The organism is Sphingobacterium sp. UBA3519 (genome assembly GCF_002377215.1).
Taxonomy (GTDB): Bacteria; Bacteroidota; Bacteroidia; order Sphingobacteriales; family Sphingobacteriaceae; genus Sphingobacterium; species Sphingobacterium multivorum.
This window is the reverse complement of sequence record NZ_DFPI01000037.1, coordinates 1-57671: the sequence shown is the minus strand read 5'-3', so window position 1 is coordinate 57671 and position 57671 is coordinate 1. Positions and strand designations below refer to the sequence as shown.

50 protein-coding genes, 1 tRNA gene and 1 pseudogene are annotated in these 57671 nt (G+C 40.1%); 29 read left to right on the top strand and 23 right to left on the bottom strand.

Annotation, left to right across the window (positions count from 1 at the left end; genetic code table 11):
- The first annotated feature begins 81 nt into the window (after positions 1-81).
- From B3297_RS24930 to B3297_RS23025, 5 genes are all read left to right on the top strand, one after another.
- A complete protein-coding gene (locus B3297_RS24930) occupies positions 82-411 on the top strand; it encodes a DUF6660 family protein (protein WP_313240106.1) in 330 nt (109 codons plus the stop codon).
- Positions 412-563: 152 nt separating this feature from the next.
- On the top strand, positions 564-4886 hold the full coding sequence (locus tag B3297_RS23040) for a CusA/CzcA family heavy metal efflux RND transporter (protein ID WP_286779551.1): 4323 nt from the start codon (positions 564-566) through the stop codon (positions 4884-4886).
- A 7-nt stretch (positions 4887-4893) separates the two neighbouring features.
- Positions 4894-6204, top strand: a complete 1311-nt coding sequence (locus tag B3297_RS23035) for an efflux RND transporter periplasmic adaptor subunit (RefSeq protein ID WP_070564339.1) — start codon at positions 4894-4896, stop codon at positions 6202-6204.
- 34 nt (positions 6205-6238) lie between these two features.
- Positions 6239-8272 (top strand): heavy metal translocating P-type ATPase, encoded by a 2034-nt coding sequence (locus B3297_RS23030; RefSeq protein WP_112374762.1) that lies wholly within the window; start codon positions 6239-6241, stop codon positions 8270-8272.
- Positions 8273-8398: 126 nt separating this feature from the next.
- Positions 8399-9196 carry a GIY-YIG nuclease family protein gene (locus B3297_RS23025; protein WP_070564333.1) on the top strand — a complete coding sequence of 266 codons (798 nt, stop codon included), beginning with the start codon at positions 8399-8401 and terminating at the stop codon, positions 9194-9196.
- Positions 9197-9238: 42 nt separating this feature from the next.
- Here B3297_RS23025 and B3297_RS23020 read toward each other — a convergent pair whose 3' ends face one another.
- Positions 9239-10837 (bottom strand): sulfatase family protein, encoded by a 1599-nt coding sequence (locus B3297_RS23020; RefSeq protein ID WP_286779550.1) that lies wholly within the window; start codon positions 10835-10837, stop codon positions 9239-9241.
- Between the two features lie 170 nt (positions 10838-11007).
- On the opposite strand from B3297_RS23020, the gene B3297_RS23015 reads away from it, so the two are divergent.
- Entirely contained in the window at positions 11008-12210 is a 1203-nt protein-coding gene (locus B3297_RS23015) for an MFS transporter (RefSeq protein WP_112374765.1), read from the top strand.
- A 60-nt stretch (positions 12211-12270) separates the two neighbouring features.
- Here the strand turns inward: B3297_RS23015 and B3297_RS23010 are convergent, their stop codons facing one another.
- On the bottom strand, positions 12271-13071 hold the full coding sequence (locus B3297_RS23010) for a GNAT family N-acetyltransferase (protein WP_286779549.1): 801 nt from the start codon (positions 13069-13071) through the stop codon (positions 12271-12273).
- Between the two features lie 7 nt (positions 13072-13078).
- Positions 13079-14068 (bottom strand): GlxA family transcriptional regulator, encoded by a 990-nt coding sequence (locus B3297_RS23005; RefSeq protein WP_112374766.1) that lies wholly within the window; start codon positions 14066-14068, stop codon positions 13079-13081.
- A gap of 167 nt (positions 14069-14235) precedes the next feature.
- On the opposite strand from B3297_RS23005, the gene B3297_RS23000 reads away from it, so the two are divergent.
- Both B3297_RS23000 and B3297_RS22995 read left to right on the top strand, forming a co-directional pair.
- On the top strand, positions 14236-14550 hold the full coding sequence (locus tag B3297_RS23000) for an EthD family reductase (RefSeq protein ID WP_112374767.1): 315 nt from the start codon (positions 14236-14238) through the stop codon (positions 14548-14550).
- A gap of 40 nt (positions 14551-14590) precedes the next feature.
- Positions 14591-15517: an SRPBCC family protein gene (locus B3297_RS22995; RefSeq protein WP_286779548.1), complete on the top strand. Its 927-nt coding sequence runs from the start codon at positions 14591-14593 to the stop codon at positions 15515-15517.
- 42 nt (positions 15518-15559) lie between these two features.
- Here B3297_RS22995 and B3297_RS22990 read toward each other — a convergent pair whose 3' ends face one another.
- Positions 15560-16429 (bottom strand): alpha/beta hydrolase, encoded by an 870-nt coding sequence (locus B3297_RS22990; RefSeq protein ID WP_159332938.1) that lies wholly within the window; start codon positions 16427-16429, stop codon positions 15560-15562.
- Positions 16430-16673: 244 nt separating this feature from the next.
- On the opposite strand from B3297_RS22990, the gene B3297_RS22985 reads away from it, so the two are divergent.
- The gene (locus B3297_RS22985; RefSeq protein WP_070564311.1) at positions 16674-17543 is read left to right on the top strand and encodes a pirin family protein; all 870 of its coding nucleotides are present in this window, start codon (positions 16674-16676) and stop codon (positions 17541-17543) included.
- A gap of 105 nt (positions 17544-17648) precedes the next feature.
- On the opposite strand, the gene B3297_RS22980 is transcribed toward B3297_RS22985, so the two are convergent.
- Entirely contained in the window at positions 17649-17810 is a 162-nt protein-coding gene (locus tag B3297_RS22980) for a hypothetical protein (RefSeq protein ID WP_236560192.1), read from the bottom strand.
- A gap of 35 nt (positions 17811-17845) precedes the next feature.
- Positions 17846-18883: an MFS transporter gene (locus B3297_RS22975; protein WP_236560193.1), complete on the bottom strand. Its 1038-nt coding sequence runs from the start codon at positions 18881-18883 to the stop codon at positions 17846-17848.
- 220 nt (positions 18884-19103) lie between these two features.
- Here B3297_RS22975 and B3297_RS22970 point away from each other — a divergent pair, with 220 nt between their 5' ends.
- From B3297_RS22970 to B3297_RS22955, 4 genes are all read left to right on the top strand, one after another.
- Positions 19104-20693, top strand: a complete 1590-nt coding sequence (locus B3297_RS22970; RefSeq protein WP_112374769.1) for a Na+/H+ antiporter — start codon at positions 19104-19106, stop codon at positions 20691-20693.
- A gap of 205 nt (positions 20694-20898) precedes the next feature.
- The gene (ribB, locus tag B3297_RS22965; protein ID WP_083295864.1) at positions 20899-21483 is read left to right on the top strand and encodes a 3,4-dihydroxy-2-butanone-4-phosphate synthase; all 585 of its coding nucleotides are present in this window, start codon (positions 20899-20901) and stop codon (positions 21481-21483) included.
- Positions 21464-22222: a siderophore-interacting protein gene (locus B3297_RS22960; protein WP_286779547.1), complete on the top strand. Its 759-nt coding sequence runs from the start codon at positions 21464-21466 to the stop codon at positions 22220-22222. The genes ribB and B3297_RS22960 overlap by 20 nt, the downstream gene beginning before the upstream one ends.
- A 70-nt stretch (positions 22223-22292) precedes the next feature.
- Positions 22293-22862, top strand: a complete 570-nt coding sequence (locus B3297_RS22955; RefSeq protein WP_070564302.1) for a Crp/Fnr family transcriptional regulator — start codon at positions 22293-22295, stop codon at positions 22860-22862.
- Positions 22863-22940: 78 nt separating this feature from the next.
- Here B3297_RS22955 and B3297_RS22950 read toward each other — a convergent pair whose 3' ends face one another.
- From B3297_RS22950 to B3297_RS22940, 3 genes are all read right to left on the bottom strand, one after another.
- A complete protein-coding gene (locus tag B3297_RS22950) occupies positions 22941-24176 on the bottom strand; it encodes a TCR/Tet family MFS transporter (protein ID WP_321167224.1) in 1236 nt (411 codons plus the stop codon).
- A 135-nt stretch (positions 24177-24311) separates the two neighbouring features.
- Positions 24312-24782, bottom strand: a complete 471-nt coding sequence (locus tag B3297_RS22945; RefSeq protein WP_070564298.1) for an OsmC family protein — start codon at positions 24780-24782, stop codon at positions 24312-24314.
- Between the two features lie 106 nt (positions 24783-24888).
- Entirely contained in the window at positions 24889-25341 is a 453-nt protein-coding gene (locus B3297_RS22940; protein ID WP_112374770.1) for a DinB family protein, read from the bottom strand.
- Between the two features lie 328 nt (positions 25342-25669).
- Between B3297_RS22940 and B3297_RS22935 the strand changes: the two genes are divergently transcribed.
- Both B3297_RS22935 and B3297_RS22930 read left to right on the top strand, forming a co-directional pair.
- Positions 25670-26779: a sensor histidine kinase gene (locus B3297_RS22935; RefSeq protein WP_172462391.1), complete on the top strand. Its 1110-nt coding sequence runs from the start codon at positions 25670-25672 to the stop codon at positions 26777-26779.
- A 28-nt stretch (positions 26780-26807) separates the two neighbouring features.
- Positions 26808-27512: a LytR/AlgR family response regulator transcription factor gene (locus B3297_RS22930; protein ID WP_115048652.1), complete on the top strand. Its 705-nt coding sequence runs from the start codon at positions 26808-26810 to the stop codon at positions 27510-27512.
- Here the strand turns inward: B3297_RS22930 and B3297_RS22925 are convergent.
- The 3 genes and pseudogenes from B3297_RS22925 to B3297_RS22915 all read right to left on the bottom strand — a co-directional run bounded on the left by B3297_RS22925 (position 27468) and on the right by B3297_RS22915 (position 31211).
- Positions 27468-30599: pseudogene (locus B3297_RS22925) on the bottom strand (lantibiotic dehydratase). The gene B3297_RS22930 and the pseudogene B3297_RS22925 overlap by 45 nt on opposite strands.
- A gap of 12 nt (positions 30600-30611) precedes the next feature.
- Positions 30612-30980 (bottom strand): hypothetical protein, encoded by a 369-nt coding sequence (locus tag B3297_RS22920; protein ID WP_070564280.1) that lies wholly within the window; start codon positions 30978-30980, stop codon positions 30612-30614.
- Positions 30981-31067: 87 nt separating this feature from the next.
- Entirely contained in the window at positions 31068-31211 is a 144-nt protein-coding gene (locus B3297_RS22915) for a hypothetical protein (protein ID WP_159332940.1), read from the bottom strand.
- A 455-nt stretch (positions 31212-31666) separates the two neighbouring features.
- Here B3297_RS22915 and B3297_RS22910 point away from each other — a divergent pair, with 455 nt between their 5' ends.
- The 3 genes from B3297_RS22910 to B3297_RS22900 all read left to right on the top strand — a co-directional run bounded on the left by B3297_RS22910 (position 31667) and on the right by B3297_RS22900 (position 34855).
- Positions 31667-31927, top strand: coding sequence for a hypothetical protein (locus tag B3297_RS22910; RefSeq protein ID WP_139144941.1), 261 nt, complete (start codon positions 31667-31669; stop codon positions 31925-31927).
- 146 nt (positions 31928-32073) lie between these two features.
- Complete coding sequence (locus B3297_RS22905; RefSeq protein WP_070564274.1) at positions 32074-34491, top strand: heavy metal translocating P-type ATPase; 2418 nt, start codon at positions 32074-32076, stop codon at positions 34489-34491.
- 142 nt (positions 34492-34633) lie between these two features.
- A complete protein-coding gene (locus tag B3297_RS22900) occupies positions 34634-34855 on the top strand; it encodes a cation transporter (protein ID WP_070564271.1) in 222 nt (73 codons plus the stop codon).
- Between the two features lie 110 nt (positions 34856-34965).
- Here the strand turns inward: B3297_RS22900 and B3297_RS22895 are convergent, their stop codons facing one another.
- On the bottom strand, positions 34966-36249 hold the full coding sequence (locus B3297_RS22895; protein ID WP_070564268.1) for a retropepsin-like aspartic protease: 1284 nt from the start codon (positions 36247-36249) through the stop codon (positions 34966-34968).
- Positions 36250-36513: 264 nt separating this feature from the next.
- Here B3297_RS22895 and B3297_RS22890 point away from each other — a divergent pair, with 264 nt between their 5' ends.
- Positions 36514-37098 (top strand): TlpA family protein disulfide reductase, encoded by a 585-nt coding sequence (locus tag B3297_RS22890; protein ID WP_070564265.1) that lies wholly within the window; start codon positions 36514-36516, stop codon positions 37096-37098.
- Between the two features lie 93 nt (positions 37099-37191).
- Positions 37192-38085: a cation diffusion facilitator family transporter gene (locus tag B3297_RS22885; RefSeq protein WP_070564262.1), complete on the top strand. Its 894-nt coding sequence runs from the start codon at positions 37192-37194 to the stop codon at positions 38083-38085.
- Between the two features lie 57 nt (positions 38086-38142).
- Here the strand turns inward: B3297_RS22885 and B3297_RS22880 are convergent, their stop codons facing one another.
- From B3297_RS22880 to B3297_RS22870, 3 genes are all read right to left on the bottom strand, one after another.
- Positions 38143-39171, bottom strand: coding sequence for a Gfo/Idh/MocA family protein (locus B3297_RS22880; protein WP_070564259.1), 1029 nt, complete (start codon positions 39169-39171; stop codon positions 38143-38145).
- A 62-nt stretch (positions 39172-39233) separates the two neighbouring features.
- Positions 39234-39965 carry a ribose 5-phosphate isomerase A gene (gene rpiA, locus B3297_RS22875; protein WP_070564256.1) on the bottom strand — a complete coding sequence of 244 codons (732 nt, stop codon included), beginning with the start codon at positions 39963-39965 and terminating at the stop codon, positions 39234-39236.
- Positions 39966-39976: 11 nt separating this feature from the next.
- Positions 39977-40729, bottom strand: coding sequence for a DeoR/GlpR family DNA-binding transcription regulator (locus B3297_RS22870; RefSeq protein WP_083295861.1), 753 nt, complete (start codon positions 40727-40729; stop codon positions 39977-39979).
- A gap of 302 nt (positions 40730-41031) precedes the next feature.
- On the opposite strand from B3297_RS22870, the gene B3297_RS22865 reads away from it, so the two are divergent.
- Positions 41032-42189 (top strand): glycoside hydrolase family 130 protein, encoded by a 1158-nt coding sequence (locus B3297_RS22865; RefSeq protein ID WP_070564250.1) that lies wholly within the window; start codon positions 41032-41034, stop codon positions 42187-42189.
- Between the two features lie 120 nt (positions 42190-42309).
- Here the strand turns inward: B3297_RS22865 and B3297_RS22860 are convergent.
- The 3 genes from B3297_RS22860 to B3297_RS22850 form a co-directional block, all read right to left on the bottom strand.
- Positions 42310-42383 (bottom strand) — tRNA-His (locus B3297_RS22860).
- A 247-nt stretch (positions 42384-42630) separates the two neighbouring features.
- The gene (gene htpG, locus B3297_RS22855; protein ID WP_286779546.1) at positions 42631-44520 is read right to left on the bottom strand and encodes a molecular chaperone HtpG; all 1890 of its coding nucleotides are present in this window, start codon (positions 44518-44520) and stop codon (positions 42631-42633) included.
- A 168-nt stretch (positions 44521-44688) separates the two neighbouring features.
- Positions 44689-45252: a YqgE/AlgH family protein gene (locus B3297_RS22850; RefSeq protein WP_070564243.1), complete on the bottom strand. Its 564-nt coding sequence runs from the start codon at positions 45250-45252 to the stop codon at positions 44689-44691.
- Positions 45253-45404: 152 nt separating this feature from the next.
- Here B3297_RS22850 and pdxH point away from each other — a divergent pair, with 152 nt between their 5' ends.
- From pdxH to ruvB, 5 genes are all read left to right on the top strand, one after another.
- On the top strand, positions 45405-46058 hold the full coding sequence (gene pdxH / locus B3297_RS22845; protein WP_070564556.1) for a pyridoxamine 5'-phosphate oxidase: 654 nt from the start codon (positions 45405-45407) through the stop codon (positions 46056-46058).
- Between the two features lie 2 nt (positions 46059-46060).
- Positions 46061-46549: an NADH-quinone oxidoreductase subunit C gene (locus tag B3297_RS22840; RefSeq protein ID WP_070564240.1), complete on the top strand. Its 489-nt coding sequence runs from the start codon at positions 46061-46063 to the stop codon at positions 46547-46549.
- Positions 46550-46554: 5 nt separating this feature from the next.
- A complete protein-coding gene (locus B3297_RS22835; protein WP_070564238.1) occupies positions 46555-47751 on the top strand; it encodes an NADH-quinone oxidoreductase subunit D in 1197 nt (398 codons plus the stop codon).
- Positions 47752-48115: 364 nt separating this feature from the next.
- A complete protein-coding gene (locus B3297_RS22830; RefSeq protein WP_070564553.1) occupies positions 48116-48853 on the top strand; it encodes a polyprenol monophosphomannose synthase in 738 nt (245 codons plus the stop codon).
- Between the two features lie 12 nt (positions 48854-48865).
- Complete coding sequence (gene ruvB, locus B3297_RS22825; protein WP_070564235.1) at positions 48866-49888, top strand: Holliday junction branch migration DNA helicase RuvB; 1023 nt, start codon at positions 48866-48868, stop codon at positions 49886-49888.
- A gap of 20 nt (positions 49889-49908) precedes the next feature.
- On the opposite strand, the gene B3297_RS22820 is transcribed toward ruvB, so the two are convergent.
- The 3 genes from B3297_RS22820 to B3297_RS22810 all read right to left on the bottom strand — a co-directional run bounded on the left by B3297_RS22820 (position 49909) and on the right by B3297_RS22810 (position 54457).
- Entirely contained in the window at positions 49909-50451 is a 543-nt protein-coding gene (locus tag B3297_RS22820; RefSeq protein ID WP_070564232.1) for a hypothetical protein, read from the bottom strand.
- A 7-nt stretch (positions 50452-50458) separates the two neighbouring features.
- Positions 50459-52945 (bottom strand): S9 family peptidase, encoded by a 2487-nt coding sequence (locus B3297_RS22815; protein ID WP_070564229.1) that lies wholly within the window; start codon positions 52943-52945, stop codon positions 50459-50461.
- An 87-nt stretch (positions 52946-53032) separates the two neighbouring features.
- On the bottom strand, positions 53033-54457 hold the full coding sequence (locus tag B3297_RS22810; RefSeq protein ID WP_070564226.1) for an ATP-dependent DNA helicase: 1425 nt from the start codon (positions 54455-54457) through the stop codon (positions 53033-53035).
- An 85-nt stretch (positions 54458-54542) separates the two neighbouring features.
- On the opposite strand from B3297_RS22810, the gene B3297_RS22805 reads away from it, so the two are divergent.
- From B3297_RS22805 to coaD, 3 genes are read left to right on the top strand one after another with little or no spacing between them, the layout of a single operon-like run.
- Positions 54543-55340, top strand: a complete 798-nt coding sequence (locus tag B3297_RS22805) for a DUF3822 family protein (protein ID WP_286779545.1) — start codon at positions 54543-54545, stop codon at positions 55338-55340.
- Positions 55331-55870 carry a 16S rRNA (guanine(966)-N(2))-methyltransferase RsmD gene (gene rsmD / locus B3297_RS22800; protein ID WP_070564219.1) on the top strand — a complete coding sequence of 180 codons (540 nt, stop codon included), beginning with the start codon at positions 55331-55333 and terminating at the stop codon, positions 55868-55870. Before B3297_RS22805 ends, rsmD begins: the two co-directional genes overlap by 10 nt.
- Position 55871: 1 nt before the next feature.
- A complete protein-coding gene (gene coaD / locus B3297_RS22795) occupies positions 55872-56348 on the top strand; it encodes a pantetheine-phosphate adenylyltransferase (RefSeq protein WP_070564216.1) in 477 nt (158 codons plus the stop codon).
- 192 nt (positions 56349-56540) lie between these two features.
- Here the strand turns inward: coaD and B3297_RS22790 are convergent, their stop codons facing one another.
- Positions 56541-57494 carry an aldo/keto reductase gene (locus B3297_RS22790; protein ID WP_286779544.1) on the bottom strand — a complete coding sequence of 318 codons (954 nt, stop codon included), beginning with the start codon at positions 57492-57494 and terminating at the stop codon, positions 56541-56543.
- Positions 57495-57671 lie beyond the last annotated feature (177 nt).

The following is a 57671-nucleotide window of genomic DNA, read 5'->3' as shown; positions in this document are numbered from 1 at the left end:
GGAAGAATAGGATGTGATGATCGCAATAGATTTCTGAGACTAAGCGGAGATTTTAATTTATTTTTTTAAATTTGTGCATTCATGAGGTTAATTGTTTTCATATTGATAGCATATATTATGGGACTTTCTTTTGTTCCCTGCAGTGATTCTACCAATCGCTGCGAGCAGACTGCTATGGAAAGACAATTAAACCAAACTCATAACCATAATGATGACGCGTCCGATGCCTGTTCGATTTTCTGCTATTGCAATTGTTGTAGTGGAAATATAACGGCTTATGCGTATCAATTTCCGCAAATAGATGGTGTCCCGGTTTCAATTTATTTTGATAATCGTAATCCTGTCCTCAATACAGCGATTGTTTCCAGTTATTTTGGGAGCATCTGGCAGCCGCCAAAGGTTAATGCTTAATTTTTCATAAAAATTCTAGAAACAAATCTGATAGAGCATGCTATGCTGTTCTTTATTCAGCTTTGTGCTCGGAATACGCTTGTTGTATGGTATTACGACAAAAGATGAGCTATTCTAACGAGCTATTATTTAAGCATTAATCACGTATAATTGTGTTAGATCATATTATAAAATTTAGCATTAAGAACAAGATCATTATCGGTTTAATGACCTTGTTGCTTATCATTTGGGGGGCATGGAGTGCAACGAAACTGCCAATCGATGCCGTTCCCGATATTACCAATAATCAAGTCCAGATCTTTACCTCTTGTCCAACGCTTGCCGGGCAGGAAGTGGAACAATTGGTTACTTTTCCAATTGAACAAAGTATTGCAACTGTACCCAAAATTGAGGAGATCAGGAGTATTTCGCGCTTTGGACTTTCTGTCATTACTGTTGTTTTTGACGATGATGTAGATATCTATTTTGCCCGTCAGCTGATTGGTGAGCGTTTAAAAGAAGCGGTGGATCAGATTCCACAAGGTATTGGTAAACCTGAGCTGGCTCCAGTGAGTACTGGACTAGGAGAAGTATATCAATATATTATACATCCCAAAAAGGGAAGCGAAAAGAAATACAACGCAAAAGATTTGCGCACCATGCAAGATTGGATTGTTGCCCGTCAGCTCTATGGCACACCTGGAATTGCCGAGGTCAATAGTTTCGGTGGTGAGCTCAAACAATATGAAGTAGCTGTTGATCCGAATAGACTTAAGGCGATGAATATCACCATTCCAGAGCTATTTACTGCCCTGGAGAAAAACAATCAAAATACAGGTGGTGCCTATATTGATAAAAAACCGAATGCCTACTTTATTCGGGGAATTGGGCTGGCGACCTCCTTGGAAGATGTCAGAAATATTGCCATCCGAAAATCTGGAGCAATACCGATTTATGTTAAAGATGTTGCGGATGTACGTTTTGGTCATGCTGTGCGCTATGGTGCCTTGACATACAATGGTGAGGTTGATGCTGTGGGAGGTGTCGTCATGATGCTAAAGGGTGAAAACAGCAATGAGGTGGTCAACCGCGTGAAAGAAAAACTACCGACTATTCAAAAGTCGCTACCTGATGATGTGGTTATAGAGCCCTATTTGGACCGGACAGACCTCGTTGGGCGTGCGATAAGTACCGTTGAAAAAAATCTGATTGAAGGTGCCCTGATCGTCATTTTTGTCCTGGTCTTATTTCTTGGGAACTTGCGTGCAGGTCTTATCGTTGCGTCGGCGATTCCACTGGCGCTGCTGTTTGCACTTGGACTGATGAACGTCTTCGGCGTAAGCGCCAATTTAATGAGTTTGGGCGCGATAGATTTCGGTTTGATTGTAGACGGAGCCGTCATTGTGGTGGAAGCTACACTACACCATTTAGGCTTACGAAAGTCTACCGAGAAATTGACCCAGGCCGAAATGGACCATGAGGTATTTGAGTCTGCTTCAAAGATTCGTACCAGTGCAGCCTTTGGTGAGATTATTATTCTTATTGTCTATATTCCAATTTTAACATTAGTGGGTGTTGAAGGGAAAATGTTTCGTCCAATGGCACAAACAGTTGGGTTTGCTATTTTCGGCGCATTGATTCTCTCGTTAACCTATATCCCCATGATGTGCGCTCTGTTCCTACCGAAAAAACACAGCGACAAGAAAACGTTGAGCGACCGGATGATTGCGGGACTGCAACGTATTTATGAGCCTTTATTACAAAAAGCCATTCGGTTTAAATACCTAATCGTGAGTTTAACCGTTGCCATTTTTGCTTTGTCGGCCTTCTTTTTTAAGATTATGGGAGGCGAATTTATTCCACAATTGCAGGAAGGTGATTATGCATTCCATTGCATACTTCCCCAGGGAAGCTCACTTTCGCAAAGTATCGAAACCTCGATGCAGGCATCCCGGATTATCAAAGAGTTCGATGAGGTGAAGATGGTTGTCGGTAAAACAGGAGCTGCTGAGGTACCAACAGACCCTATGCCACCGGAAGCGACAGATATTATGGTGGTATTGAAGCCTCAAAAAGAGTGGAAGTCGGGCCGTTCTTATGAAGAACTGGGGAGCGCTATTCTGGAGAAACTAGAAGTAATTCCGGGTGTCTTCTTCGAAAAAAACCAACCTATTCAAATGCGTTTTAATGAACTAATGACGGGTATCCGTCAGGATGTTGCTGTAAAGATCTTCGGTGAAAACATCGATTCGCTGGCCGCTTACGCCAATGTGGTTGCCGCGCAGATTCAATCCGTTCAAGGGGCGACTTCGCCACAAGTGGAGCGTGTATCCGGCCTCCCACAAATCAATATCGTTTATGACCGCACCCGTATTGCAAATTATGGCTTGACGATTCAGGACGTCAATGACGTGGTGAGTACTGCTTTTGCCGGTCGAAGCACGGGACAGATCTATGAAAATGAACGTCGCTTTGATTTGGTCGTCCGGTTAGATACAACGCATCGAAACAGCATTGATGATGTGCGTAATCTGATGATTCCTACAGATACGGGTACGCAGATTCCGCTTTCTCAGGTCGCTGCCATTGATTATAAATTGGGGCCGGCCCAGATCAGCCGCGAAGCGGGTAAACGAAGAATTGTGATTGGATTTAATGTGGCCGGGCGTGATGTTCAAACCGTCGTAAAAGATATCCAACAACAATTGGCTGCAAATGTAAAACTTCCTGCAGGGTATTATTTCACCTATGGGGGGCAGTTTGAGAATTTACAGAAGGCGAGCTCACGCTTGTTGATTGCTGTGCCAGTTTCCTTATTGCTTATTTTTATGCTGTTGTATTTCACGTTTCATTCCTTTAAGCAGGCGACGCTTATTTTTACTGCAATTCCAATGAGTGCTATCGGGGGTGTATTTGCGTTGATGTTGCGCGGCATGCCTTTCAGTATTAGTGCCGGTATCGGTTTTATTGCCTTGTTTGGCGTAGCCGTACTCAATGGTATCGTTTTAATTGGGACATTCAATCAGTTGAAAAAAGAGGGTGTCGATGATATTTTTCAACGCGTTAAAGAAGGTACGTTGACTCGTCTGCGTCCAGTACTCATGACTGCGACCGTGGCTTCACTGGGCTTTTTACCGATGGCAATAAGTACAAGTGCCGGCGCTGAAGTTCAGAAACCTTTGGCAACGGTTGTTATTGGCGGATTGGTAACGGCAACTTTCCTGACCTTGTTTGTGCTACCCTTATTGTATATAATTTTTAATTCTAAATTGAATATGAAACGAAGTAGAGGTGCTAAGACCATCGTCACAATACTTGCTTTCCTATTTATGGCTTTGGGATCTCAGGTGTTTGGACAGGAGCGCATTTCTGTCACAGAAGCTGTAGAAACTGCGCTGAAGAACAATCGTCAGTTTCAGATCAACCAGGCTGAAATCGTGGGCGCTGGTTTCAATGTTAAGACGGCGACTGAAATTCCCAAGACCGGGATTTTTGCAGAAAATGAAGATTACCGTCCTACGGATAAGGCCGGCTTATTGAAAATTGGTATAACGCAAAGTATTGCCTGGCCTGGACTCTACACTGCGCGTAAGGCGTATTTTAAAGAACAACTAAAATATGTGAACCTAAATACAGATGTATTGAAAACTGCGATTACCAAAGACGTGAGGACAGCCTATTTTCAGCTCTGGTATCTTCAGGATCGCCAAAAACTGTATATGGAGTTGGATAGTATCTATACCGCCATGTTCAAAGCAACTGAACTTCGCTTTAGAACAGGTGACGTAGCTGCGCTGGATAAGATTGCGGCTGAAGCAAAGCTGAAAGAGCTGCAGGCACAACTTGTTCAAAACAAAAAGGATATCATTATTCAGCAACAGCAATTGATGATGTTGTTAGACCGTAATGAGTGGATGCTCCCATTGGATCAATCCTTGGAGAAGATTGTCGTGGACGCAAGTCCATCAGATGAAACGGCGCATCCTTTACTGGTTTTACAGCAGCAAAATGTAAATATCGCTTCATCAAACATCAGTGTTCAGAAAAATACCAATAAGCCTGAGTTCTCGGGTCGATTTTTCTCCCAACGTGTTTGGGGAGCCAAAGATCCATTATCGGGATTCTCGGTCTCCGCATCCTTCCCGGTCTTTAGCTTGGGCGCCTATAAAAGTAAAGTGAAGGTTGCCAACGCTGAAATGGAAGTTCAACAGCGTAAGTTGGAATATGATACGCAGGTATTCCAGACAAATAAAGGGAATGCACTTGCTGAAATTGACAAGAATAGTGCATTGCTGCAATTTTATGAGTCTTCGGGGTTAAAACAAGCTGATGCAATTATTAAAGCAGCAAGTTTGGGTTATAGAACGGGGGAGATCAATTTTGCTGAATTAAGCCAATTTTTAAGTCAGGCCATTGGCATTCGCCAGAATTATTTAGAAGTCCTCAATCAGTATAATCAATCAGCAATTCAATATAATTACTTCAATAACAAATAAGGCAACAATGAAAGTTTTCATAAAGATATTTATCGTATGTGTAGCCGTTACTGTTTTTTACGGTTGCGGTTCTAATGAGTCGGAGCGTAAAGGTCAACCGGAAGAAAAGGAAGTACCCAAAGCCGAAGCGGAGCATGAGGAAGGGCCGGTTACGGTGGCGGCATTGAGTGCTGCACAAATAAAGGCTGTGGGAATCGTTTTTGGAGGGATTGAAGAGAAGGAACTAACAGCTACCATTAAGGCCAATGGACTTTTGAGTGTACCCAATAACAATAAAGCGAATGCGACGGCGCTTTATGGTGGTGTTGTAAAGACATTGAATGTGCAGCTGGGGGACAATGTGCGTAAGGGGCAGGTGATCGCTACGATTACCAACCCCCAGTTTGTACAATTGCAGGAGGAATATGTATCCCTGGCAAGTAAGATTACCTTGGCCGAACAAGAAATGGCAAGGCAACAGGAACTCAATGAAGGCAATGCAGGCGCACGGAAAAATCTGCAGGCCGCAACAGCAGACTTCAACAGTTTAAGGGCCCGAAAGGCTTCTTTGCAACAACAGATCCAATTGATGGGTATTAACCCCAATAGCGTGAATCTGTCCAATATGCGAACTTCACTGGCCGTAACAAGCCCTATCAATGGAACAGTTAGTAATGTTTTTGCGAAAATAGGGAGTTATGTGGATGTCTCTTCTCCGGTGATCGAGATTGTTGACAATAGTCTGTTGCATTTGGATCTGCAGGTATTTGAAAAGGATCTACCTTTGGTTAAAGTCGGACAGCTCATCAACTTTCAGCTGACCAACAATCCGGATAAGACCTATACCGCTAAAGTTTTTACAATTGGATCTTCATTTGAAAATGACAGCAAGACCATCGCTGTACACAGTACGGTTGTGGGCAGCAAAGTGGGGTTGATTGATGGGATGAACATTACGGGTATGATCGGTGTCAAAAATGTGCGGACTCCGGCTGTTCCGAATGACGCAATCGTGGAGGCTGACGGCAAGTATTATATTTTTGTGGAGACCAACAAGAAACCGGAAGAGCATGAGGAGGGGCATGACGATCACGGGCATGCGCACGATGAAGGTGAAGCAAAACATGCACATAAAAATGAGCAAGAAGCCGGGCAGCATGGAGAAGAACAGGCTAAAAACATCAATTTTGAAAAAATTGAGATTCAAAAAGGCGTATCTGCTTTGGGATATACTGCGATTACCCCGGTTACAGAAGTGCCTGCTGGAACAAAAATTGTTGTGAAGGGTGCTTTTTTTATCAATGCCAAAATGAGCAATACAGGTGGGCACGAACATTAATTGACCGTATTTGTTAACATAATCAAAGCAAGTGATGGAACATAAACATCGTTATGATGCACAAGGCAGGCAGCTTTGTTGTACACAGACAGAAAAAATATATAATCAGGCTGGAGCTGAGGATCTTATTGGGAAAGCTCCGGCTTCCAGCCAAGGTCATGACCATAGCCATGATGAGGACGGTCACGATCACTCGACGGCAGGGGCCAGTCAGATGCAGTTATTTCTACCTGCGCTAATTTCTTTTATCTTACTCATTGCTGCTATAGCCATGGATAATTGGATTGCACAATCCTGGTTTAAGGATTGGGTCCGTACAGGCTGGTACATATTAGCTTATCTACCGGTTGGGTTTCCTGTTATCAGGGATGCTTTAAAGAGTATAGCCAAAGGGGAAATCTTTTCGGAGTTTTTGTTAATGAGTATTGCTACCATAGGCGCTTTTGGGATCAAAGAATACCCCGAGGCTGTAGCGGTAATGTTGTTTTACGCCGTAGGAGAGGTGTTTCAGACCTTGGCGGTAAGTAGGGCTAAAAGTAATATTAAGGCTCTACTGGATCAGCGTCCGGATGAGGTGACCATTTTGGAGAATGGAAAGAGCAAAGTGATCAAAGCTGCCGATGCAGGTATTGGAGCAATAATTCAGCTGAAACCTGGTGAAAAGCTTGGGCTTGATGGTGAATTGTTGTCTGAGCAAGGTGCATTTAATACAGCTGCGCTGACTGGCGAGAGCAAGCCAGATACAAAGATGAAGGGTGATGTTGTACTGGCTGGAATGATTAATATGAACACCGTGAGCCTAATTCAAGTGACAACAGCATATCAGGACAGCAAGTTGAGCAAAATCCTCGAGCTCGTACAGAACGCAACGGCTCAAAAAGCACCCACAGAGCTGTTTATTCGCAAATTTGCTAAGATTTATACCCCAATTGTCGTGTTTTTGGCCATTGGAATTTGTCTCCTGCCTTACTTGTTTGTGGATCAATATGTATTTAGCGAATGGTTGTATAGGGCTCTCGTGTTTTTAGTGATCTCTTGCCCCTGTGCACTCGTCATTTCAATTCCTTTGGGGTATTTTGGTGGAATTGGTGCTGCAAGTAGAAATGGTATACTTTTTAAAGGCAGTAATTTTTTGGATGCGATGGCAGCTATCCGCCATGTCGTGATGGATAAAACCGGAACAATGACTGCCGGCGTTTTTAAAGTGCAGGAAATTAAGCTACAGGCCGGTTACGACGAAGCAAGGATTTTAAAGCTCGTCAATAAAATAGAGAGCCACAGTAGCCATCCAGTTGCAACAGCGATTAGAGAATATGTCGGTCCGATCGATGAGTCTGTCGATCTCAATACCATAGAAGAAATCCCTGGACATGGACTAAAAGCTATGGCTGATGGCAAAGTGTTGCTGGTGGGCAACTTTAAATTGCTGGACAAATTTAATGTAGTCTATGATATCGATCCCAATAGTATCGTATATACGACCATCGCGATCGCTTTAGATGGTAAATTTGTAGGATTCATGACCATTGCTGATAGCATCAAAGCGGATGCTGCGCTTACCATACAGCTACTGCATAAACTCGGTGTAAAAGCCACAATGCTGAGCGGGGACAAGACGACTGTTGTCGCCTATGTTGCCAAGGAACTTGGAATAGATCAGGCCTATGGCGATCTGCTGCCGGAAGATAAAGTGAATAAAGTCAGGGAAATAAAGGGACTAAACGAATCTGTTGCTTTTGTGGGGGATGGCGTTAATGATGCTCCGGTTGTCGCACTGAGCGATGTTGGAATAGCGATGGGGGGACTGGGCAGTGATGCGACGATCGAGACGGCAGATGTCGTGATACAAGATGATAAACCTTCGAAAATTCCAATGGCGATTCGCATTGGAAAAGAGACGAAAAAAGTCGTTTATCAGAATATAGGCCTTGCCTTCATAGTTAAGGGGATCGTGTTGATTCTTGGCGCTGGGGGATTGGCAACGATGTGGGAGGCAGTCTTTGCCGATGTTGGCGTATCGTTGATTGCGATATTGAATGCCATAAGAATTCAGAAAATGAAATTTTGACATTTAGCATCAAGTTGCACCCGCCCTTTTCATTGGATGAAATGAAGGGTGGGTGTATGCCTATTTTTATTAGCCATCATCTAAAACACTAAATATATTAGTATATTTGGGCGTGATTTTTATGTAATGACGAAAGAGCAAATTGCCGGATTGCTTGAAGGAGTACCTTCAGCAGTCGGCGTATATTATATTTATGATAAGCATGATGCGCTAATTTATGTGGGCAAGAGTATCGATATTAGAAATAGGTTATTGCAGCATTTTAGAAGTACAGATTTTAAGGAACGTAAAATCCAAGGAGCAGCCTGCAGAGTTGGATTTGAACTGACCGGTCATGAATTACTTGCGTTATTGTATGAATCTGACCTGATCAAAAAACACCAACCCTACTACAATCGAGCGCAGCGTCGAACTTACTATGGATTTGGCCTTTATCTGGCTGTGAATCCGTCAGGTTATCAAGTCTTGCAGGTTGAGACACTTGATCCCGAACGTGAAGAGTTAATGACTTTTTCGAGTTACCAGGAGGGGCGGGAGCAATTATTTCATATAGTGGAAGCTTATCAGCTGTGTCAAAAAATAAACAAGTTACAGACGTATACGAAACATTGTTTTCAGTATATGTTGAAGACCTGCAAGGGGGCTTGTATTGCGCAGGAGCTTCCAGAAGACTATAATCGAAGAGTGCAGGAATTTGTCGTCTCTTCGGAGCTTCCGCTGGGCGAAATATTTTTGGAATTTTTAGGGCGTAATCCCAATGAAAAGGGCCTTGTTTACTTGTTGGACGGTCGGTATAAAGGATTTGGCTACTGCAATAAGCGTGTTTCTAGCGAAAAGAAAAAGCGAGAAGCCATCGTCTTCAAGGCCGAGAACAGAGATGTTAGACGTATTTTGAGACGCTATTTCAAACTCAACCCTGTTTAAATTTTTAACAACACTGATTTACTGGCTTGATACACCAGTAAATCAGTGTTTCAACTTTGGTAAAAACTTTTTGTCGTTCTCATCGGAATCTTTATAGTAGGCTCGCGCTTCGTCCAGTTTATGATGCATTTCTTCACGTACGTTGTGGTATCCTTGTACATGGTATACATTCTGCATTTCCTGTGGATCTTTTTCTAGATCGTATAATTCCCACTCATCTTTGTCATAATAGAAATGGATCAGTTTGTACCTTTCGGTACGAATTCCATAATGTCGTTTTACCATGTGAATGGAAGGATACTCATAATAGGTGTAATATACGGCATCGCGCCATTGCTTTTCTTTTCCATTGAGTAGGCCACGAAAAGATTTTCCCTGCATATCTTTCGGGATTGCAAGTCCTGCATAATCTAGGATTGTTGGGGCAAAATCGAGATTCTGGACAAGTGCTTTTGAGGATTGGCCAGCTTTAATTTCTGCTGGATAGCGGATCAATAAGGGAGTTCGAAGCGATTCCTCATACATAAAACGTTTATCAAACCAACCATGTTCACCTAGATAGAATCCTTGGTCTGAGGTATAAATGACAATGGTATTTTCGTCAAGTCTATTATCTTTCAGAAATTCCAATAGGCGTCCAACACCATCGTCTACCGCTGCAACGGTACCCAGGTAATCTTGCATATAGCGTTGATATCGCCAGCGCATCAGGTCTTCTTTGGACATGCTGGGATATTTTATCTTAAAATCTGCCATAATTGGGTTGTATATTGAATCCCATGTTGCACGTTGTGCTGCGGTCATTCTTCCTAAGTTTCCATTAAAGGCAGCTTTATCCCAAGATAGATATTCTTTTAGTCCCAATTCATCCATTAGCGTAGGCGGTATCTTATTGTCACCAGCCCAGTTCATGTGTTTAAGGATATTCATTTCCGCGGTTTTTGCGGCGGTTCCTCTTCCTTCGTAGGTGTCGAATAGATTGTCCGGTTCTTTATAGGTTTTTGATGTATATTGTTGAATATGCCGTAAAGCAGGTAGCCATTCTCGGTGTGGCGCTTTTTGATGATAAAGCACACAGAATGGTTTACTAGTATCTCTTTTAGCGATCCAATCTAAGGTCATATCGGTGGTGAGATCCGATACATAGCCTGGCATTTGTTGTTTCACACCATTGATAATGAAGTTAGGATTATAATATTCGCCCTGGTCGATAAGTACCGCGGAGTAGTTGAATCCTTGTGGCAATCCATCCATGTGGATTTTACCAATTAATGCTGTTTGGTACCCATTTTTTTGAAGAATCTTGGCAAAGTTGTCCTGATTCCAGTCGAATTTTGCCTCATTATCAATTTTCCCATTCATATAACTGTGCTTTCCCGTTAAAAGTACAGCCCGACTGGGCGCACATAATGAATTTGTCACGGTCGCACGTGTGAAAATGGCACCTTCCTTTGCTAATCTGTCAATATTGGGTGTTTCATTTAATCCGTAACCATAAGCGCTGATCGCTTGATAACCATGGTCATCACTCATGATATATACAATATTTGGATGCTTTTTTGTCTGCTCTTTTTGTGCCAATGCCCAAAAAGGTACACATGCGTACAAGGTGAACGTAAGAATATAATGATGCAATTTCATGGTTAAGGTTTGTATGTGTTGCGACGATCGTTTTTACCACAAGCTAATATAGCTGTTTTCATTGAGACAAAGATGATGCTATTAGTTTAATGATACCTTTTACTATTTAAATGATTTGTTTATTTTATTATTCTGATAGAAATTTGCAGTATTGATAATTTTACTTATATATGAAGAAGAGTTTATCAGCACTTGCACTAGGGGGATTAGGGATAGGTATTACCGAATTTAGTATGATGGGGATGTTACCGGACGTTGCCCAAAGCCTGCAAGTTTCAATTCCGGAAGCTGGTTATCTCATTACCGCTTATGCTTTGGGTGTTGTTATTGGTGCTCCACTATTGGTAGTTGCTATGAATCGGTTGTCGCCCCTTAAAACCCTGATTACCCTCATGGGATTATTTACCCTGTTTAATGGATTATCTGTGATTGCTCCAGACTACGGTCTTTTGCTGGTGTCGCGTTTTATTTCAGGATTGCCGCATGGTGCTTTCTTCGGTGTAGGGTCTGTCATTGCTAGTCGATTGGCCGATCCTGGGAAAGAAGCGCAGGCGGTAGCGACGATGTATTCGGGATTGACCGTTGCCAATTTATTTGGGGTTCCATTGGGTACCTATATAGGGCATCATTTTTCATGGCGTTATACTTTCTTATTGATTGTTGTCGTCGGTATTTTGACCATGTTAGCCTTAAAGTTGTGGATGCCTAAAATGAAAGCAGCACCTAAAAATAATCCCTGGAAGGACTTTGGCATTTTTCGCAATGTGAATGTCTGGTTTATGGTTTTATTATTTTCAGTGGCCCCAGGGGCGTTGTTTGCCTGGATAAGTTATATTGCTCCGCTGATGACTGAAGTGTCTGGGATTGCTGATAAATACCTGCCGTATATTATGGTGTTGGCTGGATTGGGTATGTTTGTGGGGAATTTGATCGGCGGGAAGTTGACGGATACTTTTTCGCCAACAAAGGTGGTCGTAGCCGTATTGGTGGTTCAGATTTTATGTATGCTGGCTATTTATGGCCTGTCCGACAACGTTGGGATATCCTTGGTGATGACTTTTTTAACCGGAGTCACTACTTTTGCGCTTGTACCTTCGTTAACCCTATTATTGCTTAATTCGGTAAAGAGTGATGCTGAAATGTTGGTTGCTTCTCTGGGGCCTGCATGTTTTAATATTGCGAATGCGTTGGGTGCTTTTTTAGGTGGTGTGCCTATTAATCAAGGCTATGGTTACACTTCTCCAGCTTTGGTTGGTGCGGTAATGGCGGCATTAGGGATAGTCATTTCTTTATGTTACATCCAACGAAGCAAAAAGCAGCCGACTATGGATAACAAAGAAGTTCTTGAGGATGCCGTTGGTCAACTTTCATAACCCTTCATGTCGTCTTGAAATTTGTTGTCGGTCCTAAGAAAATAGCGAATAGAATTGATGTTAACCAATATTTCCACCAATTCTATTGAAGATAGACTTAAATTGAACATCGATATTTTCCCCCAGGTACATGCGCTTGGCCCGGCGTTTTATAGGATTTCGTTGGTTCAATAGGAAGGAAACTGTGGTTGTATTCTCTTGAGGTAGTACAATTTTGGAATTTTGCCTTAAATAGAGTTTTAACAAAGCCATTCCGGCGGATTGTTTATTGGCGACAATAAGACCTTCTCCCAAAGTGGGAAGATAATAGCCGCGGACAGTTTCGTTCTCCACATAGACAAAGCCAGCCGTGAAATGTGGTTCTATTTCGAACCGTCTATTTTCGGCAGCAGTTTTCTGGTCGAGTGCCAAAAGTTGCTCGCTATAACGGGATTGATAGTGCTGTATGCTGTGGTCCGGTTCTTCAAGCTGAGTGATCTGTATATCCTCAAAGAAAAGATAGGAAGAAGATTCCTTAAAGCCGAGTTTTGTGTAAACTGGTGCGCCCATATCCGTTGCAATGAGTTGGATGCTCTTGCATTTTTTGCTATTTGCTATACGAATAAGTTCTTGGGTGATGTGTTTCCCATAGCCTTTTCCTCTTTCATCGGCAGAAACGATAATATGTCCCAACCAGGCTACGTTACTATGGATAATGGTCGTACCTAGGGCGACAATTTTCTGATCGACCAGGAGTTTTATGGGAAAACAAAAAGGGCTTTCTATATAGTGTTGTATTTTGATCGTGATATTGCCCCATCCTTCCGGACTTAGCGTTGTAATTATGGGAAGATCGGAAAACTGAATAGGATCAAAATTCATGTAGCCTCTATTTTATTGCGGTTTTATTGTACTTGTTTTTATATTCAAGGGGGGATAGTCCCGTAAACCGGCGGAATATTTCACGAAAAGCCTTTACGTCAGTATACCCAATAGCGTACATTACTTCATTTACCGTTTTCCGCGAGCTTTCCAATTCCTTTTTTGCCGATTCCACTTTTATCCGTTGAAGATATTCCACAGGTGTATTACCTGTCGCTTTAATAAATCTACGGTCGAAATTCCGGCGTCCGACGGTGAATTTTTCAGATAACTTCTCCATGGAGATTTTTTCTGAGAAGTTATTCTCGAGATAGTCCTGTGCACGCATGACCATTTCATCGCCATGTGACTTTTGACCATTAAAGATCATAAAATCGGATTGCGTTTGTCTGGCAATATCAATTTGAAATATTTTGGAGCAATAAATCGCTGTCTGTCTGTCGTAAAACTTTTCAACCAGGTAAAGGAGGAGGTTGAGGAAGGAATAACCGCCACCATTGGTATAGATTCCCTGCTCATCGGTAATAATTTGTTCAGTTTTTAAGTTGACTTTGGGGAAGAGCTTATGGAAGTTTGCTGCTGATTTCCAATGGATAGAGCAGCTTTTGTTATCTAAAAGTCCCGTGGATGCGAGCAGATATGCACCGGTACACATGCTTGCTACATTTGCTCCTTTGGCATGATGGTGTAATATCCATTCTGAAAGAACGCTATTCCCAGCTTCTATTGCAGTAAAATTGGAAATGACAGCGGGTACAATAATGAGGTCTGTTTTTTGAATTGCAGTGATATCTTTCTGTGGCATGACCGTTAATAATCCATTGACAAAGTTACTCTGTTTAGAAACTCCTGCTAATTCTATAATAAATATAGGCTCCCTGTTCAGTTGATCGTAATAGCGGTTCGCTTCGGTGAATACATGGTATGTTCCAATAATGCACGATATGGTATTAGGGCCTGTCTGACTGTTTGGAACTAAGATCGTTAGGTGTTTCATGTTGAAAGTTTATAAGATTGAATAAACGATAGTACGCTTATTTGATACTATTCAAATATACCGAAACGACTTGTCTAAATCAACCGCTGAGAATGTCTATTTTACACCCCTTTTTGTGTTTTGAACTCCACTATATTTGATCTATAAATTTAAATTAATACGACAGGATGGTACGAATGATCGCAATATATAAGACCCCTACGAATAGGGAGTTTTTTGACAAACACTATTTTGAGACCCATATTCCCTTGGCAAAAACGCTTCCTGGACTTATTCGTTATGAAGTGGCCAAAGGTGGAATTATGTCCACGACTGGACACAACGATGTGTATTGTATTGGAACTTTATATTTTGAAAGTTTAGCAGCGATTAAAATAGCATTTGCGTCTGAAGAAGGAAAGGCGTGTGCAGTTGACCGAAGAATCTTGGCACCTCATGATCATGATGTTCAGATTTACATATTTGATTCGATTGAGGTATAGGAAGATAAGAAGTATGAGTTAATGGTTAAAAATACGAAGAATGATGAAAAAGGAAGATTTTAAAATGAGTATTACCGTTGATGCAGGTGCTCAACGCGTATTTGAAGCAATCAATAATGTCCGTGGATGGTGGTCTCAAAATATTGAAGGGCCAACTGCTGCTTTGCATGATGAGTTTATATATCATTATCAGGATGTACATCGTTGTCGAATACGAATAGAAACGATGGAAACAGATCGTAAAGTAGCCTGGCGGGTCCTCGAAAACTATTTTAAATTTACCCAGGATGAACGGGAATGGACTAATAGTTCCATTATCTTCGATATTGTTGAAGATGTAGGTACAACTACATTACATTTCACCCATCGTGGGCTTAATTCCCAGATGGAATGTTACAAGGAATGTCATGATGCCTGGACATATTACATAGCGGACAGCCTAAGACAATTGATTTTAACGGGGATGGGACAGCCTACTCCAAAGGAGGAAATAGCGCTGGACGCTATGGAAGAGAATCGCATACCACATGATCCTGGGACAAAAAGTATCTACCATAGATTGTTAATTGAAACTCCGGTAGAGACTGTTTACAAGGCGCTTACAACGGCGGAAGGACTAGCAGGCTGGTGGACACCAGATACGAAGGCAAAGCCAGAGATTGGTGCGATCCTGCGCTTTGGATTTGGTCCCAGCTATTTTAAAAATATGGAAGTTATTGCGCTGAAGCCTTATTCCAGGGTCGAGTGGCGCTGTGTCAAGGCATTTGAGGAATGGATTGGAACGACACTGACCTTTGAACTTGAACCTCAGCAAAAGGGATGTATGCTGCTGTTTCACCATGATGGCTGGACAAATTATAGTGCGGAATTCGCTTCCTGTAGTTTTGATTGGGCACTATTTTTCAGGAGTTTAAAATTTTTCTGTGAAAAAGGAAAGGGTTTTCCTTATCCCGAATTTAATGTATAAAATTCGGGAAGGGGCATAGTGTATTTTTGGTATAAAATGAGACTATCGCAATAGCTTGGCAATCGCATGCAGATAGTCTTTATTTTTAGAAAAATCATTATGTCCCTCCTTTGCCAACCGAATCAATTTATCCTGTTTTTTAAAGAATCTACTCAGTTTAATGGAAGAGTCAAAATAGACAGCTTTATCCTGGTCTCCGTGGAAGATGATCGTTCTACATTTTACTTTTTGTAATGCCGAAGCATTGTCGAAATGAAAGGGGAGCCCGCTTGTATCGAGCTCAGGAGCGATATGTTGCGTCCAATCTTCAAAACTATAGTAAGGTGCCTGAAGAATAAGTATTTTTGGGGCGTTATGCGAAGCAATAGTTGAAGCCAGTGCTGTACCCATCGATTGACCAATTATGATGATATGATCTTCCGGATAATGTTGTTTCAGGTTATCATAGACTATTTGCAGATCACTATAAAGTAGTTCTTCATTGGTTACTTTACCTTCACTTTTTCCGTAACCTCGGTAGTCTAACATAAAAAGATCATAGCCGTTATCAGTATAGATATTCGCAATTTTACCCCAAGTGTCTACCGCCCCATTACTGCCATGCAAATAGAAAATTAGTCCTTTGCTCTTGTCTGCCTTAAACAAGATCCCATGGAGTTTAACATGATCTGCTGTTGTGATAAATTTTTCTTCATATTTGCCCTGAAAATGGAAGGTTGAATCTTGGAGCTTTTTGCTTGGAAATAGTTGTTCCTCAAGGATCTCATTCCAGTTTGGTTTCACTTTAGCCTTACTATTGGCTTGCGCATGTACTACGAGGTATGAAAAGATGAATAGCAGGAGTAATAGCATTGGACGTGACCAAATGTGACGATAGAATTTTGTTAATGCGGTGGTATTGTTTACGTGCATAAATATACTTGGTCTATGATTTTTATTTAAGTTACACATTTCTGTGGCATCCAGAAAATGTGGGAATTCCTAGTTTTAGCGGTATCTTTCTTATAAACTTAATCTAGGTTAAGTTTACGCCTTAATCTAGGTTGTTGGAAGCAGACTTCTTCTTGTCGTACCTTTGAGATAGCAATTTAAAATGAAGTGATCATTTAGGCTTCAACTTAAATTCATCAAGAACGATAAAAAAGGAGATTATAACATGAAAAAATCAATTGAAAGAATTTTCCAACGTCCAGCTCAACCTGGCATGGTAGGAGATGGATTTCGTGTATTTAATATGATACCAGGGAATGGGATTTCCCAAAAGAGGATGAGTCCATTTCTTTTACTGGATTTCAATGCAGCATTTGATTTTGGACCTTCGGATCATATTAGAGGCGTGGATGTACATCCGCATAAAGGATTTGAAACCGTGACTATCGCCTACAAAGGTAGTGTAGCCCATCATGACAGTTCGGGGAATAGCGGTGTTATTCGTCCGGGTGATGTACAATGGATGACTGCCGGCGCTGGCATATTGCATAAAGAGTACCATGAAGAGGAATTTTCAAAGAAAGGCGGATTATTTGAAATGGTTCAGCTCTGGGTTAATTTACCAGCGAAAGATAAATCAACAGCGGCGCACTATCAGGCAATTACTGCCGATCAGATGGGGAAAGTCGTGTTGCCCGATGCGGCAGGGGTAGTCAATGTCATCGCGGGGAAATTTCAGGATATGGTTGGACCAGCGAGCACCTATACCCCTGTCAATCTGTTTGACATCAAATTGGAAGAACAGCATGAAACGAACTTTTTGGTTCCACAAAATCATAATACAGCGATGCTCGTTGTGAATGGCGAGGTTGTAGTCAACGGTGAACTTGCTAAGGAGCATAGCTTTGTCTTATTTGGTCATGATGGTGAAGAGATTTCGATAAGGGCAAATAAGAATGCAGTTTTACTTGTGTTAAGTGGTGAACCCATTGATGAACCTATCGTGAGTTATGGCCCATTTGTAATGAATACACAGGCGGAGATTTACCAAGCCTTTGAAGATTTTCAAGCTGGCAAGTTTGGCGTACTTGAATAAATGAAATAAATTTCCATACATGGCTTATATCCTTAATATGTAGGCCATGTATGGAAATCAAAATGTCCGTTAACTTGCATTTCTTGGGATTGTCGTGCTCAACGACTAAGAAAAGTTTTTTGGTCGTCTATCATAGCCGACATGCACGATGAGGACCAGTAGTGTACAACAAAAGCCGGTCAATACCACGCCATTCCATTGAAAGTATTTCCAAGCCAGGGAAGCCAAGTAACTACCCAATGATCCACCGGCAAAGTAACTAAACATATAGACTGTATTTAGTCGGTTGGTTGCCCCTAGATTTAAGGAAAAAAAGCAGATTGATTGCTGATATGCATGGATTGTAAACCCAGGTCGATTAAGATTACACCTGTTATTAATCCGATATAGCTATTCCCTCCGATGTAGAATAAAATCCAGCTCAATAGCAGGATAAATATGGAACCAAGAATAATGGTATACGTAGAAACACGCGTTGCAATCCGGCCGACCACTGATGCTGCCAGCGCGCCAACAGCCCCTATTAATCCGAAGGATCCCGCTACGGCAGAGCCTGCGTAGAAAGGAGCTTCCTGTAAATGAAATACTAATGTAATCCAAAAAGCACTGAATCCAGCAAAGCCTAAAGCCCCTCTGAGTGCAGATAGCCGTAATACCGGTTGAGTTTTTGTCAGATGGACCAAGGAGTGCATTAATTGGAGATAAGTACCTTGAAATGTCGGTTTTACATCAGGTAGTGCGAAAGCTAATAATAACATGAATAAAACCATTAATGCTATAGCTATATAATAGATTGCTTGCCATCCCCAGATATCGCCAATAAATCCAGCTGCGACACGGGAAAGCAGAATACCCAATAGTAAGCCACTCATGACCATTCCGATTGATGAATTGCGTTTTTCGGGAGCAGCTAGTTCGGCCGTGAGGGGAACGAGCATTTGAGGAACGACAGAGCTGAATCCAACCATAAAGCTTGCGATATAGAGCAACTCGAGGGTGGGAGCTAAGACCATAGCCAATAAGGAGACTACGATCAGCAGAAATATGGTTAATATTAATTTCTTTCTTTTTATCATATCTCCCAAAGGGACGATAAAGAGCAGCCCGGTTGCAAAACCGATCTGTGTGAGCATAGCAATCATGCTAATTGTAGCTTCACTAACGTGAAAGTCTTTTGCCATCAATCCCAAAAGCGGCTGATTATAATAGTTGTTGCCGACCACTATTCCCGTTGTCAAGGTAATAAGCCATAAAAGGGGCTTCGTAAGTACAGGTGTATGCCGCTTTGAGTCTACGTGAAACTCTATGTTTTGATTTGTTATGTCTGTTGTATGTATCATTTTGAATTTTATTTCCTTGGCTGCAAATTTACAGCGATCAGTAATGGAGGAATTGAAGAATTCGATCCATGAATTGAAGAATTGAAGTTTGATTAACCTAAATTGATCCAGAAGTTCGATAATTATGTACTGGATTAGCTATTGTGTTGCTGTTTTTTGACTTAAGTCATGGTTTTTCAGTTGCGAGGCGATTAGTTTTGGGACTTAAATTTTTTATCAAATGACAGAACTCGAGCATATTATTTGGATTTCTATTATTTTAATTGTGATCACATCAGTTAGGAGCCGTTTAAAACTAGCACTCCCCATTTTATTGGTTATCGTGGGACTTATATTGAGTTTGGCACAGTGCTTTCCGGTATTGGCGATTAATCCCGATATAATTTTTAATATAGTTTTGCCGCCAATTTTGTTTGATGCAGCCTGGAATACATCTATTCCGGATTTCAAACGGCAATTTTCTAAGATTTCTTTATTGGCAGTCGGACTGGTATTGATTACAACGACTGTTATTGCAGTTGTTGTTCATTCGATCATTCCAGGATTTAACTGGGCGATTTCCTTTGCGTTAGGGGCAATTATTTCGCCACCGGACGCGATAGCAGCGACGAGCATTGCGAAGGATCTTCCCCTATCGAGAAAATTAATCACGCTTCTTGAGGGGGAAAGTCTGCTTAATGATGCATCCGCATTAATTGCATTTAAGTGTGCGATTATAGCATTGGTAAGTGGTGGTTTTTCATTTTGGAATGCTGGATTACAGTTTGTGATAATGGGAATAAGTGGAGTGGCAATAGGTTTGTCGATCGGTTATGGGTTTGTAAAATTACATCGCTTTCTCCATGGCAATAGTAATGTCGAAACCTTTGCTGTGTTGTTGTTACCATTTGCGACATATAGCCTTGCTGAACATTTAGCCGCTTCAGGGGTCCTGGCTGTCGTCAGTTTAGGTATGTATATCTCCTGGAATTCCTTTTCCTTATTTAGCTCAGCAAGCCGTTTACAGATGAGCCATTTTTGGGATGTCATTATTTTTATTCTAAATGGACTCGTTTTTTTGATTTTAGGCATGCAGCTTCCCCACATTGTTGAAGCAATACCTCGTTCAGAAATAATCGTTCTGACTTTGTACGGCTTCTTGATCTTCTGTCTGTTAATTCTGATACGCTTAATTGTGACCTACTTTTTTCCGCTGTTTTCTTGTCGGGAAGATAAAGAGGATGCAGCTTTTCAATGGCGATTTCGAAAGGAGTATATTATTTTGTCTTGGTCGGGTATGCGCGGGGTTGTTTCACTTGCTACCGCATTTGCATTGCCTTTATATGCAAACAATGGTTCGCTCATTGCACAGCGAAATACCGTTCTCTTTCTTTCCTTTGTTGTCATTATTTTCACGTTAGTTATTCAAGGAATTAGTTTGCCTCAACTTATTAAGCGTATTACTCCCAAGCCGAACAAACAGGATAAGGGGAAAGAACTAAACGATTTATTGATTGAGCGTTCGTTAAGCTATTTGGAAAGTCTGGAAATCGACAGACCATTAGTGCAAGAAGTCGTACAAAAGATGCAAGTAAAGTTGCAAAATCAAAGGGAAGAACCTAACGACATGAAGAGATCTATCAAAGACATTATCTGTAGGGATGAGTGGCGAGCATGCTATTTTGACATCGAACTATCTATGATTCAAGTGCAGCGAAAAGAACTTGTGAGAAGCTATCAAAAGGGGATTTATCCCTTGGAAGATGTTAGGAAAAAGGAATTTGAACTTGATTTATGGACAGCAAATATTTATCAAGAAATGAAATTGTAGGTGTTTGCTGTTTTTGACTTAAGTCAATGTTTATTGTTTTTCATGGATAGATCTTTGTCATCAAATAAGCCAGCCTCAGTTATTCGGAAAGAGGCAGGATAATATAGAATGATATGAAAAATTTGTTAACAATGTTTGGGGATGATCCCATAGCAAGAGTAGAAAGGCATTAAAGGATTTACAGGCCGGTAAAGGGGTTCTTCTTATCGATAATGAAGATCGAGAGAATGAGGGGGATCTTATTTTCTCTGCCCAAAACATGAGCATACCGGATATGGTACAAATGATCCGGTATTGTAGTGGTGTTGTCTGTCTTTGTCTCACCCATGAGAAAGCGAATGAATTAGACTTACCTTATATGGTGTCAGCTAATTCAAGTCCTTACCAAACGCCATTTACAGTATCTATCGATGCAAAGATAGGGGCAACTACGGGGCTCTCGGCTTCCGATCGAATTGCCACAATAAGAGCGGCCTGTGCGCAGGATGCCAAACCGGGGGACCTTGTTCGCCCAGGTCATATCTTTCCCTTGCGGGCGCACGCGAACGGAGTATTGGGTCGCGATGGTCATACAGAAGGCAGTATCGATTTGATGCTTATGGCGGGTTTAGAACCGATGGCTGTCTTATGTGAATTGATGAATGAGGATGGGACAATGGCGCGTTTGAATGAGGTCTCAGCATTCGGACTGAAACATAATCTTACCGTATTATCTATTGAGGATATTGTTACCTATAGAAAGCTAAATAGTAATCATCGAAAAACAGTATATGAATCAGACAAACACTAAAAAAATAAGATCGTTATTCCGCGTTGGCCGAAAAGAGTACCTTACACCACATCTTATCAGGATAATATTTGATTTAACCGATGAGCAGCTCGGGTTATTGGCCGAAGTCAGTTCGGGTTCAAATAACAAGCTTTTCGTTCCGTTACAGCACAATGCGCAAGAAGTAGTCGTCAGAACTTACACCAATCGTAAAATAGATCTTTCTAACAGAGAATTGCATATCGATTTTGTTGTTCATGGTGATAGCGGTCCTGCATCTGCATGGGCAATCAAGGCGGAAAAGGGCGATCAATTGGAAATTGGCATGAAGGAGAGCAAAAGAAAATTGGTTCCCCAGGTAGACTGTTACCTGCTGGTTGGAGACACAACAGCTTTACCGGTTATTGCTGCAATATTAGAAGAGCTTCCAGCGACGGCTAGAGCAAAAGTAATTATTGAGATTCCGGCAAAAGAAGACGAGCTTGTATTGTCCTCAGCCTGCAGTGCACTCATACAATGGTGTTATAATCAGACACCAGAACAAGGGAGTAATGTCGCTGAATATGTTAAAAAAGCCGACTTTAGGGCGGATGATCAAACGAGTTATATCTTTATTGCTGCGGAGTATGCCATTGTGAAAGAATTACGTCATTACTTTCGGGAGGAAAAAGGGAGAACTTCACAAGACCTATATGCCTGCGCATACTGGAGAGTGGGGCATGCAGAAAGTGAACTTATGAATTTAAATGAGCCGATCTAGTTCTTGAATTAGTTACTGTTAATCCAATTTTATTAGTTTTGCTGGAAATTAATTTAGAACAGCAATTAAAATGGATGAGCTATTGATATCCTATATCACGAGTAAAATTACGGTAACAGAAGATGAATTACATCTAATACGCTCATATTTTAAGCCTTTAAAGCTAAAGAAAAATGAGTTTTTGTTGGCCAATGGTGAAATAAGCCAACGCTCATTTTTCGTGACCAAGGGGTGTTTACGTATTTTTTTTATTAATGAGTCTGGACAAGAAGCAACACGCTACTTTGCCTTTGAGAATCAGTTTGCAACCGCATTAGTCAGTTTTATTACAGGAGAAGAGTCCGAAGAATTCATTCAGGCTTTGGAACCTACTGAAATCTACTATATAAGTCATAAGGATTTTTATCATTTGTTGGACCTTATTCCACAGTGGGAGAAGTTCTACCGTCTCTATTTGGAAATTGCCTATGTAACAAATACAAAGCGTCTGATGTCATTTTTAATGCAAGATGCCCTTGAAAAATATCGTTTATTGTTGGATGAAAATCCAATGGTTGTCAGAAGGCTATCCAATAGAATAGTTGCTTCCTATCTGAATATTTCACAGGAGACATTGAGCCGTTTAAAGTCAAAGCTCTAAAACTCAACTGGCCTATNNATAGGCCAGTTGAGTTTTAGAGGAAGATAGATGAAAATAGTGCAGACTGATCAATCAGGTTTAAAGATTTATTTGCTGATTTCTCTTTTTGCGAGAAGCATTATAGACAATGATCACACTAATCGTCATCAGGATAAATGCTAAGAAAAACGGCGCGCCAGAAAATTTAAATGGTGCTTTGTCATGGGTGAAATAATAAAATAGGTTTGTCATCATTGGTGGACCAATAATCGATGTTGCACTCATTAAGCTTGTTAGTGCACCTTGAAGTTCACCCTGTTCGTTTGAAGGAACATTTTTTGTAATAACAGACTGAAGAGCTGGTCCACAAATACCACCCAAGCAATAGGGGATAAGGAAGACGAACATCATCCATCCTTCGCTTGCAAACGAGAATAACAGTAGTCCAATAGCATACAGGGTCAATCCATAGAAAATGCTTTTTTGTTCACCAAGTTTGGGCGTTGTCCATCGAATTAAAACGCCCTGAACCAATCCAATCAATAATCCAATAACACCTAATGAGATACCCACCATTCTTTCTGTCCAGTCGAATTTATACATGGTGAAGAAGTTCCAGTTACTTTGAACTGCGTGGCCTGCGATATATATTAAAATTAAGGCAACGATTAATCCGGATATTTCTGGATGTTTTCCAAGAAACTTAAAGGATCCAATTGGATTTGCGCGTTTCCATTCAAAAGCTCTACGTTTTTCTTTATCTAAGCTCTCAGGTAAGATAAAATAGCCATATAGAAAGTTTAGCATACACAGTCCTGCGGCCGCATAAAAGGGAACCCTGGCACCATAGTGACCGAGCAGACCGCCAATAACTGGGCCGATGATAAAGCCTAGACCAAATGCAGCGCCTATCAAGCCAAAGTTCTTTGCCCGATCTTCATCCGTAGATATATCGGCGATATAAGCACTTGCCGTTGTAAAACTAGCACCTGTCAATCCGGCGATAACGCGTCCTAAGAATAGCCAACCTATAGTTGGTGCGAGGGCAAGAAAGATGTAGTCTACCGCAAAGCCAAAAAGTGAGATCAATATAATTGGCCTTCTGCCATATTTATCGCTGAGGTTACCAACGACGGGAGAACAGATGAATTGCGTGAAAGCATAGGCAAAGCCGAGCCAACCGCCATATTTTGCCGCTTCACTGACATCGCTATGAATCAATTCCTCGATAAGTTTAGGGACGACAGGAATAATGATTCCCCAACCCGTAATATCGATTAGTAGTGTAATAAATATGAATCCGATTGCTGCTTTTTTCTTGGAATTTTCCATCATGATTTAAAAGTAATGAAATCCTTAAAAACTTGTTTGTTATTTAATTACTAATTTGTGGTGAGTGTCGCATTTTCGATAGCGTTAACAAATCGAAAAGAGGGAGCTTTTTTCTTTCGATAGCGTGCCCATTTCTGGTTAAATCGCTTGACATTTGGGATGGTGCAGCACCGTGAAATTACATGAATTCGCAATAAAACACAGTTTATTTGCTTGGGTATGTAAGGATAAAGCAAGTTCTATCTGGGATTCATCTGTGATGAGAACCTCGGGGTGTAATATAACTTCTGTAAAACGACCACTTCCATCTCCATCCGTTTCCAGGGTAGCGATAGCATTGTCCTTATAGGATAAAATCTCGATGCTATTTTTCGAGCAGACGTATAAATAGGACATCATGTGGCAAGAAATCAGGCTGCTCAGCAGCAAATCTTCCGGATTGTACAATGCAGGGTCACCCTTGAATGCTTTTGCTGCGGAAACTTGCAGGTCAGCTTTCCCCTCGATCGCGATGTGATGGCTTTTTGTATAAATTTTTGAACCTACAACACTAGGCTGTTCAGGATGATTCCAAGCCAAGGACGCTTTAAAGATATGTTTGTAACTCATTTTGTTTCAAATTTAAGGTCTTCTCCGATATTATAGAACGTCTAGTCCGCCAACTGCAACTACTTCGTTTGTCATCAGACCACGGCGGCGTCTGATGACAGTACTGTTATGTGCGAACAAAAGTGATATAATCTGTGTTGACAGGTTCAATGCCATTTTTTCGCATTTCGCTTGCTATTTGCGCCCTGTGATAGGTGCCATGATTAAAGACGTGTAACAGAATGTCGTTGGCCTTGTTATGAAAAGCCTGATGCTGTGTGTTTGTATAATTGACAATTTCATCCTCCGTATCATTTCTGCGCCGAATTTGCTGCCTAAATCCTTCAGAAGCTAAATCGTGATACCTTTGGCAATCGATGATACTGTGCTCATCCCAAACACCAACAGGTGGTTTTTCACCAGTTAATCGACTTAACCAAATAATCTGAGCATTGACAATATGGCTAAAGAGCCGTATGCAAGAATGAGGTACATTTTCGCCTTCACTTTTCAATTTATCCAGGAGTGCTGTATTGGCCCAGTTATTATATAACCAAAGCTGCATAAAAGTAGTTGACATCTAATTGTTGTTTATGTGGGTTCTATAAAATTAAATATACGGAAGATCGCAATAAATTTTTTGCCAACCCCATCAATCGTTCATTTTATGGACAATTTATGGTTGAAAATTTAAAGCAATATATTTGTTACAATTTTATTCTTTTCTACGTAATTCTATTTTTTGGTTTGTTCAGATCTTAATTGAGATATATTCAGATTGTTAGCGTTATAGGTTGTTGTTTTTTGTCGCAGAAATGTCTTTTTGCGTTCTCGCATAGCAAGTCAGACTACCACAGACTAAAGGATATCATTATATTAGACTGATATTATCGAAAAGTATGCTATCTATGAACAGGTTTTTCCAAAATTACAATACGGGAAAACGTATTATTCTTCATTTGTGTTTTTGGTTTTTGGTTTTGGGAATGCAATTCATTTCCTATCAGCGGATAGATATTGATAATTCCTGGATTTTGTTTGTAAAGGACGTATTTTCTTTGTTGACCATATTTTATGTAACAGCGTATGTCATCATTCCGCGCTGGTTTATTCCTGGAAAGTTTGTGTTGTGTATATTGTGGTTATTGTTTATTTATGCCTGGTGGTCGTTTCTAAGTTATTTTGCAGCCCTATTAACATTGAAATATCTAACACCAGATGTTCGCCTGTCAAGCTATCTTGAAATAATACTAAGTCAAGGAATCTTCGGTGCTTTTCGCCTTTCTTCCATTAGCGATTATTTGTTGGATTTTATTTTTCTGGTGGCCCTGCCTTTGACCGTAAAAATTGTACAGGCGTTTATGTCTGTCCGAAATTCAAAAATGAAACTCGAATTGAAAAATTCAGCACTTGAGTTGAACAATGTCCAGTTGGAACTTGCTTTTCTAAAATACCAGATTAATCCACATTTTTTACTTAACACACTTTATAGCATCTATGTGCTGGTATCCGATCATGATGAAAGAGGCGGCGAAAGTATGATGCGTTTAAGCAGTATGATGGTGTATTTACTGCATGAAAGTAATCAACCCAGGATAGAAATTAGTCGCGAATTTCAATTGCTAAAGGATTATGTTGAATTGGAAAAGTTACGCTATAGCGAGACCGTGCAGATCAATCTAAATTTGGCGGCTGAAGACGAAAGCTGCATGATGGTTCCTTTGATCTTTTTTCCGTTTGTAGAAAATGCATTCAAACACGGACCTCGGCTAAGTTCTTCGGCGGGATGGATATCCATAGACATTAAGGTGAAGGATGACAAGGTGTATATGCACGTGGCTAATGCATATAGGGAACTTTCAAAACCAGAAAATTATATCGGCGGATTAGGGATAGAAAATGTAAAAAAGCGACTGGAACTTCATTATCCTCATCATCATAATTTGAAAATAAAGTCGCATGAGGGTGTATTTAGTGTTAATCTTGTTGTAAATTTACATTCGGAAACAGAACCGTAGCACCAAAGCAGCGGGTTGCGAAGTACTTATGAATAGAATTAAAACTATCCTTATTGAAGATGAGCCTATTGCGAGAGGTCGCCTGGAGAAATTAGTTTCCAAATTAGGCCTGATCGAAATATTGGGTGTATTTGAAAACCCATTGCAAGCAATTGACGTTTTAAGGCAGCAAGAGGTAGATCTCATTTTGTCAGATATAGATATGCCTGAAATGGATGGAATTACCTTTCTCAAAGGACTTGCTCATCCACCATTTGTTGTTTTTATAACTGGGCATTATGAGTATGCTGTTGATGGGTTTGAATTGGAAGTAATCGATTATATCTTAAAGCCACTCCTGACGGAAGAGCGATTGATCAAGGCAATTGAAAAAGTTCAAAAGGCAATCTTGTTTTCTCGAAGAGGGGCACAGGGTGAAAGAAAAGCGATTAAGATAAAGGATCGGAACAAAACTATTTTTATAGATCCTGCAGATATTTTCTATCTAAAAGCCTGGGGGGATTACATTCAAATTTATACGTTAGAAGGTATGCAGACTTTGCTGTCGACAATGAAAGATATGGAAGCAGAACTGCCTTGGGATATGTTTGCTCGTATGCATCGATCCTATATTGTCAATATCAAACAGATCAAGGGTGTTGAGGCAAGTAAAGTCATTCTGAAAAATGGGACAGAACTCGGTATTGGTTTACAATATCGTAATCAGCTCTTCGCGAAGATGGGACTTATATAATTTATCGGGTTCATAGGTTATACGTTTTTTCTGTTTCCCAATTTGCATTTTATAATAGCCAACCATAAAATGGTAAACAGCAAGTTCATGTAAGCGTTGATCGGACATGAACAATCGGTTAATGAACATATGAATGTAGCTTGATAGTAACGATGTTCGGGCTGACTTGAATTCATCTTGATCGGTATGACTCCGTAAGGTGTTAAATATGCTGTATTGAAGTGCATTTAGTTTCTTTTTCGATTCTTCAGGGTTGTCTAAAGGTTTTTCGAACCAGTCTTTTTTCTCTTTAAACTTATTGTTGAGATGAATCCAAAGGTTTTTATTATTATCAAATTCTTGCTGATAAAGGGTATTCATCTGTAGGCAGAAATCTCTTTTCTCGATCAGTGTAAATTTTGCAGCTTCTAATAGCGACTCAATATTTTCGAAAGCCAGGCGCCATCGATCATTGATTGAAGTACTTTGTTGGATAACCTTCAGTACCGTTTCGCTCTGTTGATAGAATAGCTCCTCACTAAGTTCCATACAAAATGGTGTATATCGTTCAATCTCCCGTGTATAAGTGTCAAAGGATAGCGTTGATATCTATCCATCTTTAATAAACTGTTCCAATAGGGTATTAAGCGTGGATATAACGAAATAATACTGGCTTGGATCTGAAAGCTCAACTCTAAATCGAATGTGGGGCGATGGATCGTTGTAGCGTATAAAAAACCATTTTTTTAGGACATCTTGTTGATTAAGTGTCGCTACGATTAGGGGGAAAATTTCCTTTAACAAGGTGTCTGCAACATGTAAACCACAATAGATCTTGGCGTAAAGCCATTCACTGCCCAAGGGGAAGCATCTTTTTAGGTTACTTTCTTGAGGGGCTGATTCATTTGTGAAAGTCTCCTGCTGTGATTCTATTGGAATAATGATTTCGTTGGCAAAAATATGTCCATCTTTATCGCAGGCTACTGATGAATAGTCATTCAGGATATATTCGGTTAATATGATCTCTCTTTTGCACATATGATCCAATACGATTTCTATGCAAAAAGGATTGTCTAAATTTATCAACAATTCATTATCGCCACTGCTGATGATGACCATTGCAGGAATTGCTAGCTCCGCTTGTATATTTTTTATGAAAGCCTGAGGGGTATTGGGGTATTTCGCTATTTTTTGAATTCGCCATTGTGCTCTAGACAAGATAATATTTTTGTAGCTTATTCTTGGGAGTCTCGGCTGCTCCTTCATAATCCCCCAATTCCAGGAAAGATCCAACCTATTATTTTGGAACTGAAAATCTGCGAGAAACTTATATATATTCATACCCTGTTCAAAATTGTGGGCGGTAGTTAAACGGGGTATAACCATTTTATTGAATTTCCTGGACCACAAGATTAGGCGCTGGTCTTTGATGAACAGGTATAAGTCATTAACATCAATTTGCTCTTGTTCTTTATCGATTGTCGGGCTTAGACAAATTGTTGCTTTTCGCAGCGCAGGTCTATAAATGATATTTCCAGCATTATTGTCTGGGTAATGACAAATCTCGGCAAGTATGGCATTTGGAAACTGCTGTTGCTCTGTGTCGGCAGATTCCTTCAACTTGTTATTCAATTTTTCATCCAGATGTGCAAATCTGGAAATTAAGTTTCCTGATGACGAACCACCAATGGTAACCAGATTGAAGAATAAGTTTTCCTGACATGAACTTCTAAGGAGATTGCCGATGGCATAGCATGAAGAAGGGATCGTATTGACAGTTTGTTTACGTTGTTTAGCGATATGATCTAGATCTTTGCTGGTCAGCTGAATTTCGGTGAATTGATTTTTTACACTTTCTACAAATTTTTCAATGACCAGATCTTGATAATGGTGGTCGCCATATTTTTTTTCGCCCGCCGGGGTGATGTTGTTAACTTCCCCGAGTATTTCATCCGTTATATTGTAAACACCTTCTTGACGTCCGTAACCAATCCCAATATCGGGGTCTAGAGCTGTCGTTAGCGGAACCATTCTATCTTCATATTTAACAGAGAACGCAGCTCTAAACCGATCAAAATCTGTTAACTTAGCCTGGTTGCAAAGTGGTAGTAAATCCTGAAATTGATCTCTTATGTGATCTAATGCGGTATCTGATAAATTGTTTTCGTCCATCCCTATGAGAAGGTCCCCCTGTAACGAATTGGTCATATCGAGGTCTGGAGCCAAAGGCTGCAATAATTTAAGGATGGCGGTTCGGATCTCAATGACAGATTGAGAACTATGAAGCCATTTTCTTATCGTTAATAAAGGATTTAAATAATTTCCCTCCTTATCCACTCTTTCAAGCGTCGTTATCAGGCTGTCCAGATAACCTCGGCCAATGACATTGGGCTGTAATTCAGAGGATATGATTCCAAGGCTGATGAGGTTATTGACGAATAGGGCCGCATGCGTTATCGATGCTCCAAGACCTTGCAGCAGATCGATTAATGATTGATAATGACTAGTTTTCTTATTGTGTTCAAAGTATTGGATGACTCGATCCAAAATTGGAGTAAGCCTTATACGTTTCAGGATATGCTGTCCTTTCTTCCCATTTGTCACTTTTTGATAATATTTGTAATATTTACCATCTAAGTATAAGGTGGGATTGAGACGATAATAGAGTTGACTGTAAATTCTTTTGTCTTTTGATATCTGTTCAATAATTTTTGTCAAAATGGTGGTATCCAGTTTTAAAACAGCTTGATTTGCATTTGACCTGATTAACGATACCTTTTTTTCGGAGACGGCAATGTTCCCAAAAGATACCCCTGCGAATAAACCGAAAGGCGTACTTCTGGTGCTCATCCTAATCGCATATTTGAGTAGTGAAGCGATCATTTTTGAGCTGCTTTCTTTCTTGTATTCAAGCCATTTTTGAACTTCCGCCGAGAAGGCCGGGCTTGCCAGAAATAAGGCTTCTTTTAATTGCTCATTTTGAAACAAATGACGAAGTTTCTCTTCTATTTCATGTCGCTCAGTTATCGTTAAAAGATCAACGGCAGATGCAGCTGGAAGTAGCGGCGTGCGCAGAAGAAAATAATCGGATAAGTGGAATAATGACATGAATTAGTTGGACTAGTATTGCATGACTTGTTTTATACAAGACTGAAACATCTGGGGCGAAATTGGTTTTTGCAGCGCAAAATGCTTCCTGTTTTTGATAAATTCTGGATATTGCCAACGTGACACGGCGGAGGTGATGATCAGGATTGGAATATCAGCGATCAATTCGGCTAGTGTATTAATATTACCGCCGCTAACAATGAGATCGAGGAATAGGATGTCTGCAGATTTTAGATCATGGCTAAATAATGCTGGATTTTCAATGTCTTCAACCATCTTAATCAATTGAAGATCTGGAAACATGTGAATGTATTCAACTATTTTTTTTGTCGCCAGGGGTTCATCCTCAATGAGAATACATTTAAGCTTGGGTGAAGTCATATACTTGATTCTTTTTTTATTTATTAGGCAATGAAGACGATTGCTGTAAAGGCGCCTACCAGAACGCCTTCACAGCGTTATCCTCTTTTATATTACTTTTGAAGATGTAACTGTCTTAATAGTTACCAGTTCCATATCATCAAAATCAAAAAATGAGATCGGTTCTACCGCGCAGACAGTTTGTACATCCAGTACAAAATCCTCTGCTAAAAAATTTTCAATGTTTTCCATAGTTATACGTTTAAATTGTAAACAAATGTGCTCGCTATGGAAAAGAACAACGAAAAATATCGACAGAATTGAAAATGAATCAGACGAACTAAAGAATCTATTCGACGAAAAAAATAGTGTCTGTTGCTATTTATGTTCGCGATGTAGTAGACTTTGTTTGCAAAGCCTGCCAGATCATCATGGACATTGAAAGAAGTGCTATTGTGTGTTTCTGGAAAATTCGACGAAATAGCATTTGAGTACGATGAAACAGCAGTAGCTTCATTGTAGTATTCCATCTGGTTCGTTATCTTAGATTCGTCTATTTTAGCATCAAAAAACCATTTCTTTAGCCATTAAAGCCATGTAGCTTAAATAGATAAACCAACGAGAGGGCTTGAGGTAATTCCTTAAACCAAAAAAGCATCTACCAAAAAAATAGGTGAGTAGTGTGGGCGCGTAAAACAAATGAGAATATGAATTTATCTAATGAAATGTATGGTTTTTTGAAAAGAGAAGGTTTACGGTTATTTAGAAAAAAAGTAAGCTGGCAGACCTCTGCGAGATATCAAATCTATGGAGATGGGAAAACAAAGATCGGTGTCGCATTTGACAGAATTCAAAATTTTATCGATGAAGATACCAGTGCATCCGGCTGGAGTGGAATGGAAAAGATTAAACTCGAAGAACGGGGTGATTACATTATCTATGGTTTTGTTGAGAAAATTGAAAGCTAAAGAAGAGTTCTCCATATGATTTTTCCATTGAGCTTGACCTTTCGTATTTTATTATCGAGTAAATTTTACAAATCAATTCCTTAATTGTGTAATGACTTTAATCTTATTTGTGGCCAAATTTGTTGTGTAAAATTAAACAATAAGTTATGGCGACAGATATTTATAAGGATACGGTTTATCTACCTTTAGAAGATGTTGAAAGCGAACATTGTGCATCAATTGTCGAAAAAGGACTAGCCCAAGTTAAAGGCCTAGCGAGCTATCGGGTGGAATTGAATAACCACAGAGCTGCTATCGTACCGAAGGATAGTGAAGCCGTCGTTAGCAGTGTAAAAACGATCAAAGATCTTGGTTATGGTGTTTCTACATTAACCAAAACATTTCCAGTTCTTGGGATGACTTGTGCCTCCTGCGCCAGTAGCGCTGAAAGTATGGCGAAATATGAACAAGGGGTTGTCAATGCGTCTGTAAATTTTGCAACAGGAAACCTTACGGTGGAGTATTTGCCTAATATTACGGATCATTTAAAAATCCAGAAAGCGGTTCAGGCTGGTGGCTATGATTTATTAATCGAAGATGAATCTACTCAGCAGAAAACGTTGGAGGCTATTCACGCCGAGAAATTCCGTAAGCTTAAAATCAAAACTCGATGGGCAGTAATACTTTCGCTTCCCGTGGTCGTGATAGGTATGTTCTTTATGGATATGCCGTACGCAAATCCTATTATGTGGCTGTTTTCCACGCCAGTAGTTCTTTGGCTGGGCAAGGACTTTTTTGTCAACGCGTGGAAACAGGCAAAACATCGTTCGGCCAATATGGATACGCTTGTTGCGTTAAGCACGGGAATAGCCTACATCTTTAGTGTGTTTAATATGCTCTTTGCTGAATTTTGGCATCAGCGTGGCTTGCATGCACATGTGTATTTTGAGGCCGCCTCAGTCGTCATTGCTTTTATTTTATTGGGTAAGCTACTGGAAGAGAAGGCTAAAGGTAACACCTCATCCGCCATTAAAAAGCTAATGGGCCTGCAGCCTAAGACGGTGATGGTCATTCAATCGGATGGAACAGAGCGTCAGGTCGCTATAGAAGCCGTTAATACTGGCGATATTATTCTGGTGAAACCAGGGGAGAAGATCGCCGTTGATGGGGTTGTTATCAGCGGAAATTCCTATGTTGACGAAAGTATGTTAAGCGGAGAGCCGGTCCCTGTTTTAAAAATGGGCAATGAGCAGGTATTTGCAGGGACGATCAACCAGAAGGGCAGTTTTCAGTTCAAAGCTACAAAAGTTGGCCGGGAAACAATGCTTGCCCAAATCATTAAAATGGTACAGGATGCACAAGGAAGCAAGGCCCCTGTGCAAAAACTGGTCGATCGAATTGCTGCTGTATTCGTTCCTATTGTCATTGGTATTGCTATTTTAACTTTTCTACTGTGGTTTACTTTAGGTGGAGAAAACCATCTGGTACAGGGTTTAATGGCGGCAGTAACGGTTTTGGTTATTGCTTGTCCTTGCGCACTAGGTTTAGCAACTCCCACAGCAATCATGGTTGGAGTGGGTAAGGGAGCTGAGCAGGGTATTTTAATTAAAGATGCGAAAAGTCTGGAGCTGGCCAAAAAGGTAAATACAGTTGTTTTGGATAAAACCGGCACCATTACGGAAGGAAAGCCTGTGGTCACTGACCTTTATTGGAAAAATGATGAGGATAGTTTGAAAGGTATCTTGTTGAGCCTGGAGAAACAGTCAGAGCATCCATTGGCAGAAGCTGTAGTCGGGTATTTTAAAGATGTAAAAGCTACTCCAGTATCCTTTATCGAAAGTATTACTGGGAAAGGTGTTAAAGGCAGTGATGGAATCGAAACGTACTCTGTAGGTAATCGCAGGTTGTTGGATGAGAATGGGATTACAATTCCGACGGATTTGATGGAACATGGCACCCAGTGGGAAAATCAATCCAAAACAGTGATATGGTTTGCCAACAGTCATACTGCGTTAGCGGTAATAGCCATTGCGGACCGGATTAAGGAAACTTCTGTACGTGCCATCAAGGAGATGCAGGCCATGGGCATTGAGCTATATATGCTGACTGGTGACAACGAGGCTACGGCTAGGGCCATTGCCGCGGAAACAGGTCTTCAGCATTACAAAGCGGAAGTATTGCCAGAGCACAAAGCTGATTTTGTTAAAGAATTGCAGCAAAGAGGGCAGGTGGTCGCTATGGTTGGGGACGGTATTAATGACAGTACAGCCTTAGCAACGGCCGATGTCAGTATTGCAATGGGGAAGGGAAGTGATATTGCAATGGATGTAGCAAAAATGACAATTATTTCATCTGATTTGACGAAGATACCGCAGGCCATTCGACTTTCGAAACAAACGGTCGCGACGATTAAACAAAATTTGTTCTGGGCGTTTATTTATAATTTAATTGGGATTCCCCTCGCTGCAGGTATTCTGTATCCATTCAATGGTTTCCTTTTAAACCCGATGATAGCTGGAGCTGCAATGGCATTGAGTAGTGTAAGTGTTGTCAGTAATAGCTTGCGACTTCGCTGGAAAAAATAGCTAACTATGGTTGAGGTCTAGACCTCATCTTAAACGGTAAATATTGCAAAACAAAATAGAAAAACTGTAAGTACAACCCATCGAATTAAAGGGATATTTGTATAGATAATTAAATAGATTAATAACATTAAAATTAAATAACATGGAAAGCAAAGAATTCCAATTTAAAACAAACCTTACTTGTGGGGGATGCGTGTCCAAAGTAAGCGCTGATCTGGATAGTGTAGACGGTATCTATGAATGGAATGTTGACACCACAAATGCAGACAAAATTCTGACTGTAAAAGCTGAAGGCGTTTCGGAGGAAGAAATCATTGAAATTATCAAAAAGAAGGGCTTTAATGCGACGGCCTGCTCCGCCTAATTGTTCAATAAATCTATAGAACCCCATAAAAACACCCTAAAAGTTTTCTCCAACCTTTAGGGGTTTTTTATGGGGTATTGTGATGAGACTAAACCGAGCTTAGCTTTCTGTTAATTAAATTGGATAAACATATCTTTAAAATTTAGTATCATTATAGAAAATTGGCGAATAATATCTTGTCCTATATTTGCATACACGGTTTCATTCTTAATCTTAGATTTTAATAGGCTTATATTTTTAAGAGCGATCGGTTTATCGCTAATATGGAATGTATGTTGTATAACAAATCCGTCATATTCAACTTGACCGCCTGCGCCTCCCATGGCGACCTTGGTCGGTATATCCTGTTTTTCGATATGTTGTTTGTAGGTTTCGTAAAATGGTGCATAAAGGATTGTTTTTTCAGCTCCTGTATCAAAAGTATAGTGCTTTCCATCAATGGCAATAAGCGGTGATAACCCATCTATTGCAAGATTCGATGCTTTCCATGAAACTGTAGGTCTCTTGGGTACAATGAAAAAATCGTCCTGTGTAAGCTGTACTTCTTGCAGTGCTTCAATAACAGGGAAGCCTATTATACCATTGATCTGATAGCCAATTTGCGGGATACAAAGTGCGCTGTCTGGGAAAACCAGGAATATTGCGTTTGAAATGTTGATGCTACCAAGTTTTAATTGTTTACAAACGGCCAAATCGGCTTTGATAAAAACACCGGTAATGGCGTCTACATCAATATCTGCACGGATAAGATCCATATGAAGACGTTTGGCCACGGACTCTGTGACTGTCGATAGGTTTGCTCCGGTATCAAATATAAAACTTGCCGTATCGCCGTTGACTGTTAGTGTTAGATTCTTCAACCCGGCTTTATCTTTCGTCATTTTAAGACGGGTATCGGCGTTGATTTCTATAAGCTGTGGCCGCACATGTTCAAGTGCTGACCAGATTTTTAGATTGTTTCTGAGATCCGCTCTTGTATCTGTTGACAGCAAAGGATCGAAGTCGAGTAGGATTTTCTGGGTTGTCTGTTTTGCCCCCGCGTAATCTTTCAGTTTGACAAAATTATCTTCCTGAACACGCCATAATTTTAGTCGCAGTGTGTCGGGTAATTCTTCTGTTGCTGCGCTCAATAGTGCTATTTTTTTGTTTGAAGCGATGGGTTTGTTAAAGGCGTTATCGAGTATTGCCAAAATAAAAACTTGCTCATTGGCGTTTAAGAAAGGTTTATTTACCCTAAACAGGTCGCGGGCAGTGAAGAAATCTTTTGATGCTATTAGCTGATATAGCCTGTTGAATTTAGTTGAGGAGGATTGTCCGAAATTAAGCTGGATGGTGATGAATAACAGGAAACATATTGATACGCATTTTTTGAAATGATTTGCTGGGAGATTCATGGTGTATTCAATTAATTGTCTTTTGGTCAACGATATGTTCACGCTCTTAAATGTCGGAAAAGTTCTTGTTAATTTTTTAATTTTATTGTTGCTTATTTTGTTATTGATCAATGGTTTATGTTGTGGAGTTGTGTGTAATACTTGTGGTCTTGAATAATTAAGGTTAAATTAGCTAATGTTTTGAGAAATTTCTCCCAGAAGGATTGGATAGGCGAGGTCTCCGCGATTGGTGGACAGTAATATATTTGTAAATAGCATAATTTAATGAAACAGAAGACGATGAATATTAGGTATAATAAAGGAATTATTTTTTTTGGTCTTGCGGCTTTATCGACCAGTTTATTTTTTGGCTGTGGAAACACAGGCACTAAAAATGAGGCCAAGGCCGAAAAGGTAGAGGGACCTGCTGAAGCTATTGCTGACACTGCAACCACAACGCAGGAGTTATCTTTTAAGGATAAAGAGGGTAAGGTTCTTCAATTAAGTGCTTTAAAAGGTAAGGTCGTGTTTATTAATTTCTGGGCGACCTGGTGTCCCCCATGTATTCATGAACTACCTTCTATTGACCAGCTTAGGCAATCGCTTAAAGATAATAAAGATATCGTTTTTCTCATGGTAGATGTTGATGGCGACATAGAAAAGTCTTCAGCATTCATGGCCGAAAACAAGTATGATCTACCACTTTACATAGCAGCGGGTGAAATTCCTGCAGAATTCTTAGGACAGTCCATACCAACAACGGTTATCTTGGATAAAGCGGGTAAGATCGTAGAGCGTCTGGAAGGAAGCCGTGACTATGGGGCCCCTGAGATAAAAAAAGCATTGGAGGATATCGCGAGCGGTAGCTAAAGCTCGAAGGTTGTGATCACTATTTTATATAGCTGGAGAATAGAATTTGAAAAGAAAAACATTATTTTCGCGGTGTCAAGTTAATTTATAGCTATGTCCGAACTTCAAGAGCAGACTGCAGTCAGAACGACTTATTTTAGTATTGTAGGTAATGCATCACTGGCATTATTAAAATGGTTAGCTGGTTTCTTTGGAAACTCTTATGCGCTGATAGCGGATGCAATTGAGTCAACGGCAGATATTTTCTCTTCATTTCTAGTGCTCCTCGGTTTAAAATATGCGCAACGACCTGCCGACGACAATCACCCTTATGGCCATGGTCGGGTAGAACCACTCATTACATTTATTGTCGTTGGTTTTCTTATTGTTTCTGCAACCATAATCGCTTATGAAAGTATTGAGAATATAGGAACGCCACATGACCTGCCAAAGCCTTGGACCTTATTTGTTCTGGGTGGGATCATTGTGTGGAAAGAGATTTCTTATAGGATCGTTATGAAGAAAAGTAAAGAAACTAATAGTTCTTCACTTCGTGCAGACGCTTGGCATCATCGAAGCGATGCGATAACGTCAGTTGCAGCTTTCATTGGGATATCTATTGCATTGTTGCTCGGAAAGGGATATGAAAATGCGGATGACTACGCGGCATTATTTGCCGCTGGATTTATACTTTATAACTGTTACCATATTTTCAGACCGGCGCTTGGCGAGATCATGGATGAAAATGTATACAATGAGGTCATTGACAATATCCGGCAAGAAGCATTAAAAGTAGATGGGATAAAAGCCACGGAAAAATGTTTTGTCCGCAAATCGGGGGCTAAATATCACGTCGATCTGCACGCTATTGTCGATAGTGAAATTACGGTAAGAGAAGGGCATGAGCTGGCGCATAAACTCAAAGACCACTTGGTTGCGCATATTCCTGATCTTGGTCATGTGATGATCCATATTGAACCGAACGAATGCCTTTGGGAATCAAATTAAAAATGGCAGCACCTATTATTTTTCTTGAACCGTGCTGCCATTTGATTGTTTAAAAACTTAGGTGTTTTCAGCTTCAAGCAATTGAATCTGCCATTTAATCTGATCCGCTTTAATAGGGTAATCGATATTATTTCTTAAGCTTTCATAAATGGCTTCAAACAGCTGATTGTAATCTCCTGTATGTGGCGTTACTAAAGACTCATGTTTTTGATTTGATACGTCTATCGTAACAAGTTTTCCCTCGAGGCCGGCTGGCTCAAGGCCATAAGATGGATCGTCGGGCAACATACCATCTAGCAATTGCTGTTCTTGCACATCCGTCATATTCTTGATAAAACTCCCTTTTGTACCATGTAAGACAAAGGCGGGCTGCGGAGAGGCGACAAGTAAACTGCCTGTTAAATACACGTTCAGTCCAGCTGGATAATAAAGATGATAGTGAAAATAATCTGCAACTTTAGAATCGGGTCTGTTGATGGATGTTGTCTTGGTAAATTTAACCGGTTTTCCAAAAAGTGAGATTGCCTGATCAATAAGGTGCGGACCTAGGTCATAAGTGATACCATTGGAAATATACTGCGTATCTTCCTTAAAGTATTTTTGTCCCAATTCCATTTTATAGCGATCAAATCTGAAATGCACTTCAATCAGCTTTCCTAATTCTCCACTTTCGATCACTTTTTTAATGTCTAAAAAGTGACTATCATATCGTCTGTTTTGATAGAAAAATAAGTCTTTTCCTTGTTTTTTGCTGATGGCAAGAAGCGTATCGAATTGTGTAGAATCATCAACGGCAGGTTTTTCTATCAAAACGTGTTTTCCTGCCTCTAGGGCGTCTTTTGCATATTGGAAATGGGTATAGTTTGGTGTGTTCACAATGACCAGTTCGATGCTTTCATCCGCTAGTAATTCAGTTATATTATCGTAGCTTTTTATTGCCGGATAAAATTCATGTGCGTTTTTTTTCGACCGTTCTACAACAGCGCTGAGATTGAAATGTGGATTGGTATGTATAAATGGCGCGTGAAAAACACGTCCTGACATGCCAAAACTTAGTATTCCTGTGTTAATTTGAGTGTGTTTCATGTTGATTTAAAATATTTTAGCGCAGTTTTGCTACTTGTTGGACTTCAATATAAAATTTAATGCTATTGCGTGCTTTTTTTGTCCGTGTTCGATTCTACAATGCGGTTTGCAAAGTGATGTGTTACGCCATCTTCTGTTGCTCGAAGACATACCGAACACAGTTGATAAAAAAGTGAATGTTCTACAACGCCTGTAATGAGTTTGATTTGTTTATTCAAATCAAAAATATCAGGCAGTTTAGAAAAATAAATGTCTGCCAGGAAATTACCTCTCTCAGATAGTAGAGGCCCCGATTTTTGTTCAGATTTTCGTAATACAATGTTTGATATCGCTGAAGAATAGCTTGATTTTAGTTCTTTAAGTACCGATAGCCAGGCGTCGGGAATAATTTCAACACATAGCGGATATTTTGTGGTCAGTTTATCGACCATCTTTGCGCCATCGACCAAGAGAATAAATTGCTTTGCCATATTCGCCATAATCTTTTCACCTGTATGTACGCCGCCGCCACTTTTGAACGCATTTAAATGAATGTCCACCTGATCACAGCTGTCAAAATAATAATCCAGCGTTGCTATGGTACTGTTATCAATACAAATAAGACCATTTTCTTGGAGCAGTATTTTGGTTTCCAAAGAAGGCGATGTAAATTTCAGGCTGGATTTAAAACTGACCCTACTGGCAATTAATTCAATGAAATAAGCTATTGTTGATCCAACACCTAGTCCAATGAATTGATCAGGTTCTAAAAGTTGAAGAGCAGCTTTGGCGGCTTCCTGTTTGAGATTGTTCATAAATGGTAAACTTATAAAATTGTAATACCTTGTTCGACATAAGGCTGCAAAATGCGATCAGAAGGATCCTTTTCTGTAATTAAATAACTGATATCAGATGCGCGGCATGTTAGAAAAGATGCCAGGGTATCGAGCTTATTGCTCGTTGTGGCAGCAACAATGTTCATTGAATTTTTACATAGTACTCTTTTGATAGCTGTTTCTTCGCGAGTTCTTGCCGTAAGTCCACGATAGGGGTCCAGGCTACATACACCTATGAAGCTGACATCCGCATATATTTCTTCAAAGGTAGAAATAGTTTGCTGTCCCTGCATCGTAAGAGATGATTTGCAGAAAGCGCCACCCGCGAAAATCAAGCTGATGTTTGGGAGGTTTGCAAGTATATTGGCTATTGGGAGACTATGTGTGACCACAGTAAGGTTTAGGCTATCTGGAATGTTGCCAGCAATTGCCTGTGTTGTTGTGCCACCGTCAAAAAAGACGACTTGATGATCTTTCAATAGTGTGATCGATTTTTCTGCTATGGCTTGTTTCTCCATAACATCAAGGTTATTTCGGTCGTATATATCGAATGGTAAGTTTGACCGTAAAGTGGCTCCCCCTCGAATAGCGCGGAGCAAGCCAGCGTCAGATAGTTCTTTAAGATCACGTCGGACGGTATGCTCAGAGACACCAAGTTCGGCCGCTAACTCTGTCATAACTAATTTCCTTTCCTTTTTGATTTTAACTAATATAAAATCGTGACGTTCTTCTTTGGATATCATGCTATAAATGTAGTGTTTTTGTGCTATATGCTGCAATATTTGCCATTATAATCGTTTTAGTATTGCGATATATTGCAATATTTCGAGTTATTTATCGTTGAATTGTTTATTTGTGTTTTTTAGTTTTGATCCCAATTCAATTTTGTTGAACTTGTTTTTGCGGTACTTTTTTCTATTAGCATTATATTTGTGAATGATCAATAATAGTTTCGATCGCTCTTCAGTGGTAACCAATTTATAATTTTCACTTTTACAGGCTGTTGTTTGCTACTACATGTAAAACCATAGAAATCAATTAAAATATGAATATTATCGTAAAAATTGCAGGCTCTATTCTGTTCGTCTTTTTATGCGGCTGCAGCGTGCAGCCTGCTGGAAAGCTTAAAAAAGAACAATGGGTATTAGGAGGCTTTGAACGGCCCAAAGGTGTCAATCCAATTATTGAGCCCGATACGAGTTCCGTATTTTATGATCCAATGCTGAAGAAAGAAATTCGATGGGAGGACAACGACACTTTTAATCCTGCTGCAGTAGTAAGGGGAAATAGTATCTATGTCATTTATCGTGCAGAAGATCGGACAGGAAAAGCTATTGGCCACCGGACCTCCCGATTGGGGTTAGCAGCTAGTGCTGACGGTATTCATTTTGAACGACTGAAAACGCCTATATTCTATCCGGGGCCTGATGAGCAGCAAGATAACGAGTGGCCTGGCGGGACAGAAGATCCTCGGATAGCACAGACTGAGGATGGGCGTTTTGTGCTATTTTATACCCAATGGAACCGAAAGGTACCGCGGCTTGGTGTAGCAATATCCACTGATCTGAAACACTGGACTAAATACGGTCCTATTTTTAAGAACTCGAGAAATAGGCGCACTCTAGTCAATGAACCGCATAAATCGGCTTCTATTGTGACTACATTGAAAGGTAACAAACAGGTTATAGCTAAAATCAATGGGAAATATTGGTTGTACTGGGGAGAACATGGTGTTTATGGCGCCACATCCGATAATTTGATTGACTGGGAACCCGTAACAGATAATAGAGGTACACTGAAAGCCTTCATTTCGCCGAGGGATGGTTACTTTGATAGTTCGTTGACAGAGTGCGGTCCTCCAGCAGTTTTGACTGATAAAGGAATTGTATTGCTATACAATGGTAAGAATCATGCTGAGAAAGGGGATGTGCGTTTTAATAAAAATACCTATTCCGCTGGACAGGTTTTATTTAGTCCACGAGATCCGACAAGCGTATTGGCTCGAATGGATGTTCCGTTTTTACGCCCCATGGAATCTTTCGAAAAAAGTGGACAATATATAGATGGAACGGTTTTTATCGAAGGATTGGTCTTTTTTAAACAAAAATGGTTTTTATATTATGGTTGTGCGGACTCTAAAGTTGCTGTGGCTATTTATGATCCGCGCCATCCAGGGCTTATGGATCCTGTGCCTGAACTGTAAAAGGGAAGAAGTTGCCTTTGAAGCTTGTTCGGATGATGGGTAGCTGGTCAAGGAGCATTTGTTTAGTTGGCTGAGAACTTATCAAATTAAAAAAGGCAGATCATTTGATCTGCCTTTTTGGGTAAGTAATCGGGCTCGAACCGACGACCCCTAGAACCACAATCTAGTGCTCTAACCAACTGAGCTATACCTACCGTGATTTTGATGATACAAAAGTACGATTAAACCCTATTCCCTCCAAATATTTGACTGAAAAAAAACAGCGTTTAAAGCCAACTGGGTGAAGATTAGTTTATTAAATTTTAATAAAAAACATCTAAAGGGTTGCATTTCGATAATGCCATGCATTTGGCTGCTCCAAATTTGTCATTTGTGTCCAATTTTTAATAAAAAAGGCGGTTACTATTAAAGAGACCGCCTTTTTTATTAGAAGGAATACCCTTAAATCATTTCTACACTTCTCTTCACAAAAGATGTCAGATCTGCTCCAGACAATAAACCTCTGGATAAGAGTGCTAAATCAAAAGCTTGTTTTGCCAGTTTTGAACCTTCTTCGTCTGATGACGATAAAATTCTTTTGATCAGCGGATGGTTCCCATTGACTGTTACCTTATAATTATCGGGCAATGAACCATAAAAATTCATGCCACCACCTGTCTTGGCCATATCTTTCATTCGACGCATAAATTCATCAATTGTTACCGATACAGGCAGGTCACTTTCATTTAACGCGTCAACTTCAACTTTCATATCTTGGCGCGAAATTGCTTTTTCGAAAACCTCCAGCGCTTTTTTGGATTCTTCTTCTGAAAGGGCCAATTCAACCTTTTCATCTTTTTGGATCAACTTATCGATAACGTCAGCATCTACACGTTTCAGCTGTACCTTATCGCCGCCCTTTTGCTCTAAATAAGCTGCAAAGTGTGTATCCAATGGCCCATCAAGCATCAAAACATCATAACCTTTGTTTAATGCTGTTTGGATAAAGCCATCTTGTTGAGCGGCGTCATGTGTATATAAGTAGACAATGTTACCATCTTTATCTACCTGGATATCTTTGACCTTTTCGTAATACTCTTTAATGGTGAAGCTTTGGTTACCTGTGTTTTTTACTAAACAGAAGTCATTTGCTTTGTCAGCAAATTTCTCATCGCTAAGCATACCGTATTTGATAAATAAACCGATATCCGTCCATTTCTCTTCAAATCCCTTACGGTCGGTCTTAAATATTTCGTTCAATTTGTCAGCCACCTTTTTGGTGATATAACTGTTGATTTTTTTTACGTTACTGTCTGCCTGTAAAAATGAACGGGATACGTTTAACGGAATGTCCGGTGAATCAATTACCCCATGAAGTAACATCAAGAATTCAGGAACAATATCTTTCACCTCGTCGGTGATAAACACTTGTCGAGAATAGAGTTTAATTTTATTACGCTGGATTTCCAGTTCATTTTTAACTTTAGGGAAGTAGAGGATACCTGTCAGGTTGAATGGGTAATCAACATTGAGGTGTATCCAAAACAAAGGTTCATCCATTGAATATGGATAGAGTTCGCGGTAGAAGGCTAGATAATCTTCGTCTTTTAATTCAGACGGTGATTTTGTCCAGGCTGGATTGGTATTATTGATGATATTATCTACCTCTACAGATTTGTATTTTGGTTTTCCTTCTTCGTCTTCACCGTCCTGTTCAGAATTTGTTTTGGTGCCAAAACGGATTGAAACAGGAAGAAATTTAGCATACTTATCTAAAATGTCCTGTAGTCGTGCCTGGCTTAAAAATTCTGTTGATTCTTCATTAATATGTAAGATGACGTCGGTACCACGTGTGGTTCTTGAGCCCGTAGAAATTTCGTAAGATGTACTACCATCGCAAGTCCAATGAGCCGGTTCTGCGCCATCTTGATAGGATAAAGATTGGATTTCTACGGTATCGGCTACCATAAATGCGGAATAGAAGCCTAAACCAAAGCGACCAATGATTTCATTTGCGTCATTTGCCTCCTTGAATTTTTCCATGAACTCTGTTGCTCCTGAGAAAGCGATCTGGTTGATGTATTTTTTTATTTCATCGGCTGTCATACCAATACCATTATCGGAAATAGTGATGGTCTTGGCCGCTTCATCAAATTTTACGTCTACAATCAATTCTCCTGTTTCCCCTTGGTATTGACCCAAAGAAGCCAGACGTTTGATTTTTTGAGAAGCATCAACGGCATTAGATACCAGTTCACGCAAGAAAATTTCATTATCAGAGTATAAGAACTTTTTGATTACGGGAAATATATTCTCCGTGTGAATTGAAATACTACCTTTTTCTGGATTCATAATTTGTATGTCGCTATTTTAATTTTATGATTTGTTTAAAACATACAATCAGTGTTCCAAATCGTCCCTACAGGACATGATGGCAGAAAACCGCCTATTTTGTCATAGGCTCATTCGGTGATTTACGGACTCGTAAAGCAAACTGTCATATAGCGTAAGTCCCTTTCGCTAATTTAGACCTGGGCTCTGTGGGAAGTTGGCGACATGTGCATATTTGGGACCTAATCCAATGATGGCATCCTTCCATAGCAATTCGCCATTACCTTCAAAAATGAGCTGTTGGTGGTATTTGTTTTGTACAGCCCAGCTATTTTCTTTGATTTCGCCGTCCAACTGACCGGCAGACCATCCAGAATATCCGATAAAGAATTTTAATTCGTCAGGTTTTATGCTATCGGTTTGTATGGCTTCAATAAGCTTTTCTTCATCGCCTCCAAAATAGATTCCAGGAGCCACTTCCTCGCCACTTAGCAGTAAATCAAAACGGCTATGTACAAAAAAAAGACTTTCCTGAGCCACAGGACCACCGACGTAGATGGGGAAATTGCAATTCGGTATAGATTCCAATAATTGGCCTATGCGAACATTGGTTTGATTATTTAGGACAAATCCGAGGGAACCCTCTTTATTGTATTCACATAACAATATCACGGATCTGAGGAATCTAGGGTCTAGCATAAATGGCTCGGAAATCAATAGACTTCCTTTTTGTGGGTTTAGTTCGGTAAACATATAGCGCGAATTTTAATTATTTATTGAATTTAATCTTTTTTATTTAATCTATGCGAGATTTGTGCCAAAATTGAGATTTTGTCAATTTCTACTAACTTTATAGAGAAAAAGCAATGATTTTAGTAAGTTTGTGGGATATAAAACAGGTTTCTATGTCCATTCAACATAAAGATATTGCAGCAATCAGACAGGATTACGTATTAGGTAGCCTATCTGAATCGGATGTGGATCGTAATCCAGTCCACCAGTTTAAAAAATGGTTTGATGAGGCTATTCACAGCGAGGTAATCGAGCCTAATGCCATGGTGCTTTCAACGGTGTCATCCGATCAATTACCTTCCTCGCGAGTTGTTTTATTGAAGGACATTGTAGCTGAAGGACTGGTCTTTTTTACAAATTATGAAAGCCGTAAAGGGGAAGACATGAAAGCGAATCCGCATGTTGCCATGTTGTTTTTTTGGCCTGAATTACAAAGGCAGGTCCGAATTGAAGGTGTTATTGATTTTGTAAGTGAGGCCGATTCCGATGAATATTTCCAATCGCGCCCAAAAGCAAGCCGTATCGGTGCACTAGCATCCCCGCAGAGCCATGAAATCCCCAACCGTAGTTTTTTGGAAAACAGGGTGGAAGCACTCGAAAACCAATACAATGGAAGCGATTCTGTACCGAGACCGTCACATTGGGGTGGCTATCTGTTGAAACCGATTTATTTTGAGTTTTGGCAGGGGCGTGCAAGCCGGCTACATGATCGCATAGTCTATAAAAAGGTGTCGGATTCCTGGAAGATTACGCGTATAGCTCCATAAATATGACATTTGACGAAATTAAATCGATGCTTGTTTCCAAATTTGGAACTCAACTTATTCTTAAAGAAGATCGCAACGGGCTGCAGCCTGCACTATTTATAGATAAAGCAGATATTGTAGCCGTTTGTTTATTCCTCCGGGATACAGAAGGCTTATATTTTGATTTTTTAAGCAACCTTACTGCAGTGGATTATCAAACGCATTTTAGCATTGTCTACCATTTAAATTCCTTGCCGTATCAACACAGTTTGGTCTTAAAAGTTGAGTTGTCTGGTCATCGTTCGCTGGATGAACTACCGGAGATTCCTTCGCTTACTTCGGTGTGGCGCACGGCAGACTGGCATGAGCGCGAAGCATTTGACCTGATGGGGATTTATTTTGAGGGACATCCGGACCTTAGAAGGATTTTGCTGCCTGACGATTGGGAGGGCTATCCTTTACGGAAGGATTATGAGGAAGCGGAGAAATATCATGGCATTCATATTAATTGATAGAAATGGCGAATCCAAAATATAAAGAGGCATTACTGCGCTATGAAAAACACCTTACAGAGATCTCAAGTCAGGAAATGGTGTTGAATATGGGACCTCAGCACCCTTCGACACATGGTGTGCTTCGGTTACAACTGATTACAGACGGAGAGATCGTGAAAGAGGTTGTTCCACATTTGGGTTATCTGCATCGTTGTTTCGATAAGCATGCTGAATCGTTGAATTATGCAAAAACAATTCCTTTTACTGATCGCTTGGACTATTTGGCTTCGATGAACAATAGCCATGCTTTCGTTATGGGAGTTGAACGTATGCTTGGCCTTGACAGCAAAATACCTAAAAGAATAGAGTACATTCGGGTTTTGGTCTGTGAACTCAACCGAATAGCATCCCACCTGATTGCTATTGGTACATATGGTATTGATATCGGTGCCACAACGCCATTTTTGTGGTGTTTTCGGGATCGTGAACATATCATGAATATGTTGGAATGGACCTCAGGTTCCAGGATGCTGTACAACTATATCTGGGTAGGCGGGTTATTTTATGATTTGCCCGTTGGCTTTGAAGAGCGCTGTACAGAATTTATCACGTATTTCAAACCTAAATTGGTCGAACTGGATGAGATATTGACACAGAACCAAATATTTATTTCCCGTACGGCTAAAATAGGTGTACTTCCTGCTGATGTTGCTATAAATTATGGTGTATCGGGACCTATGCTGCGTGCTTCGGGAATAAAATGGGATTTGAGACGCATAGATGGTTATTCTGTCTACCCAGAAATTGATTTCGAGATACCTGTGGGAAAAGGTGAAATGGGGGTAATCGGTGATTGCTGGGATCGTTATAAAGTTAGGGTGGACGAGGTCAAGGAATCGGTTCGCATTGTCGAACAATGCCTTGAACGACTACAGAAAGACTTTAAACGTACGGCCGAATTTGATCCGCGCGCTTTGGTCCCGAAGAAAGTGAATCTGAAAGCTCAGGACTACTATGTCCGTGCTGAAAATCCGAAAGGAGAATTAGGGTTTTATTTTGTCACAAAAGATAAATCAGATATCCCGTTGCGGGTCAAGTCAAGGGGCCCAAGCTTTAATAACCTTTCCGTGATTTCAGAACTTGGAAAAGGGGTGCTGATTGCTGATTTAATTGCGATCCTAGGATCGATTGATATCGTTTTGGGAGAGGTTGATCGTTAGACTGCGGTAGTGTGCATGTTTTATAAACGATTTAGCAAAATAAAATAGAGATTGTATTGAAAATGTTGCATGAAAACGCAATTAAATTTGTAATTGAAAGCAATTTTCATCATATTTGCAGTCTCATAATTTAAGTTTATAATTGGTTAATGAAAGCTCGTTACTCCCAAAGTAACGGGCTTCTCTTTTTTATAGCGTGCAATCTATTGATGCTGTGTATTTATGATACTGGTGTGTTGGTTTGAGCTTGAAGGGTTTACTGCCTTTTCTCGCGAGTATTGTTGATTATCCTGTAGATTTCATCGAATTCCTGTACTAGAATTTAACGTAAATGATTACCTTTACTGGTCTTAAATATAAAAAAGTGACGGATAGTTTAGTTATCATTCCAACATATAATGAAAAGGAAAATATTGAAAAAATCATTCGCAAAGTTTTTTCCTTATCACACGCATTTGATATTCTAATTGTAGACGATGGTTCGCCCGATGGGACGGCTACAATCATCAAGAATTTACAGGTTAATGAATTTTCTGGCCGTTTGTTTATCGAAGAGCGAATCGGGAAGCTGGGTTTAGGAACAGCGTATATCCATGGATTTAAATGGGCGCTATCCCGCGAACATTACCGCTATATTTTCGAAATGGATGCAGATTTCAGCCACAATCCAGAGGATTTACTTCGTTTACGGCAGGCTTGTGCGGATGGTGCAGACATGAGCATAGGTTCGCGTTATATCAAGGGCGTGAATGTTGTCAATTGGCCGATGAGCCGTGTGTTGATGTCCTATTTTGCTTCAGTATATGTTCGTTTTATAACAGGAATAAATATCCAGGATGCTACCGCAGGATTTGTTTGTTTCACCAGGGAAGTCCTGAGGACAATCCCACTCGAAAAGATTAAGTTTGTAGGGTATGCTTTCCAGATTGAAATGAAATTCACCGCCATAAAATATGGCTTTGATGTAGTCGAAGTACCCATTATATTCACAGATCGGACCGAAGGCACATCAAAGATGAGCACAAGTATCTTTAAGGAAGCTTTTTTTGGAGTTATCCAATTGAAATTAGGAAGTATCGGAAAGCGGTACAAGAGAAATTAAAAGATCGCTACAATGAACGAGAATTTAGATCCAAATCCAGGGCGTCTGAGCAACACAGATCGTGATATTGAACGGGCATTGCGGCCTCAGGCTTTTGAAGATTTTACAGGTCAGGCTAAAATATTAGAGAACCTCAATATTTTTGTGAAGGCAGCCAGGCTGAGAGGCGAGGCGCTGGATCACGTTTTGCTACATGGCCCCCCAGGCTTAGGAAAGACGACCTTATCCCATATCATTGCTAATGAGATGGGTGTTGGCATTAAAATTACTTCGGGACCTGTATTGGATAAACCGGGTGATCTTGCAGGATTATTGACAAATCTCGAAGAAGGGGATGTCTTGTTTATCGATGAGATCCACCGTTTAAGCCCTTTAGTAGAAGAATATCTCTATTCGGCAATGGAAGATTTTAAAATCGACATTATGCTGGAAACAGGACCGAATGCACGGTCTGTGCAGATCTCCCTTAATCCGTTTACCCTAATCGGGGCAACAACGCGATCAGGACTTTTGACAGCCCCTTTGCGTGCACGCTTTGGAATTAATTCCCGCCTACAATATTATGATGCGAAACTCCTGACAACTATCGTGTTGCGTTCGGCACATATCTTAAACACACCGATTTCTGATGAAGGTGCCTATGAGATTGCACGAAGGAGCAGAGGTACACCCCGGATAGCCAATGCTTTACTGCGCCGTACACGGGATTTTGCACAGATAAAGGGTAACGGAAGCATCGATAAAGAAATAGCGAAATATGCTTTGCACGCGCTTAATGTGGATGAAAATGGTTTAGACGAGATGGACAACAAAATCTTAACGACTATTATAGACAAATTTAAAGGTGGACCTGTCGGTTTAAAAACTGTAGCCACAGCAGTTGGGGAGGATGAAGGTACGATTGAGGAAGTCTACGAACCCTTTCTGATTCAAGAAGGATACATTATGCGGACCTCGCGGGGTCGCGAATGTACAGAGGCTGCTTATAAGCATTTGGGCCGTGTCAATCACTCGAAAGGAAATACATTGTTTTAATCGCGAATAGAAACGATACTTTAACTTTTCTGCTGAATAATTTTATTGGTCCGGCTCATTAGGGCTGGACTCGGTTTTGTTCGTTGAAAATAGCTTATCTGAGCCTGTAACTCCTCATGTATCCAAGGGTACTTTTTTCGTAGGTTATTTAAGATGTCCAGGCAGTTGACCAATACAGCGACAGGACATGCAGGTTCGATCATCCATTGGAAGGAATGCTCGATAATTTCTTCTTCTATCTCATTTTGAAGTGTATATTCTTTATTTTTTTTAGACGTTAAAAATAATAGAATTTTAGTATAGCTTCTAAGACAACTCCAGTTTTTTTGTTTTTTTAAATTGTTCAAAAATTGCGGGAGAACAGATTTTAGCAACGCTGTATTCTTTAAAACGATGGTTTCAAATACCCATGCGGCGCGAAAGGCAACCTTTTTATCCTTCTCTAAGGAGATGTTCAGCAGATCAGCCAGGGTTATTCCTTGGAGCATCTCCAAAGAAAAATCCGTTACCTCGAAAGATCTCAAGGTAACGGATAAAAATGCTAATTTTTCATTGTAGGTCATGTAACCGTTATTTTTGTGGCTTTTCTCGATTCATTTCAGTCATGTCAACTTCGTTCATCTTGGAATCACCCAATAGATATTGGCTAAAGTAATCGCCCATTTTCCAGAAGAAATACTCCGTCATATCGCCAAAGCCATGTCTTTGTCCAGGTAATAGCAGGAAATCAAATCTTTTGTTAGCCTTGATCAATGCGTCTACCATGCGAATTGAATTTGCCGGGTGCACATTGTTGTCAATGTCTCCTGTAGCGATAAGTAGTCTGCCTTTTAGGTTTTTTGCGAGCTCTGTATTTTTATTGATTTGGTAGGAGAATGTTGTATCGCCTTTAGCCGATACTTTTTCTGTCACCCCATGATGACGCTCACTCCACCAGCGGTTGTAAATCTGATTTTCATGGTTTCCGGCGCCAGACACCGCAACTTTAAAGAAGTCAGGGTAAACAAGCATCGCCGCTGTAGACATAAAACCACCGCCGGAGTGACCAGTTATACCAACGCGGTTAATGTCGATGTATTTATAACGATCTGCGAGCTGTTCCGCCGCTACTTTTTTATCTTCCAAACCATAATCGCGCAGATTGCCATATCCATAGGTATGATACCATTGCGAACGTGAAGGATGTCCACCACGGTTACCAACTGTGATGACGATAAAGCCAAACTGCGCTAGCCTATCGATTCTGTCCATGCTTCTTCCAAAGGATTTATTGACAGCTTCGGTTTGAGGCCCAGGGTATACATATTCCACAATTGGATAAGTTCTGGTACTGTCAAAGTCAAATGGTTTGTACATGACCCCATAGAGATCCGTGGTGCCATCCCCAGCTTTCACTTTAAAAGGTTCTGGAAATTTGTACCCGGCAGCAAATAGCAAGGATAGGTCAGCTTTTTCCAGTGTCATTATTTTCTGTCCATTGCTATTGTATAAGACGGATTCAGGAGTCGTGTTTACTCTGGAGGAATTATTGACAAAATATCGGGAAGATTCGCTCACTTCCACTTGGTGGTCAAAGTTTCCTGGATTCAATAATTTAATTCCGGAACCATTTGTATTTACACTGTACTGATGTAGATAATAGGGGTCTTCGTTTTTCTCACGTCCCGATGCTGTAAAGTATAATGTTCCGGAAGCAGGGTCAAAGCCGGTAATTTCCTCCGTATGAAAAGCTCCTTTTGTAATTTGATTAATCAATTTTCCATTTGTGTCGTAGAGGTAGTAGTGGCCCCAGCCATCTCTTTCCGACCAATGAACTAATTGCTTCTTGTTTTCGATCAGGAATGGTTTTTGAACATCCAGATATACATTGGAACGCTCCTGGATAATATTGTTTACCGTACCATTTATATTGACCTTTAGGAGATCAATTCGTTTCAGGTCGCGGCTAGAGCGTGAAATGTAAAACTCTTCGTTATTGCCCAGCCAATAGTTGGTAAAATAATCCTCTTTATAAGAATTTTTATCCGGGGTTTTTGTCCAGGTAGAGACGGTCTGATTTTTAAACGCAGCTATATTGATGCGGCGTGGAGTTTTTGCTGCCGCGTCGAAGATATATAGTTCAGTTTCTGTCGAATCGACTTCGCCTGGCATTTGGTATTTATAAGTTTCAAGTGTCGGCCGGGATGAGCCAACATTATTGATTACCCATAAGGGCTTTAGAGAACGGTTGTCCTTTCTGGTCAAGGTAAAATAACGTCCATCCGGAGACCAGCTGATCCATACCCGCTTGCGTTTAGTATCGTTGTCTTTATCTTTTTCCTCACCCGTAGTTGTGCTATATTCATCACCGCCCCAAGCATAATATTGCACCCCGTCTTTTGTTATCTGGTGCTCAACAATGGTGCTGTCTTTTTCATCCTTTACCGCTTTAAGATAGTTGGATTTGTCCATCCAATACAAGTTGTAATCTTTCGCAAAATAGACTGTATTGGTGTCAGGCGAGAATGTCGCCCAACCCAATGGCGGTTTTACCTTTGTCGAGTCGCTGATTTCTACCACAGACTGTGCTGCTAAGTCATATTCCAGATAAAATAGTTTCTTTTTGGTGGTATCGGACTTATTCTTGAGCTTTTGTATTTCATCTTTGGATTTTACGGTATCTTTGGTACTCTGAATCTGAAACCTCAATTTTTTCTCATCTTTGGTAAATCGAAGCCCCTGTAATTCCAGATGTTGGGCATCTACAGGATTTTTAACGATTTTAGTAATTTGAGCGGCGAGGTTGTCGTTATTGAAAAGAAGTTCTTTCTTTTTCAGCGCAGGGTTTACAATGTACCAGTTTCTTCCCTGCGGACTTGCGTAATCATACCAAAAGCGATCGGAAAAATTGATCCAATTTGGTTTGATGCTCGTCGAAAAAATCATTTTCTTTAATTTTTCAGGGGAGAATTTTGCAGCCAGCTGATAATTTGACTTTATAGGGGCTTCCTTCGCCTGTTGTGCAGCGCTAACATAGGGCAATAAGCTCGCCGCTAAGATTAAGTAGTACTTATGCATTAATAATAAAGATAATTGTATAATAATGGTTCTGAACGTAAAAATATCTATTATTAGGTTCTTTTGCGAATGATTCGTGTAATAATCCTATGATGGATAGAAGTTTTCATTGAAATTGACCAGAAAAAGTTCCTTTGTTGCTCGGGTAACCCCAGTGTATAACCATCTTAAAAATTCAAGATCCAACATATCATCGTTTATATAGCCCTGGTCAACAAACACGATTGGCCATTGACCACCTTGTGCTTTATGGCAGGTAATTGCAAATGCAAATTTAATCTGAAGGGCATTATAATAGGGGTCTTTTTTGATTGCTTCGAGCCTGTCCTTCTTATCCATGATATCGGCATAATCCAAGGCAATCTCTTCGTAGAGAGCTTTTTGGCTTTCATAGGGCAGATTGGGGCCGTCTGTATAGAGGCTATCTAAGATAACGCGGCAGGTGATGGGTTCTATTTCGTCAATGTCTACAAATTCAAGTGTGACATCTGCAAATCGAAATCCATGCTGATCGTGGATGTTACTTACTTTTCGTACTTTGGCCATATCGCCATTTGCAATAAATCCATCGCCCATGTTGTTTTCCTGTAACCAGAAGTAGTTGTTTTTTACAACCATAATATAATCTCCGCCCGTCAGTTCCTCGTCCCGGAACAAAATTCGGTTCCTTATATTTTGGTTGTATAAATTTGCAGATCGATTTGAACGGCAGATAATCATGGTATTTTCGAGTCCATATTTGTCATATGCATAGTTTATACCTTCGATTAACCGTTCACCTGTCATTCTGTAAAGATCTTTAAATCCTTTTGTTATGAATTTTGGAAAAGGGAAGTCGTCTTGATCTTCTTCTGCCGAGGTTATCTCTTCGCGTATTTTGGTTGCATTGTACAATATACCGGAGTCTTTGGATTGGCGGACAACCGTGGTTAGCTCAAAAGGATAAACGCAAAGATGAAATTCACTTTCGAGATAGCTTGGGTTTAAGGCAGGACTATCCAGGAGTCCTACAGGAGGTAATTGAGCCGTATCTCCAACAAATAATAGGGTACAGTTCTTCCCCGATTGTACATAACGGATCAAGTCGTCCAACAGGCTTGCCGAAAATGCATTCACAGGTGCGTTGGATATCATTGAAGCTTCATCGATGATAAATAAAGTGTCTTCGTGCAGGTTCTCCGCCAAGGTGAAATCCAGCTGAAATGATACAGCAGATTTTTTTCGGTATATTTTTTTGTGTATTGTCAGTGCTTTGCGACCAGAATAATAGGTGATCACTTTTGCCGCCCTGCCTGTTGGTGCCAGCAGAACAGCCTTTTTCCGTAATGCAGGCAGCACTTTAACCAGCGCCGAAATTAATGTTGTTTTTCCCGTACCAGCGTATCCTTTAAGTACAAAGCAGGATTGCTTGTCAAAAGCGAGAAGAAATTCTTGCAATAATTCGAAAGCCTCCAACTGCTGTTCGGTGGCTTGCCATGGGAATTGCTGTATTAACAGATTTTTGATGAACACCCTCAAAGTTATTTAAAAGGTTTGTCTTATCCTCTAGAAAAAGCTATTTTTGCTCTAAGAAGTTTTAATTTTTACAATTCAGCGAATGAATTATATTTCAAAACAATTTAATATTCATTATTTACCGGAGTACAATCTTTTGGTCAAGGCTGGCTTTCAGAAGGATGTCTTGGCGGTGGTTGATAAAAAGTCGATCGCACCGATTTTGATCGAGTATCCGTCTGAGGAGCCAATTTTGGATGCCACACGGATTATGAGCCTTCCGTTTCGATTTGTCCGCGTTGTGATACCACATCAAACTTTTACGTTTATTCCAAAAGAATTTTTTCTGAGCGAAAATATCAGCGATTACCTACAGTTTTTAGGTACAACTGATCTTGAAAATACATTTAGCTATTCTTTAGATAATCTTAATTTAGTTGCTGTATACCAGTTTGATGGGCTTTTATTAAATAGGTGGAAGCGGTTGTTTCCTGATGCTGTTATACTTCCCGAATTTGCGGTTGTGCTTGATCGTGCCCAGGAGCGTGTATCTATTAGAGGGAGTGTGCTGGGGCTTCATTTTGTAGCTGAAAATACAGTTGATTTTTATCTGTTTAAAAACGGGGTTTTTCAGCTTTATAATAGTTTTGAAATTCATATTCTTGATGATATCAGCTACTATGTCCTTAATATTTTAACACAATTCAATCTAGGGGACTCCATCAATAAAGTGCTCCTTTCAGGAGAAATTCCAAATGAATCCTATTATAAACGTATCTCTACTTATGCGGGTGATATCGAAATATTGGATTTGAAGACAAAAGTCGTATTGGCGGATAGCGAGATCGAGTCAAATTTGACCCCATATAATGTATTGTTTGATTCTATACTATGCGAATAATCGGAGGTCGTTTAGGTGGTTTAAGGCTGAACCCACCAACCAATTTACCTGTGAGGCCAACCACGGATATCGCTAAGGAAGCGCTGTTTAATATTTTACAGAACCGACTGGATTTTGATAGTTTAAAGTGTCTGGATCTTTTTGCAGGAACAGGAAATATTAGTTTTGAGCTCGCATCGCGAGATGTGGAGTCAGTAGATGCAATAGATCTTCATTTCAAATGCGTGCAATATATCAATGAAACAGCCGGGAAGATGAAACTGGAGCAAATTAAAACAAGGAAAGCCGATGTATTTAAGTTTATTGCCAGTTGTAAGGATACCTATGATTTTATTTTTGCAGACCCACCTTATGATATTCCTAAATTGCCACAATTGCCAAAATTAATTTTTGAACAGGAATTGCTGCATGAACATGGGCTCCTTGTTGTTGAGCATCCGTCAACAAGACAAATGGAAGATCATCCAAATTTTATAGAAACTAGAAAATACGGGTATTCATCATTTTCTTTTTACGCTAAGACTATCTAATATGAAAATTGCTGTTTTTCCGGGCTCTTTTGACCCCTTTACATTAGCTCATCAAGATCTTGTTGAGAGAGCAATGCCGCTATTTGATAAAATTATTATTGCAGTGGGCTATAATGCCAATAAAAAAGGAATGTTAGATCATGACGAACGGGTAGATTCAATTAGCCGTGTTTTTAACGATGTGAGTAGGGTTGAGGTGCATAAATATAAAGGTCTTACAGTAGATTTCTGTAAGCAAGTTAAAGCAGGTTTTATATTGCGTGGGCTCCGAAATACCAATGATTTTGAATATGAAAATGCAGTTGCTCAAAATAATTTGTTGCTCAATAATGATGTTGAAAGTTATTTTTTAATGAGTAGATCTGGAAAGGCTCATATTTCTTCATCCATTGTTAGAGACGTGTGGTTTAATGGAGGAGATATCAGTGCGATGGTGCCTGTTTCCATTTTATCCTTACTGAATGAAAAAATAAGATAAGTTGCCTCGGGCTGAGAAAAAGTTATTGAAAAACAGGTGTTTATATTCGTTATCTAAATCATCTGTTTTCTTTATTTTAGAACAGCTCAATTTCTCCTATACGGTATAGCCAAATATTATTTGGTAACTTGATTAGTATATTTTTAATGTTCTTATTTTCAATATACTAGATTGTTTTTTTGTGCTTTTGGTCTAGTAATCGCTTGCTTGGTTTAAGAGGTAATACTCTTCCGGTGTCAGCTTTATTTCTACAGCTCTGCTAAGTTCTTCGAGCTGCTGGATACTAGTTGCACTCACTATAGGCGCTGTAACTGAAGGCCTGTGTAAACTCCAGGCTAACGCTATAGCGGACATGCTAGCTTGTTGTGTATGTGCTATCTCAGCCAAAACATCTAAAATGCGCAGGCCGCGGGTGTTAAACTTGTCTTTTAATGCGTCATAACGCTTGGCACCTTTGATGTCATCAATAGAGCGGTATTTACCCGACAGGAAACCACTGGCAAGTGAATAATAGCTGATGACGCCAAGATGATTATCGAGGGCCAATTGTTCATACTGCTCTTCGTATTTCATCCGGTCGTAAAGGTTATATTCGGGCTGAATAGCGATATAATACGGTAAATTGTGGTCTTCGGCTATACGAAGGGATTCTGAAATCCGTTCTGGACTTAGGTTGGAAGCACCGATCCATTTTATTTTTCCATTCTGTATCAGGTTATGATAAGGCTCCAGTGTTTCATCGATTCCAGTTGTCAGATCATCGTGATGAGATTGATAAAGATCGATTGTGTCTACATTCAATCGCAGGAGTGAATCTTCCACAGATTTAATAATATACTCTTTTTTAAGATTAGGTTTACTATTGTCTATTCGACGTCCGCCGACTTTTGTTGCAATCTGAATTTTATCGCGAATATCTCTTTTGCTGATCCATTTGCCAATGATTGTTTCTGATTCTGACCCACTGTGTCCCGGCACCCAATGTGAATAGTTGTTGGATGTATCAATAAGACTGAATCCCATATCGATAAAAGCATCTAACAGGGCGAAAGATTGTTTCTCATCGACGGTCCAGCCAAATACATTTCCACCGAAAACAAGAGGTTTGAATTCAATTTCACTGTTTCCGAGTTTTACTTTTTCCATAATCATTTGATTGTTTTCTGATTAAAAATACGTAAAAAAGGTCGTTTTCAATCGTTCTATAGGGAAATGAAAAGTTTTTTTAAAATTTTCTCATTCATTTTCAATGAGTTTTAAAAATGATCAGTATAGTGATTTGGAATAATAAAAACTTTACTTACTTTTGCATCATCCCAAACG

Bases quoted from the DNA above. Each gene is read 5' to 3' on its own strand.
- B3297_RS24930 (WP_313240106.1), top strand. From the start codon at position 82: ATGAGGTTAATTGTTTTCATATTGATAGCATATATTATGGGACTTTCT.
- B3297_RS23035 (WP_070564339.1), top strand. From the start codon at position 4,894: ATGAAAGTTTTCATAAAGATATTTATCGTATGTGTAGCCGTTACTGTT.
- B3297_RS23030 (WP_112374762.1), top strand. From the start codon at position 6,239: ATGGAACATAAACATCGTTATGATGCACAAGGCAGGCAGCTTTGTTGT.
- B3297_RS23025 (WP_070564333.1), top strand. From the start codon at position 8,399: ATGACGAAAGAGCAAATTGCCGGATTGCTTGAAGGAGTACCTTCAGCA.
- B3297_RS23020 (WP_286779550.1), bottom strand. From the start codon at position 10,837: ATGAAATTGCATCATTATATTCTTACGTTCACCTTGTACGCATGTGTA.
- B3297_RS23015 (WP_112374765.1), top strand. From the start codon at position 11,008: ATGAAGAAGAGTTTATCAGCACTTGCACTAGGGGGATTAGGGATAGGT.
- B3297_RS23010 (WP_286779549.1), bottom strand. From the start codon at position 13,071: ATGAATTTTGATCCTATTCAGTTTTCCGATCTTCCCATAATTACAACG.
- B3297_RS23005 (WP_112374766.1), bottom strand. From the start codon at position 14,068: ATGAAACACCTAACGATCTTAGTTCCAAACAGTCAGACAGGCCCTAAT.
- B3297_RS23000 (WP_112374767.1), top strand. From the start codon at position 14,236: ATGGTACGAATGATCGCAATATATAAGACCCCTACGAATAGGGAGTTT.
- B3297_RS22995 (WP_286779548.1), top strand. From the start codon at position 14,591: ATGATGAAAAAGGAAGATTTTAAAATGAGTATTACCGTTGATGCAGGT.
- B3297_RS22990 (WP_159332938.1), bottom strand. From the start codon at position 16,429: ATGCACGTAAACAATACCACCGCATTAACAAAATTCTATCGTCACATT.
- B3297_RS22985 (WP_070564311.1), top strand. From the start codon at position 16,674: ATGAAAAAATCAATTGAAAGAATTTTCCAACGTCCAGCTCAACCTGGC.
- B3297_RS22980 (WP_236560192.1), bottom strand. From the start codon at position 17,810: ATGTTTAGTTACTTTGCCGGTGGATCATTGGGTAGTTACTTGGCTTCC.
- B3297_RS22975 (WP_236560193.1), bottom strand. From the start codon at position 18,883: ATGATACATACAACAGACATAACAAATCAAAACATAGAGTTTCACGTA.
- B3297_RS22970 (WP_112374769.1), top strand. From the start codon at position 19,104: ATGACAGAACTCGAGCATATTATTTGGATTTCTATTATTTTAATTGTG.
- B3297_RS22960 (WP_286779547.1), top strand. From the start codon at position 21,464: ATGAATCAGACAAACACTAAAAAAATAAGATCGTTATTCCGCGTTGGC.
- B3297_RS22955 (WP_070564302.1), top strand. From the start codon at position 22,293: ATGGATGAGCTATTGATATCCTATATCACGAGTAAAATTACGGTAACA.
- B3297_RS22950 (WP_321167224.1), bottom strand. From the start codon at position 24,176: ATGATGGAAAATTCCAAGAAAAAAGCAGCAATCGGATTCATATTTATT.
- B3297_RS22945 (WP_070564298.1), bottom strand. From the start codon at position 24,782: ATGAGTTACAAACATATCTTTAAAGCGTCCTTGGCTTGGAATCATCCT.
- B3297_RS22940 (WP_112374770.1), bottom strand. From the start codon at position 25,341: ATGTCAACTACTTTTATGCAGCTTTGGTTATATAATAACTGGGCCAAT.
- B3297_RS22935 (WP_172462391.1), top strand. From the start codon at position 25,670: ATGAACAGGTTTTTCCAAAATTACAATACGGGAAAACGTATTATTCTT.
- B3297_RS22930 (WP_115048652.1), top strand. From the start codon at position 26,808: ATGAATAGAATTAAAACTATCCTTATTGAAGATGAGCCTATTGCGAGA.
- B3297_RS22920 (WP_070564280.1), bottom strand. From the start codon at position 30,980: ATGACTTCACCCAAGCTTAAATGTATTCTCATTGAGGATGAACCCCTG.
- B3297_RS22915 (WP_159332940.1), bottom strand. From the start codon at position 31,211: ATGGAAAACATTGAAAATTTTTTAGCAGAGGATTTTGTACTGGATGTA.
- B3297_RS22910 (WP_139144941.1), top strand. From the start codon at position 31,667: ATGAATTTATCTAATGAAATGTATGGTTTTTTGAAAAGAGAAGGTTTA.
- B3297_RS22905 (WP_070564274.1), top strand. From the start codon at position 32,074: ATGGCGACAGATATTTATAAGGATACGGTTTATCTACCTTTAGAAGAT.
- B3297_RS22900 (WP_070564271.1), top strand. From the start codon at position 34,634: ATGGAAAGCAAAGAATTCCAATTTAAAACAAACCTTACTTGTGGGGGA.
- B3297_RS22895 (WP_070564268.1), bottom strand. From the start codon at position 36,249: ATGAATCTCCCAGCAAATCATTTCAAAAAATGCGTATCAATATGTTTC.
- B3297_RS22890 (WP_070564265.1), top strand. From the start codon at position 36,514: ATGAAACAGAAGACGATGAATATTAGGTATAATAAAGGAATTATTTTT.
- B3297_RS22885 (WP_070564262.1), top strand. From the start codon at position 37,192: ATGTCCGAACTTCAAGAGCAGACTGCAGTCAGAACGACTTATTTTAGT.
- B3297_RS22880 (WP_070564259.1), bottom strand. From the start codon at position 39,171: ATGAAACACACTCAAATTAACACAGGAATACTAAGTTTTGGCATGTCA.
- rpiA (WP_070564256.1), bottom strand. From the start codon at position 39,965: ATGAACAATCTCAAACAGGAAGCCGCCAAAGCTGCTCTTCAACTTTTA.
- B3297_RS22870 (WP_083295861.1), bottom strand. From the start codon at position 40,729: ATGATATCCAAAGAAGAACGTCACGATTTTATATTAGTTAAAATCAAA.
- B3297_RS22865 (WP_070564250.1), top strand. From the start codon at position 41,032: ATGAATATTATCGTAAAAATTGCAGGCTCTATTCTGTTCGTCTTTTTA.
- htpG (WP_286779546.1), bottom strand. From the start codon at position 44,520: ATGAATCCAGAAAAAGGTAGTATTTCAATTCACACGGAGAATATATTT.
- B3297_RS22850 (WP_070564243.1), bottom strand. From the start codon at position 45,252: ATGTTTACCGAACTAAACCCACAAAAAGGAAGTCTATTGATTTCCGAG.
- pdxH (WP_070564556.1), top strand. From the start codon at position 45,405: ATGTCCATTCAACATAAAGATATTGCAGCAATCAGACAGGATTACGTA.
- B3297_RS22840 (WP_070564240.1), top strand. From the start codon at position 46,061: ATGACATTTGACGAAATTAAATCGATGCTTGTTTCCAAATTTGGAACT.
- B3297_RS22835 (WP_070564238.1), top strand. From the start codon at position 46,555: ATGGCGAATCCAAAATATAAAGAGGCATTACTGCGCTATGAAAAACAC.
- ruvB (WP_070564235.1), top strand. From the start codon at position 48,866: ATGAACGAGAATTTAGATCCAAATCCAGGGCGTCTGAGCAACACAGAT.
- B3297_RS22820 (WP_070564232.1), bottom strand. From the start codon at position 50,451: ATGACCTACAATGAAAAATTAGCATTTTTATCCGTTACCTTGAGATCT.
- B3297_RS22815 (WP_070564229.1), bottom strand. From the start codon at position 52,945: ATGCATAAGTACTACTTAATCTTAGCGGCGAGCTTATTGCCCTATGTT.
- B3297_RS22805 (WP_286779545.1), top strand. From the start codon at position 54,543: ATGAATTATATTTCAAAACAATTTAATATTCATTATTTACCGGAGTAC.
- rsmD (WP_070564219.1), top strand. From the start codon at position 55,331: ATGCGAATAATCGGAGGTCGTTTAGGTGGTTTAAGGCTGAACCCACCA.
- coaD (WP_070564216.1), top strand. From the start codon at position 55,872: ATGAAAATTGCTGTTTTTCCGGGCTCTTTTGACCCCTTTACATTAGCT.
- B3297_RS22790 (WP_286779544.1), bottom strand. From the start codon at position 57,494: ATGGAAAAAGTAAAACTCGGAAACAGTGAAATTGAATTCAAACCTCTT.